The organism is Bradyrhizobium canariense (assembly GCF_900105125.1).
In the GTDB taxonomy this organism is placed as follows: Bacteria; Pseudomonadota; Alphaproteobacteria; order Rhizobiales; family Xanthobacteraceae; genus Bradyrhizobium; species Bradyrhizobium canariense_A.
This window is the reverse complement of the sequence record NZ_LT629750.1, coordinates 1,013,387-1,070,527: the sequence shown is the minus strand read 5'-3', so window position 1 is coordinate 1,070,527 and position 57,141 is coordinate 1,013,387. Positions and strand designations below refer to the sequence as shown.

The 57,141-nt window shown below is 60.5% G+C and carries 55 protein-coding genes and 2 tRNA genes (2 of these 57 only partly in view); 12 read left to right on the top strand and 45 right to left on the bottom strand.

Features of this window, described 5'->3' with window-relative positions; genetic code table 11:
* A protein-coding gene (locus tag BLV09_RS05335; protein ID WP_146686548.1) for a lipoprotein-releasing ABC transporter permease subunit crosses the window boundary here: on the bottom strand, positions 1–1,017 show its 5' portion. Its footprint begins 264 nt before the window's first position; the window shows 1,017 of its 1,281 coding nt (coding positions 1–1,017); the start codon lies at positions 1,015–1,017; the stop codon falls past the left edge of the window.
* A gap of 888 nt (positions 1,018–1,905) precedes the next feature.
* Between BLV09_RS05335 and BLV09_RS05325 the strand changes: the two genes are divergently transcribed.
* Complete coding sequence (locus BLV09_RS05325) at positions 1,906–2,184, top strand: hypothetical protein (RefSeq protein ID WP_174556527.1); 279 nt, start codon at positions 1,906–1,908, stop codon at positions 2,182–2,184.
* A 29-nt stretch (positions 2,185–2,213) separates the two neighbouring features.
* On the opposite strand, the gene BLV09_RS05320 is transcribed toward BLV09_RS05325, so the two are convergent.
* From BLV09_RS05320 to BLV09_RS05290, 7 genes are all read right to left on the bottom strand, one after another.
* Positions 2,214–2,417, bottom strand: coding sequence for a hypothetical protein (locus tag BLV09_RS05320; RefSeq protein WP_100382083.1), 204 nt, complete (start codon positions 2,415–2,417; stop codon positions 2,214–2,216).
* A 163-nt stretch (positions 2,418–2,580) separates the two neighbouring features.
* Positions 2,581–3,900, bottom strand: coding sequence for a proline--tRNA ligase (proS, locus tag BLV09_RS05315; RefSeq protein ID WP_146686547.1), 1,320 nt, complete (start codon positions 3,898–3,900; stop codon positions 2,581–2,583).
* Positions 3,901–4,094: 194 nt separating this feature from the next.
* The gene (locus BLV09_RS05310; protein ID WP_146686546.1) at positions 4,095–5,669 is read right to left on the bottom strand and encodes a copper resistance CopC/CopD family protein; all 1,575 of its coding nucleotides are present in this window, start codon (positions 5,667–5,669) and stop codon (positions 4,095–4,097) included.
* A gap of 14 nt (positions 5,670–5,683) precedes the next feature.
* Positions 5,684–6,214 (bottom strand): YcnI family copper-binding membrane protein, encoded by a 531-nt coding sequence (locus BLV09_RS05305; RefSeq protein ID WP_146690994.1) that lies wholly within the window; start codon positions 6,212–6,214, stop codon positions 5,684–5,686.
* An 8-nt stretch (positions 6,215–6,222) separates the two neighbouring features.
* The gene (locus BLV09_RS05300; protein ID WP_146686545.1) at positions 6,223–6,747 is read right to left on the bottom strand and encodes a copper chaperone PCu(A)C; all 525 of its coding nucleotides are present in this window, start codon (positions 6,745–6,747) and stop codon (positions 6,223–6,225) included.
* 28 nt (positions 6,748–6,775) lie between these two features.
* A complete protein-coding gene (locus tag BLV09_RS05295; RefSeq protein WP_146686544.1) occupies positions 6,776–9,259 on the bottom strand; it encodes a TonB-dependent receptor in 2,484 nt (827 codons plus the stop codon).
* A 93-nt stretch (positions 9,260–9,352) separates the two neighbouring features.
* Positions 9,353–9,730, bottom strand: coding sequence for a DUF2946 family protein (locus BLV09_RS05290; protein ID WP_146686543.1), 378 nt, complete (start codon positions 9,728–9,730; stop codon positions 9,353–9,355).
* 188 nt (positions 9,731–9,918) lie between these two features.
* On the opposite strand from BLV09_RS05290, the gene BLV09_RS05285 reads away from it, so the two are divergent.
* From BLV09_RS05285 to BLV09_RS05265, 5 genes are all read left to right on the top strand, one after another.
* Positions 9,919–10,308, top strand: coding sequence for a COG4315 family predicted lipoprotein (locus BLV09_RS05285; RefSeq protein ID WP_100382089.1), 390 nt, complete (start codon positions 9,919–9,921; stop codon positions 10,306–10,308).
* 461 nt (positions 10,309–10,769) lie between these two features.
* Complete coding sequence (locus BLV09_RS05280; RefSeq protein WP_146686542.1) at positions 10,770–11,168, top strand: globin; 399 nt, start codon at positions 10,770–10,772, stop codon at positions 11,166–11,168.
* A 156-nt stretch (positions 11,169–11,324) separates the two neighbouring features.
* Positions 11,325–12,347, top strand: coding sequence for a sugar ABC transporter substrate-binding protein (locus BLV09_RS05275; protein ID WP_146686541.1), 1,023 nt, complete (start codon positions 11,325–11,327; stop codon positions 12,345–12,347).
* 6 nt (positions 12,348–12,353) lie between these two features.
* On the top strand, positions 12,354–13,856 hold the full coding sequence (locus tag BLV09_RS05270) for a sugar ABC transporter ATP-binding protein (RefSeq protein WP_100382092.1): 1,503 nt from the start codon (positions 12,354–12,356) through the stop codon (positions 13,854–13,856).
* Between the two features lie 25 nt (positions 13,857–13,881).
* Complete coding sequence (locus BLV09_RS05265; RefSeq protein ID WP_433994382.1) at positions 13,882–14,922, top strand: ABC transporter permease; 1,041 nt, start codon at positions 13,882–13,884, stop codon at positions 14,920–14,922.
* Between the two features lie 39 nt (positions 14,923–14,961).
* Here the strand turns inward: BLV09_RS05265 and mtnK are convergent, their stop codons facing one another.
* The 23 genes from mtnK to BLV09_RS05150 all read right to left on the bottom strand — a co-directional run bounded on the left by mtnK (position 14,962) and on the right by BLV09_RS05150 (position 36,952).
* Positions 14,962–16,272: an S-methyl-5-thioribose kinase gene (gene mtnK, locus BLV09_RS05260; protein WP_146686540.1), complete on the bottom strand. Its 1,311-nt coding sequence runs from the start codon at positions 16,270–16,272 to the stop codon at positions 14,962–14,964.
* Positions 16,273–16,307: 35 nt separating this feature from the next.
* The gene (locus tag BLV09_RS05255; protein ID WP_146686539.1) at positions 16,308–16,655 is read right to left on the bottom strand and encodes a hypothetical protein; all 348 of its coding nucleotides are present in this window, start codon (positions 16,653–16,655) and stop codon (positions 16,308–16,310) included.
* Between the two features lie 127 nt (positions 16,656–16,782).
* Positions 16,783–17,058, bottom strand: coding sequence for a DUF1467 family protein (locus BLV09_RS05250; RefSeq protein ID WP_146686538.1), 276 nt, complete (start codon positions 17,056–17,058; stop codon positions 16,783–16,785).
* 4 nt (positions 17,059–17,062) lie between these two features.
* The gene (mce, locus tag BLV09_RS05245; protein WP_146686537.1) at positions 17,063–17,467 is read right to left on the bottom strand and encodes a methylmalonyl-CoA epimerase; all 405 of its coding nucleotides are present in this window, start codon (positions 17,465–17,467) and stop codon (positions 17,063–17,065) included.
* 37 nt (positions 17,468–17,504) lie between these two features.
* A complete protein-coding gene (locus tag BLV09_RS05240; protein ID WP_100382098.1) occupies positions 17,505–19,175 on the bottom strand; it encodes a ribonuclease J in 1,671 nt (556 codons plus the stop codon).
* A complete protein-coding gene (locus BLV09_RS05235; protein ID WP_146686536.1) occupies positions 19,175–19,987 on the bottom strand; it encodes a biotin--[acetyl-CoA-carboxylase] ligase in 813 nt (270 codons plus the stop codon). The genes BLV09_RS05240 and BLV09_RS05235 overlap by 1 nt, the downstream gene beginning before the upstream one ends.
* Before the next feature lie 101 nt (positions 19,988–20,088).
* Positions 20,089–21,525, bottom strand: a complete 1,437-nt coding sequence (gene nuoN, locus BLV09_RS05230; protein WP_100382100.1) for an NADH-quinone oxidoreductase subunit NuoN — start codon at positions 21,523–21,525, stop codon at positions 20,089–20,091.
* A gap of 121 nt (positions 21,526–21,646) precedes the next feature.
* The gene (locus BLV09_RS05225; RefSeq protein ID WP_100382101.1) at positions 21,647–23,155 is read right to left on the bottom strand and encodes an NADH-quinone oxidoreductase subunit M; all 1,509 of its coding nucleotides are present in this window, start codon (positions 23,153–23,155) and stop codon (positions 21,647–21,649) included.
* Complete coding sequence (gene nuoL / locus BLV09_RS05220) at positions 23,155–25,254, bottom strand: NADH-quinone oxidoreductase subunit L (RefSeq protein WP_146686535.1); 2,100 nt, start codon at positions 25,252–25,254, stop codon at positions 23,155–23,157. The genes BLV09_RS05225 and nuoL overlap by 1 nt, the downstream gene beginning before the upstream one ends.
* A 7-nt stretch (positions 25,255–25,261) precedes the next feature.
* Entirely contained in the window at positions 25,262–25,570 is a 309-nt protein-coding gene (gene nuoK / locus BLV09_RS05215; protein ID WP_100382103.1) for an NADH-quinone oxidoreductase subunit NuoK, read from the bottom strand.
* The gene (locus tag BLV09_RS05210; RefSeq protein WP_100382104.1) at positions 25,567–26,205 is read right to left on the bottom strand and encodes an NADH-quinone oxidoreductase subunit J; all 639 of its coding nucleotides are present in this window, start codon (positions 26,203–26,205) and stop codon (positions 25,567–25,569) included. The genes nuoK and BLV09_RS05210 overlap by 4 nt, the downstream gene beginning before the upstream one ends.
* Positions 26,206–26,342: 137 nt before the next feature.
* The gene (gene nuoI / locus BLV09_RS05205) at positions 26,343–26,837 is read right to left on the bottom strand and encodes an NADH-quinone oxidoreductase subunit NuoI (RefSeq protein WP_100382105.1); all 495 of its coding nucleotides are present in this window, start codon (positions 26,835–26,837) and stop codon (positions 26,343–26,345) included.
* A 7-nt stretch (positions 26,838–26,844) separates the two neighbouring features.
* The gene (gene nuoH, locus BLV09_RS05200; protein ID WP_100382106.1) at positions 26,845–27,900 is read right to left on the bottom strand and encodes an NADH-quinone oxidoreductase subunit NuoH; all 1,056 of its coding nucleotides are present in this window, start codon (positions 27,898–27,900) and stop codon (positions 26,845–26,847) included.
* A gap of 10 nt (positions 27,901–27,910) precedes the next feature.
* Positions 27,911–29,986: an NADH-quinone oxidoreductase subunit NuoG gene (gene nuoG, locus BLV09_RS05195; RefSeq protein WP_146686534.1), complete on the bottom strand. Its 2,076-nt coding sequence runs from the start codon at positions 29,984–29,986 to the stop codon at positions 27,911–27,913.
* 7 nt (positions 29,987–29,993) lie between these two features.
* Positions 29,994–30,485, bottom strand: coding sequence for a hypothetical protein (locus tag BLV09_RS05190; RefSeq protein WP_146686533.1), 492 nt, complete (start codon positions 30,483–30,485; stop codon positions 29,994–29,996).
* A gap of 5 nt (positions 30,486–30,490) precedes the next feature.
* Positions 30,491–31,816: an NADH-quinone oxidoreductase subunit NuoF gene (gene nuoF, locus BLV09_RS05185; protein ID WP_100382109.1), complete on the bottom strand. Its 1,326-nt coding sequence runs from the start codon at positions 31,814–31,816 to the stop codon at positions 30,491–30,493.
* Between the two features lie 46 nt (positions 31,817–31,862).
* On the bottom strand, positions 31,863–32,474 hold the full coding sequence (gene nuoE / locus BLV09_RS05180; RefSeq protein ID WP_146686532.1) for an NADH-quinone oxidoreductase subunit NuoE: 612 nt from the start codon (positions 32,472–32,474) through the stop codon (positions 31,863–31,865).
* 13 nt (positions 32,475–32,487) lie between these two features.
* Positions 32,488–33,450: an FkbM family methyltransferase gene (locus tag BLV09_RS05175; RefSeq protein ID WP_167558628.1), complete on the bottom strand. Its 963-nt coding sequence runs from the start codon at positions 33,448–33,450 to the stop codon at positions 32,488–32,490.
* Positions 33,450–34,640: an NADH-quinone oxidoreductase subunit D gene (locus BLV09_RS05170; RefSeq protein WP_100382112.1), complete on the bottom strand. Its 1,191-nt coding sequence runs from the start codon at positions 34,638–34,640 to the stop codon at positions 33,450–33,452. The genes BLV09_RS05175 and BLV09_RS05170 overlap by 1 nt, the downstream gene beginning before the upstream one ends.
* A gap of 2 nt (positions 34,641–34,642) precedes the next feature.
* The gene (locus BLV09_RS05165; RefSeq protein WP_146686531.1) at positions 34,643–35,257 is read right to left on the bottom strand and encodes an NADH-quinone oxidoreductase subunit C; all 615 of its coding nucleotides are present in this window, start codon (positions 35,255–35,257) and stop codon (positions 34,643–34,645) included.
* A 12-nt stretch (positions 35,258–35,269) separates the two neighbouring features.
* The gene (locus BLV09_RS05160; protein ID WP_146686530.1) at positions 35,270–35,860 is read right to left on the bottom strand and encodes a NuoB/complex I 20 kDa subunit family protein; all 591 of its coding nucleotides are present in this window, start codon (positions 35,858–35,860) and stop codon (positions 35,270–35,272) included.
* On the bottom strand, positions 35,851–36,216 hold the full coding sequence (locus BLV09_RS05155) for an NADH-quinone oxidoreductase subunit A (RefSeq protein WP_100382115.1): 366 nt from the start codon (positions 36,214–36,216) through the stop codon (positions 35,851–35,853). The genes BLV09_RS05160 and BLV09_RS05155 overlap by 10 nt, the downstream gene beginning before the upstream one ends.
* Positions 36,217–36,436: 220 nt before the next feature.
* Positions 36,437–36,952 carry a MarR family winged helix-turn-helix transcriptional regulator gene (locus BLV09_RS05150; protein WP_146690992.1) on the bottom strand — a complete coding sequence of 172 codons (516 nt, stop codon included), beginning with the start codon at positions 36,950–36,952 and terminating at the stop codon, positions 36,437–36,439.
* A gap of 130 nt (positions 36,953–37,082) precedes the next feature.
* On the opposite strand from BLV09_RS05150, the gene BLV09_RS05145 reads away from it, so the two are divergent.
* Both BLV09_RS05145 and BLV09_RS05140 read left to right on the top strand, forming a co-directional pair.
* Positions 37,083–38,273, top strand: a complete 1,191-nt coding sequence (locus BLV09_RS05145; protein ID WP_146686529.1) for an aromatic ring-hydroxylating dioxygenase subunit alpha — start codon at positions 37,083–37,085, stop codon at positions 38,271–38,273.
* Between the two features lie 48 nt (positions 38,274–38,321).
* Complete coding sequence (locus tag BLV09_RS05140; RefSeq protein WP_146686528.1) at positions 38,322–39,614, top strand: spinster family MFS transporter; 1,293 nt, start codon at positions 38,322–38,324, stop codon at positions 39,612–39,614.
* Positions 39,615–39,617: 3 nt separating this feature from the next.
* On the opposite strand, the gene BLV09_RS05135 is transcribed toward BLV09_RS05140, so the two are convergent.
* Positions 39,618–40,631 carry a TRAP transporter substrate-binding protein gene (locus tag BLV09_RS05135; protein WP_167558627.1) on the bottom strand — a complete coding sequence of 338 codons (1,014 nt, stop codon included), beginning with the start codon at positions 40,629–40,631 and terminating at the stop codon, positions 39,618–39,620.
* Positions 40,632–40,873: 242 nt separating this feature from the next.
* Here BLV09_RS05135 and BLV09_RS05130 point away from each other — a divergent pair, with 242 nt between their 5' ends.
* The gene (locus BLV09_RS05130) at positions 40,874–41,068 is read left to right on the top strand and encodes a hypothetical protein (protein WP_100382118.1); all 195 of its coding nucleotides are present in this window, start codon (positions 40,874–40,876) and stop codon (positions 41,066–41,068) included.
* A 389-nt stretch (positions 41,069–41,457) separates the two neighbouring features.
* Here BLV09_RS05130 and BLV09_RS05125 read toward each other — a convergent pair whose 3' ends face one another.
* On the bottom strand, positions 41,458–42,234 hold the full coding sequence (locus BLV09_RS05125) for a TylF/MycF/NovP-related O-methyltransferase (RefSeq protein ID WP_146686527.1): 777 nt from the start codon (positions 42,232–42,234) through the stop codon (positions 41,458–41,460).
* 365 nt (positions 42,235–42,599) lie between these two features.
* Here BLV09_RS05125 and BLV09_RS05120 point away from each other — a divergent pair, with 365 nt between their 5' ends.
* Positions 42,600–44,036, top strand: a complete 1,437-nt coding sequence (locus tag BLV09_RS05120; protein ID WP_146686526.1) for an acyltransferase family protein — start codon at positions 42,600–42,602, stop codon at positions 44,034–44,036.
* Positions 44,037–44,392: 356 nt separating this feature from the next.
* Here the strand turns inward: BLV09_RS05120 and BLV09_RS05115 are convergent.
* Positions 44,393–44,469 (bottom strand) — tRNA-Asp (locus tag BLV09_RS05115).
* 213 nt (positions 44,470–44,682) lie between these two features.
* On the opposite strand from BLV09_RS05115, the gene BLV09_RS05110 reads away from it, so the two are divergent.
* Together BLV09_RS05110 and pepT are read left to right on the top strand one after the other, a co-directional pair.
* Entirely contained in the window at positions 44,683–44,982 is a 300-nt protein-coding gene (locus BLV09_RS05110) for an HU family DNA-binding protein (RefSeq protein WP_100382122.1), read from the top strand.
* A gap of 234 nt (positions 44,983–45,216) precedes the next feature.
* A complete protein-coding gene (pepT, locus tag BLV09_RS05105; protein ID WP_146686525.1) occupies positions 45,217–46,473 on the top strand; it encodes a peptidase T in 1,257 nt (418 codons plus the stop codon).
* A 43-nt stretch (positions 46,474–46,516) separates the two neighbouring features.
* Here pepT and BLV09_RS05100 read toward each other — a convergent pair whose 3' ends face one another.
* From BLV09_RS05100 to BLV09_RS05050, 11 genes are all read right to left on the bottom strand, one after another.
* A complete protein-coding gene (locus BLV09_RS05100) occupies positions 46,517–46,699 on the bottom strand; it encodes a hypothetical protein (protein WP_146686524.1) in 183 nt (60 codons plus the stop codon).
* 584 nt (positions 46,700–47,283) lie between these two features.
* Positions 47,284–48,144 (bottom strand): class I SAM-dependent methyltransferase, encoded by an 861-nt coding sequence (locus BLV09_RS05095; protein WP_146686523.1) that lies wholly within the window; start codon positions 48,142–48,144, stop codon positions 47,284–47,286.
* Between the two features lie 49 nt (positions 48,145–48,193).
* Positions 48,194–48,415: a hypothetical protein gene (locus BLV09_RS05090; RefSeq protein WP_146686522.1), complete on the bottom strand. Its 222-nt coding sequence runs from the start codon at positions 48,413–48,415 to the stop codon at positions 48,194–48,196.
* A gap of 28 nt (positions 48,416–48,443) precedes the next feature.
* Positions 48,444–48,710: a hypothetical protein gene (locus BLV09_RS05085; RefSeq protein WP_244548971.1), complete on the bottom strand. Its 267-nt coding sequence runs from the start codon at positions 48,708–48,710 to the stop codon at positions 48,444–48,446.
* A gap of 132 nt (positions 48,711–48,842) precedes the next feature.
* Positions 48,843–48,919: transfer RNA gene (locus tag BLV09_RS05080), tRNA-Val, on the bottom strand.
* Between the two features lie 51 nt (positions 48,920–48,970).
* On the bottom strand, positions 48,971–49,372 hold the full coding sequence (locus BLV09_RS05075; RefSeq protein ID WP_146686521.1) for a GFA family protein: 402 nt from the start codon (positions 49,370–49,372) through the stop codon (positions 48,971–48,973).
* Positions 49,373–49,438: 66 nt separating this feature from the next.
* On the bottom strand, positions 49,439–51,865 hold the full coding sequence (gene lon / locus BLV09_RS05070; protein WP_100382126.1) for an endopeptidase La: 2,427 nt from the start codon (positions 51,863–51,865) through the stop codon (positions 49,439–49,441).
* 304 nt (positions 51,866–52,169) lie between these two features.
* Complete coding sequence (clpX, locus tag BLV09_RS05065) at positions 52,170–53,444, bottom strand: ATP-dependent Clp protease ATP-binding subunit ClpX (RefSeq protein ID WP_044542438.1); 1,275 nt, start codon at positions 53,442–53,444, stop codon at positions 52,170–52,172.
* A 427-nt stretch (positions 53,445–53,871) separates the two neighbouring features.
* A complete protein-coding gene (locus BLV09_RS05060; RefSeq protein ID WP_146686520.1) occupies positions 53,872–54,507 on the bottom strand; it encodes an ATP-dependent Clp protease proteolytic subunit in 636 nt (211 codons plus the stop codon).
* A gap of 256 nt (positions 54,508–54,763) precedes the next feature.
* Positions 54,764–56,122, bottom strand: a complete 1,359-nt coding sequence (tig, locus tag BLV09_RS05055; protein WP_146686519.1) for a trigger factor — start codon at positions 56,120–56,122, stop codon at positions 54,764–54,766.
* A 490-nt stretch (positions 56,123–56,612) separates the two neighbouring features.
* Positions 56,613–57,141 carry the final stretch of a M81 family metallopeptidase gene (locus BLV09_RS05050; RefSeq protein ID WP_146686518.1) on the bottom strand. The gene runs 986 nt beyond the window's last position, so 529 of the gene's 1,515 nt are visible here — the last part of the coding sequence; its start codon lies beyond the right edge, outside the window — the gene reads right to left on this strand; it ends in the stop codon at positions 56,613–56,615.

Sequence of the window (57,141 nt, the reverse complement as noted above, 5' to 3'; positions counted from 1 at the left end):
GCCGATCGAGGCACCGGTGATCAGGAACACCCGCATGATCGATCCCTGCGAGGCGCCCATGGTGCGCAGGATCGCGATATCGCTGCCCTTATCCTTCACCAGCATGATCAGGCCTGAGACGATATTGAGCGCCGCGACGAGAACGATCATCGTGAGGATCAGAAACATCACGTTGCGCTCGACCTGGAGCGCATTGAAGAAGGTCGCGTTGCGTTGCCGCCAGTCCACCAGGAATATCGGCCGTCCCGCCGCCTCGGTGACGGATTTTCGAAAAGCGGCGATCTTGTCGGGGTTGTTGGTGAACACCTCGATCGCGGTCACGTCATTGTTGCGATTGAAATAGGCCTGCGCCTCGCTCAGCGGCATGAACACGAAGCTTGAATCATATTCCGACATGCCGATCTCGAACACCGCTGATATCTTGTACGGCTTGATCCGCGGTGTCGTGCCCATCGCAGTCACAGCACCTTTCGGCGAGACCAGCGTGATGCTGTCTCCGGCGTGCAGCGACAGCTGGTCGGCAAGCCTGCGGCCGATCGCGACGCCCTGCCCGTCGTCGAATCCTTCCAGCGTGCCTTGCTTGATGTTCTTGGCGATTGAGGTCAGATTATTGAGATCGTCGGCACGGATGCCGCGAATGAAGACGCCGGCCGCATTGAACGGCGATGATCCCAGTCCCTGACCATCCACGACGGGTGCGGCGAGACGTATGCCCGGAACCTGGCTGATGCGATCGGCGACGTCCTTCCAGTCGGTCAGCGGCGATTCCAGCGGCTGCACCAGAAGATGTCCGTTGAGCCCGAGGATCTTGTCCAGCAGCTCCTTGCGGAAGCCGTTCATGACCGCCATCACGATAATCAACGTGGCGACGCCGAGCATGATGCCCAAAAAGGAAAAGCCGGCGATGACCGAGATGAAGCCTTCCTTGCGGCGCGCGCGCAAATAGCGTCCCGACAGCAGCCATTCGAATGGCGCGAAAGGTGGTGTCCGTACTGGCTCGCTCATGGCTTCATCCATAGCTCGATTTTCATACGATTTAGGCTTTACGAGTGTCTTCAATCGTTTCCCACTGGAATCTTTAGGTTTCCCAAAGGGCTTCCCAACTCGTTTTCAGGGGGAAAACAGAAAAAGGCGGCGAAAATCGAGCCGCCGCCTTTCTATCCGATTCGGTTAGACCAAAGAGCTATTTCACCCGCCGGAGCTTCCGTCGGAGCCTTCTGGGGCGCCTTCTTCACCGGCGGTACGCAACGACCTTCTTGATCGCGATTTGTCCGCATGCCGGGCTTGATCGTTCGCGATCCGTCGGACTTCTCGCAGCTTCGTGAACTTGACGCTTCGCGCACCCGGCAGGAGCGCGCAAGCTGTGCGATCGGAGCGCTACACGCTTTAATACTTTATGGCGCGGCCCAGCTCGCGGCCTGAGTCGTTTCCGGCGCATCTTTCAGACAGTGCCGAGCAGCCTGGATTTCAGCGTCGGTGGCCCCATGGCTGCGAGCCCATGCCTCGGCGGCCGGAGCCGAGTATTTGGCGACGTAGAACCGAACCAGGGTGCAGGAAGCACGATGCAGGAGACCCGACTGCCCACGCGCCTGGGCCTGCGGAGCCAGCCCCAAGCACATCGCAACGACGCATACACCGCGTGACCACATCATCCCGCCCCCGACTCCAACAACACCCGGCTATTCGATTAGGTTGTATCGACTGGCACGTGTCAATCGAACTTCACCTCTATCCGCCATTCTTTCCGATAGATGATGCGATCGCGCCCGTCGCGGGCGGCCCGAAAGTAACCTTGACCGGTAGGGTTAAATTCGAAAGCGCTTTGCCACCGCGCATGATCGGCGTCATCTGTTCCAGCGTGGAACTTATTTTGGTGCGGCGTCATTTTTAAAAAGTGATTTCCCGATGGATTATCACGAGTTCACAAATCACAGCCTGACGATGATGTATTTCGGTGCTCGCGGGGCACTGGCTGCTGATGACGAACTGAACAGGTTAGGCGAACAAGCCCGGTTTCGCGTGCGCGAAACGCCGAGCTGGAAAAGGCATGTCGCCGATCTGGAAGTCGAGATGTTCAGGCGTGGAATGATCTTTGAAGTGATCGAATGGACAGAGGATGATCACGGGGCTTCGGAAGCAATCCCGCCGCCTGATGTCACGGCCGCAGCCCCAGGAAGCCCGTAGCGGCGTCTACCGATATTACTTTGCCTTTGTTATTTCGCCTTGCCGAGCTTCTTGCCGAAAAAGCCTATTGCAACGATCGATCCGATAAGTACGGCGGCGATCACCGCCACGCCGCGAATTTGCGAGCGTGAAAAGCCGAGATCATCACGGGCAATATAGTCGAGCAGGATCGCCACGTAGGCAGCGACGCAGACCGCGCTCGATATCGTGAAGAAGCTTATCCTCTTGTCCATCGTCCGCTCCGCTCTACGACGTCGCCGTCAACGATAACCCGAAGTCGCGGATTGCGGATGTGAATGGGTTCACACATGGCTGCCGCTCCGAGAGCGACAGCGTCGAAACCGGGGCGCACATTGTGGCCGTCATGATAGATCTTCGCTCGCCAACGACAGAGTATCAGGAGGCGAGCCGCGCCAGCACGTCCGCAGGGCTCAGATTCTCCCGCGACCCGTCGCTGCGCCGCTTGAGCTCGACCTTGCCTTCGGCGAGACCTTTCGGGCCGACCAGAATCTGCCAGGGAATGCCGATCAGATCGGCAGCGGCGAATTTGGCGCCGGCGCGCTGGTCGGTGTCGTCGTACAGGACGTCGACACCCCTGTCCGACAACTCGCGATAAAGCTTTTCACAGGCCGCATCGGTGTCTTCCGCGCCCTGCTTGAGATTCAGGATCGCCACCCTGAACGGCGCGACCGCTTCCGGCCATTTGATGCCGGCATCGTCATGGCAGGCCTCGATGATGGCGCCGACAAGGCGCGACACGCCGACGCCGTAGGAGCCGCCATGGATCGGGACGTCGACACCGTCGGGGCCCGCGACCATGGCTTTCATCGCGTCGGAATATTTGGTGCCGAAGTAGAAGATCTGGCCGACCTCGATGCCTCGGGTCTGCACCTTCTTCTCAGCCGGCACTTCGCGGTCGAAACGATCCGCGTCATGGACGTCTTCGGTCGCGGCATAGACCGAGGTCCACTGCTTGATAATCGGGGTGAGATCGCCGTCGTAATCGACGTCCTCGCCGGGCACCGGCAGGTTGAGCACATCACTGTCACAGTAGACCGCGGACTCGCCGGTCTCCGCGAGCACGATGAATTCATGGCTGAGATCGCCGCCGATCGGGCCGGTTTCCGCACGCATCGGGATCGCCTTCAATCCCATCCTCGCAAAGGTACGCAAGTACGCCACGAACATCCGGTTGTAGGATCGCCGCGCCGCTGCCTCGTCGATATCGAACGAATAGGCATCCTTCATCAGGAATTCGCGTCCGCGCATCACGCCGAAACGCGGGCGCTGCTCGTCGCGGAATTTCCACTGGATGTGATAGAGATTGAGCGGCAGGCTTTTGTAGGACTTCACATAAGCGCGGAAAATCTCGGTGATCATTTCCTCGTTGGTCGGCCCGTACAGCAATTCGCGCTTGTGGCGGTCGGCGATGCGCAGCATTTCCGGACCGTACGCATCGTAGCGGCCGCTTTCGCGCCAGAGATCGGCCAATTGCAGCGTCGGCATCAACAGTTCCAGCGCACCGGCGCGGTCCTGTTCCTCACGCACGATCTGCTCGATCTTCTTCAGGACCCGAAAGCCCAGCGGCAGCCAGGCATAGATGCCCGCCGCCTCCTGCCGCATCATGCCCGCGCGCAGCATCAAGCGATGCGACACGATCTCGGCCTCCTTCGGATTCTCTTTAAGGATAGGCAGAAAAAACCGCGACAGTCGCATGGGTACACTCAAGGAATCGGGGAAACGGGAGAGGCCAGCAGTGAAACCGGATCGGTTGGGAAAACACAAGGGCGGCCGTGGCAAAAGCCGCTGGCGCAGCGGATTTCCGGCCCCGTGCCAGTCACCTTGACGGTGAGATTAAGGCACGAGCGCGTCGCAAACCGGCTGTCGGAATAAAGCCTTAGGAGGTTTTTCTAACGTCGGGGCACATCGAGTTCATCTTCCAGCGCAACCTTCTTGAAGTCCGTGACCAGAGCCTCGATCCGCATGTGCCAACGGCCGGGATAAGGGAGCGGCACATCGCGAACATGCCAGTAGCCATCATCTCCCAGCGTCGCCGGACGCTCGAAAGGCTCGATGCCGCGCTCGGGAAGGCTGAGGATGAGCGTGGCTTCCTTGGCGGGAAGCGGGCTCGCGTCGCCCTGCATCAGTTGCAGCACGAAGCTATCGGTGCCGACCTTGCCTGGTGAGACCAGAACCTGAAACATGGCATCCTCGGTATGGATATGGATCGCGAGCGGAGCCTCAAGGGCCGCAGCCAGCGCACGCGGAGGTGGCGTGAAGCGCCAGCCCGCGACAGCTGCGAGAATTGCTGCCGCGACGAGGTATTCGAGCAGGATCGATCGAACCAGCGGTTGCGTCGCTGATGGAGCCGCGGCGAGCGCCGGCGTCAGACGAAAACGGTTGAGGGCCGCCAGCCCCAACAGCACGATGACGAGCGATAGCTTGATCGACAGGAGCAGCCCGTATGGGGTCTCGATCAGGGCGCGGAAACTCTCGAGCTGAATGATCGCGAGCGTAAGTCCGGTCAGCACCAGTACGCCCACCACCGGCACGGCGGCGCGCGAGAACCGGTTCAAGATGGGCAGCACGACCTGCTTCGGCCGTGCTGTCATCGCCACCAGCGGCGCGAAGGCCCCCACCCAGAACGCGACGCCGACGCCGTGCAGAAACACGGTCGGCCGGGTCAGCCATTGCGGCGGCGCGGTCGCGGCGTGTCCGCTCGCTGCCAGCGAAATACCGACGCCGGCCATCGCAAGCATCGCGAGCGTGCGGGCCATGCCCGCCGACCTCATTCGCAAGGCAATCAGGGCTGCACCCATCGCCACGACGGCCACCGCGAGCGACGGCGCCAAACTGGTGGCGAGCGCGGCCTGCCACGGGGCCAACGTCAAGGCGTCGCCAAGCCTGAGATTCAGCGCGTCGAGGCCCTGCAGCCCCAGCGATGCCACCGCGCTGACAAGACCGATTGCGAGGGCAACGACGATGATGGTCGAGGCGGCACGCGCCCGGCCAATCCAACGGACAAAAAACACCCCGCCGACACCCGCGAACAGCCCGAGATAGACGCCGATCCGTGCCAGCCAGATCAAGCCTGCGACCAGGCTGGAGCCAGTCGGCGCAGCCTGTGCTCCCGTGACCTCGCCGATCGAAAAGACCAGCGATCCGCCGACGGGATGCCCGTCTTGCGAGATCACGCGATAGCTGACGACCTCAGTCCCCCGCGGCAAATTCTCGGGCAGCGTAATGAAGATGGATTCGTCGACCGCCCTCACCGTCACGTCGTCGCGCGTTTTACCAGAGGCATCGATCAGGCTGATCACGGCGGGTGCCACGCTCTCGTTGAAGCGTAATTGCACCACCTTCGGCGCCACCGCCACAACGCTGCCGTCACTAGGTTCCGCCGAGACCAGCGAGGCGTGCGCGAATGCGCCGGTCGCAAAGCAGAGAACCCACAGCAGCGTGGCGAGACCGGCGATCAGGCGCATCGTCGAGCCCAACCTCAAGGTTTTGCGAGCAGTTTCACGCCCGGTGCCGGCCATTTGCTGTCATGGGCGTGGGCGGGATCAGCCGGAATATCGATCCAGCGGCTGGTTCCCTGCTCGCATTCCTGCACCGTCGGGAAATACAGCATGGTGTCTGGCTTCAGGGCGCCGGTCAGGAAAGTGCTGAGGACGAATTCATCGTAGAAATCGTCCGGCAGCTTGCCGCCGCTCCACACCACCTCCGTGACGCCCTCCGTCAGTTTGGCGCCGTGAAAGTCGTATTCGGCGGCATATTTGCCCTTCACCGCCTCGACGTTCCAGCCGGGCTTCGGCATCGGCTTCACGTCGATCACCCCTTCGGGGATCTGCACGCGGATCTTGGTCGTGGCCGAACCGGAACAGCCGTGCGGCACGACGAATACCGCCTTGTAGGATGAGCCGATGGTCGCCTGGCGATTTTCCAGCGTGATATGGGCGGTTGCCGATGACGCCGTGAGCGTTACGACCGCGACGGCGCCGAGAAAACGTAAATGGTTGGTGTTCGACATCATCGGCCTCACATCTTCATCCCGGGTGACATCTTCTTCATATCCATGCCGCCGCCCGACGCACCGCCGGGTCCTTGCGCGCCGATGCCCTGGACATCGAGCGAGACTTTTACATCACCCGCTTTTTCGAACTTGAGCGTGACCGGCAGCTTGTCGCCCTGCTTGAGCGGGGCCTTGAGATCGAACAGCATCAAATGATTGCCGCCCGGCGCCAGCTTCACGGTCTTGCCGGGATCGATGGTCAGGCCCTTGTCGAGCGGACGCATCGTCATCACGCCATTGTTCGTGGCCATTTCATGGACCTCGACCTTGCCCGCAATGTCAGCCGAAACGCCGACGAGACGATCCGGCGTCGAGCCCTTGTTCTCGATGGTCAGATAGCCGCTGCCGATTTTTGCGCCGTTCGGTGTAGCGCGGCTCCAGGCCTGGGTGATCACGAGATCGCCGGCCTTGACCTCTTCGGCGCGCGCGGGCGCGGTCAGCAAAGTCGCGAGCAAGAAGGTGGAGGCGAGCATTCGTACGATGGAAGTCATGGGATGTCCTTTTTGTTATCGGTCAGGTCTAGAAGGTATATTTTCCCGCGAGCACGTAAGTCCTGCCGGGGAACGGATGGAACAAGAAGTACTGCTCGTTGAAGACGTTATCGATGCCGAAATCGAACGCGAAATTCTGCGTCGCGTTGTAATGTATCTTCATGTCGGCAACGACGTAGTTGTCGAAGGCGCCGTAGACATGCGAGATGATGTCGGTGTTATCGAGCGTCGAGTATTGCTTGCCGCTGTAGCGAGCGGCAACCGTGAACGCCCATTTTTCGTTTGGCCGGTAGGTCACGCCGGCTCGCGCGCGCCAGTCCGGGACATAGGGAACCCGCTTGCCGACGACGGTGTCCGGTAAACCCGTTAAGGGATTGGTCCCGGCCCAGGTGGGATCTGACAGGATGCGTGAATCAACATACGTCATGCTGCCGAACAATTGCAGACCGCTGATCACCACATTGTCCTTTTCCGCCGATAGTTCAACACCCTGCATCCGGATCGCGGCTACGTTGCCGACCGTCGTCGTCGGTACTTGAGCGCCCGTGGTCGGGTTTGTGGCAAGATTGGTTTGAGAAATGATTGCGTTGTTGGTTCTCTCTTCAAAGAGGGTCAGGCGGACGCGGCCGTCGTTCCAGTGACGCTCGATGTTAAGCTCGCCGTTGAGATCTTGCTCTGGTGTGAGATTGGGATTGGCGAAGGTCGCTAGCCCACCTACCGATATGCTCTGGTAAAGCTCCGCGACCGTGGGATACCGGTAGGCCTCTCCGAAGTTGGCCGTGATATTCCAATCTTTGTTAGGGTCGTAGGACAGTGACGCTTTTGGCGAGAAGTTGGTCGACTGCAGGTTCGGCTGACTGATCGAGGCGGTGGAGGTAATGGCGCCCGCGGCACTCGTCGTCGTATTCAGGTTGTACCCATTTATTGCTTCCCAGGATTCAAGCCGCCCGCCCAGCGTTAGCTTCAGATTAGGCACGATCTTCCAGGCGTCCTGGACCCATACAGCCTTCGTCCACGTCTCACCCTCGCCATCGGAATACAGCTGGCCAGTGCCCGTTGACGAGGTCGCGTTCCAGACCGACGACGCGTACACGGGGTTTTCAAGTTCATACCGATCGACGTGAGTTCCGAAGCTGATTTCTTGCGGACCGTCATAGCCGTATGGCCGCCAGATGCCCTTGGCATCGGCGTTCTGCCAGTTAGTCCCATCCATCCGCGTGATTTTACCATTCAACGAATAGCCCGTTCCCGTCGCGGCGACGGTGAAAGGATTGAGCTGTGTGTCCTGCAGATAGTTGTAGGAGGATGCAGAAACATCGAAGTCAAAAACGCCCTTGGTGTCGCTCCTGATCGCCACCGCGTTGCTGAGATGGGTTTCGTCCCAGATGTACTTGTTGCTGGCGAAGCCGGTAATCCCAGCGAAGGTCGGTGCACCGGTTGCTGTCGAAGTCAGGTAGGTCTGCGGATTGGAGGTCTGGTTATTGTTCCAGATTCCAAGCGAATAGGTCATTTGCACCAACGGTGTAATATCATAGGCCAGTCGCAGATTCGCGTTTGTCTGCAACGAGTGCGCCAGAGCACCTGTTCCAACAACGTCGGCGGGAAGGCCCTGTTTGTTCAATGCCGGGAAAGCCCCGGTCGTGCCAGCCGGGATCGTTGCATTGGTCGTGTACGTCAGTGGCTGTTGATACGAGTCCTGGTAATTGACGCTGAGCAACCATGACAGATTGCCGACACGATTACCCGCGGCGGCGCTGGTCAGACTGCTCGCATATGTGTCCTTGGTGCCATACTGATTCCACGGCATCACCGACACCGTTTCCTTTGCCGTGGCAAAGGCATGGTCCGGCATTTTTGAGGTGATCAGCAGCACCCCGCCGATCGAATTGCCCGGATAGGCGGCGGCAAACGGCCCATCGAGGAAGTCGATCCGACCAATGCCTTCTGTCGGAATCAAATTCCAGTGTGGCGAGCCGTTCGTATTGTTGTTGTTGATGAGCGCTGAAATTAGCAGGTTGTCATAGTAGATCAGGGTCCGCGCGCTCGAATTGAGTCCCCAGGTCCTTGTCGCCAGCACTGCTTGATTGTCACCATCGTTTCGTTTGCGCACGAACAAGCCAGGGAAGTATTTGACGGCATCTTCCGGGTCCTTGAGATTGATCGTCTCGTCAATCTGCTTGGCCGTGATGCTGTAGGACTCCTGCGGAAGCTGAAATCTCTGTTTGATCGGGGGTGTCGCCAGCGACGCAGTGACGCCGCTGCCATCGCCCTGCGGGGCTGGCGGGTTGGTCGCCACGGTCGCCACGGGCTTGCGACGCCGCACCGCCGCAGCGCTGCTGCGCTGGGCCGGCTTTTTCGCGGAACGAATGGCTTGCCGCTGGCTCGGCGCTTCGACGGTTACGGGTGGCAGCGTCTGATCTGCCGTCTGAGCTTTTGTCATCGAAGGAATTGCGGAGAGCGCGCTGCAAAGCACAAACGTGCTTGCGCCACTCAAGGCACGGTAACGAAACATCTGGTAATCCTGACGCTGGCATTATCGCCAGCTTGTTGAACTGCACCAATCGGCGCGGCAGCGGCCGCACCAACCGTTCGGGTGTTCGCTGGGTCAGGAAAACGACGGTGGGGCGCGGGCCTGGGAATTGGAACCGACGCGAATGGTCGGCATCCTCTCCGCGGCTTCCAGCCAGGAAACGCGTTGGTATTCGCGTTGCAGGCTTACAAAAATAAGCGGGGGCGGATTGACGGCAACCGCGCCGCCATGGCCGGCAGCGCAAAAGGCACAGCAATCTCCGTGCTCATGCTGCGTCTTGGCAGGGGCGGTCTGAGTGTCCGCAGAGGCAGACATGTCAGAACAGATCGTCGACATATAGAGGGGGTCATTGGCGGCGAAAGCGAACGCGCGAAATGCCGCGATTGGTGCAAATAACTGCACCAGAACCGCCAACAAAACGATTGGAATAAGTATCTCCAGCCGCCGACGCATGATCTTCCCCAGAGCGCTTTCGCTGTCCTATCACCCGCATCAACCCTTGTCGAGATTACCTGCGGCGTAGCGTCGATAGGTGCATTTGTCAGGAATCTTACTGCCGGCTGAGCCTCACGGAATAAGTCTGTGTTGTCGGAGTTCTTGTTGCTGATACGTCTACCGAACAACGAGGAAGGGATACTGTCATGACGTCAAGAACGTTCGCCGCGCTCGCCGCGACAGTCTTTGTTTGTACCAGCTCGCTGGCATTTGCGCAGATGACCCCGGCCAAAATCGCAGACACGCCTAAAGGCAAAGCGTTGGTGGATAGCAAGGGTATGACCCTCTACACCTTCGACAAGGATGCCAGTGGAAAGTCGATGTGCAATGGCCCGTGCGCGGATAACTGGCCGCCTTTGATGGCCGGTGCCGACGCCAAGGCGATGGGCGACTGGACTGTTGTCACGCGTGACGACGGCAAGATGATGTGGGCCTATAAAGGCAAGCCGCTCTACGCTTGGAAAAAGGACAGCGCCCCCGGCGACACGACCGGCGACGGTTTTAACAATGGCGTGTGGCATATCGCCAAACCCTGACCCGCCAAGCAGGTGCGGGATTGCCTTACTCACACCTGTCGAGATCGCGCACAGGCCCCGACAAGCATTGCATGGACCCAACTTCCTGCCTTCCCGTACCCCTACCCTTTTACCCGAAAAGACGATCGTTACGGTAAACACAACCCGAAGTGGCCAAATACCAATCATTTCGCAATTTGCTCGAATTTTGAACAATCGTTGCTGAAATTGATGACAAGGCAAAAAAGATGGTCTACCAATACGGGCTCAGGCTAGCCGCAAGGTTGAAGTCTGGTGGTCCAAGTCTCGGGAGGAGCCCTGACGCGCACAAGCAGCGTCGCCCCGCCAATCAAGATCAAATCTAATTTTCGGGGAAATAGGGTCGACACAATTTTTAGAGCAGGGCCCGCGCCCTGCTCTTTTTTTCGAGATGTTTTCAAAGATTCTCGCAAAAAATCGCGCAAAGATTTTCGCGTCTCGACATGACCAATCCGATTCAGCGCAGCTTCGAACTTGCCGCCGAACGGTGCGAGAATCTGACCCCGCGGGTCTACCGCCGGCTGTTTCGCGAACACCCCGAAGCCGAAGCGATCTTCCGGAGCGAGGGCAGCGATCTCGTCAAAGGTTCAATGCTCGCGCTGACCATCGACGCCATCCTCGATTTTGCCGGCGAGCGCAGCGGCAACTTCCGCCTGATCGAATGCGAGGTATCGTCGCATGACGCCTACGGCACGCCACGCGAACTGTTCGTCGCGTCCTTTGGCGTGATCGCGAACGCCCTGCGCGGGGTGCTTGGAGCCGACTGGTCGGCCGAGATCGAGAACGCCTGGCAGGAACTGCTGCAAAAGATCGAAGGTATCGTCGCTGCAAGCGAAGCCTGAACAGGATCGTTTTGCGTTGCGGTGAAGGATCGATACCAAATCCTCTATCCCAAGATGCAGCAGGTGGCGCGAGCGTCCCGATTGTGAGACACTTCCTTCTTCCGCGGCGCGTGCAATGACGCCGTCGGTGAAAACATTAAAACATGGGAGCGAGCGATGTCCGGGACTGACAAATCCTCAACGACAAGGCGCGATCTTCTTCAGGCCGTGGCGACCGCAGGCGCGGCAACCGCCTTGATTGGCGGCTTGGGCGTGAGCCCCGCGTTAGCAGCGGAAATGGGACGTTCAGAGAAACCGCTGAAGGCGGCGTTTTCCAACGCGGGCCTGCAGGCTACCTGGTGTGCCCAAGGCAAGCAGGCAGCCGAATGGTGGGGCAAGTTGTTCAACGTCGAGGTCACCTGGTTCGACGGCCGGCTCGATGCCGTCAAACAGCGTGCCGCGATCGACAACATGGCCTCGCAGAAATGGGACTTCGTCGCCATCCAGGCGTTCGGCATCGGCACGCTGACCCAGCCGGTGCAGAAGATGATCGATGCCGGCACCCCCGTCATCGACATGGATACGTTGATCGCGCCGCTTGACCAGATCAACGTTCACTCGTTTCTCGCGCCCGACAATGAGTTCATGGGCGCCTCGGTCACGCAGGCGCTCGTCAATGCCATCGGCGGCAAGGGCAAGGTCATCATGACGCAAGGCGCGCTCGGCCACACCGGTGCGCAAGGTCGCGCCAAGGGCTTCAACACGGTCGTCAAGCAGTTCCCGAACATCGAGGTACTCGATACCCAGCCGGCGGATTGGGACGTGTCGAAGACGGCACGGCTATGGGAGACCTATCTCACCAAATACCCGCAGATCGACGCGGCCTTCTTCCATAATGACGACATGGCGCTCGCCGCCTACAACATCATGAAGGCGCATAATCGCACCAACATCCTGATCGGCGGGGTCGACGCCATGCCGCCGGCGATCCAGGCGGTGAGCGAAGGCCGCATGTTCGCGACCGTGCGCAATCCTTCGTGCCGCATCCATGGCGGCGCCATCGTCGCCGGCGTCGCCGCCGTGACCGCGGGTGAAAAGAGCGGACAGGGCATCCCGAAAAGCGTCGTGACGGACGGTCCGGTCGTGACCAAGGCCAACGCGCCAGGCATGCAGTGGATGGAGGATCACTTCCTGATCTGAGCTGTTATGCCGCAAGGCCGCTCACCCATCCTCGAACTGGAGCAAATCACGAAGGCCTTCGGCGGCGTCGAGGCGCTCCGGGGGGTCGACTTCGCGCTCTCGGCCGGCGAGATCCATGGTCTTGTCGGCGAGAACGGGGCCGGCAAGAGCACGCTGATGAAGATCATCGCCGGCGTGCATGCGGAATTCTCTGGCCGTTTCATGCTGGATGGCCGGGAGACCCGCTTTCGATCGGTGCGTGACGCGCGTGCGGCGGGCATCGCCATGGTGCATCAGGAGCTCAGCGTGGCGCCCGATCTGTCGGTGGCTGAGAACGTGTTTCTTGGCGCGCAGCCGACCAATCGCCTGGGTCTCGTGCAATGGCGGCGCATGGCGCGCGAAGCCGGCGAGCAACTCGCCAAATTCGGCATCGACGTGGATCCGCTTGCGCGGCTCGGCGACCTGCCGATTGGCCTGCAACAATTGATCGAGATTGTCCGCGTCCTGTTCTCCGGGGCGCGCATCATCATCCTCGACGAGCCGACCTCGGCTCTCTCGCCGCCGGAGGTGGAGCGCCTGTTTTCGACCTTGCGACGGCTGCGGGACGAGGGCACCGGCATTGTCTTCATCTCCCATTTCATCGAGGATATCCTGCGCGTCTCGGACACGGTGACGGTGTTCCGTAACGGAAGGAAGGTCGCCGAGGCGGCGGCCACTGCGACCAGCAAGGCCAGCCTGATCGAAGCGATGATCGGCAAGGGTGGCGAGGCGCTGGAAGAGACCTATTCAGACGATATCACGCTGCCGCCGCCGGGCGATCGTCCGGCGGTCTTGAAGGCCGACAAGCTCTCGCTCGCCCGCAGCCTGCAGGACATTTCGTTCGAGGCGCGTGCCGGTGAAGTACTCGGCATCTATGGTTTCATGGGATGCGGGCAGCTCGAACTGGCGCGGATACTGTTCGGCAAGATCAAACCCGACGGCGGCGCGCTGCTGGTGGACGGCAACCAGAAGGCCTTCCACAGCACGGCTGCGGCCCGGCGGGCCGGTATCGCCTTTGTTCCCGAAAGCCGCCGCGCCATGCTGTTCCACCAGGAGCCGGTCTACAAAAACATCTCGATCAGTATCCTTGACCGCATTTCCGCCCTCTGGCTCAAGCCGTCGCGGGAGCGGTCGATCGCTACGCGGCAGGTCGAACAATTGCAGATCAGGCCGCCGGTCGTCGGTCTCGATCTCGGCATGCTGTCCGGCGGCAATCAACAGAAAGTGGCGCTTGCGAAATGGCTGACCTATCCGCCGCGTCTCCTGGTGCTGTGCGAACCGACGCGCGGCATGGATGTCGGCGCCAAGAACGACGTCATCCACATCATCCGCGACCTCCGCGCCAAGGGGCTGGCCATCATCGTGCTGTCGACCGAACCGGAGACGGTGCTGTCGCTGGCCGATCGCATCCTGGTGCTGAAACGTGGCGCGGTGGTGCGTGAATTCGCGGGCGAAGTGGTCAGCAAGGACCGCCTGCTGGAAGCGGCCTAGACTATTTGTTTTGACGTGGAGACGCATGATGGTGACCAGCGAAGGCACGGCAGTCCCGGCGGCGGACCGCAAGCGCCCGCGCGGCCTCGGCGTGTTCCTGCGCTCCCAGATGCGCAATATCGCGCCGTTCCTGACGCTGATCTGCCTGAGCGGCTTCTTCGCCGCCGCGAGCCCTTCTTTTGCGACGCTCGACAATGTCGGCAACATTCTGACCCAGGTTTCGGTCACGGGCATCATCGCCGTCGGCCTCACCTTCGTGATCCTCTGCGCCGAGATCGATTTGTCGATCGCGAGCATCGCCAACGTCACCGGCATAGCGGTCGCCTATTTCACCCAGCAGGAAGCCTACGTGAACATCGCCAACATCCCGATGGCCGGGTGGGCCGCGATCCTGCTGGCGCTGACGCTCTGCGCGCTGCTCGGTCTCGTCAATGCGCTCGGACTGACCATCATCGGCATTCCGTCCTTCATCATGACGCTCGCGATGATGCAGATCGCAGCCGGCATATCGGCGCTGCTGGTGCGCGGGCAGATCGCCTACAAGGTGCCGGACGTCGTGACAACGCTCGGATCGTCGTCGATCGGCGGCGTGCCCTGGATCGTGATCGTTGCTGCGCTGATGCTGCTCGCCGGCCATCTTGTGCTGACCTATACCCGCTTCGGCCGCTACGTTTACATGGTCGGCGGCAACCGCGAGGCAGCAGAATATTCCGGGCTCAACGTCAATCTGATCCTCGGCAGCGTCATGGTCATCTCAGCGGTCTGCTCGGGCATCGGCGGCATGCTGGGTGTCGCTCATTTCGGCAGCGCCCAGCAGAACGAATTCGACACCTATCTGCTCGACTCGATCGCTGCCGTGGTGGTCGGTGGCACCAGCCTTTTCGGCGGGCGTGGCGGCATCGGCAATACCATTGTCGGCCTGTTCGTACTCGGCGTCCTCAACAATGGGCTTGATCACGTCAACATCGATAGCTTCCTGAAGATATTGATCCGCGGCCTCATCCTGCTGGCGGCGCTGGTCATCAACGTCTATGCGCAGAGGTTTCGGGCCAGGACAGTCGAATGAGGCTACGGTTGAATCAGCCCCTCGAATAGTTGCGTCCCCTCACCTGTCGAGGTCCGGTTGCCAATCGCGCACCTCGCGCGCCGCCTTCGTCACCGCGCCGATCGTGCGAAAGGACGGCGCGTCTACCATCATCGCACGCGCGAGACGCAAGCTTCGTGCCTCGCAGATTGCCCGAAGCCGCGGATCTTCGATCCACTCGAAATCAATATTGTGCGCCAGGCCAAGGATGCGGCGGATGATCTTCGCGGCCGAAAATCCCACCATATCCTGGAACAATCTGTCCATGTAGGCCCGTCGTTCGGCCTCCAGCCGCGCCGCGCCGGCCTCGCCGGAGAACAGCGTTGCAGCATACGCATCACCATTGGCCTCGTCACGCCAAAGCCCAACGAATTTTCGGGAAAACTCCGCCCACACGTTTTCGATCGTTTCCAGCACCCATGCCTCGAACGAGCGCCGTTCGCCCGGTGCGCGCTCGTGGCCGGCCGAAGCCAGATAGCTCATGATGAGATTGCCGATGACCGCGCCGAGATCAAATCCCATCGGGCCGTAGAACGCAAACTCAGGATCGATCACTCGCGTCTCGTTTTCCGTCACCATGATCGATCCGGTGTGGAGATCACCGTGAACAAGCGCTTCAGGAGAAGCCAAGAACTTGAGCTTGAGACGGGAGACCGCGACATGCAGGTCGAGATCTTCGCGGAAGTGGGCTGCGGTCGCATCGAGCCAGGGCGAAGTCCAGCGGTTCTGCTCGGCCTGGAAATAAGGGTCCGTGAAGATCAGATCCTCGGTGATCTTGCACAGCGCGTGGTTTCCTGAAAATGCCGCGATGCCTTCCTTCTTCTGCGCGGCCGGAACTGCCAGGTCGGAACTGAGGAACAGCGTGCGCGCCAGAAAGGTCGTCATGTGATCGACGAAGTGCGGATAACAGGTCCCGGAGACAAGCCCCTTGCGCATGATAATGTGGGGTTCAAGCAGCTCCATGGCGATCAGGGCGAGAGCTTCATTGTGGTGAAGCACGGCCGGTACCAGACCGGGCGCCAAACGGGCCTGATGCACAAGCGCCAGATGCTCGTAGTGCGAGCGCGACAACGGTAGCGGCCAGCTCTCGCCGACCAGACGCACATAGGGAAGCGCCTGCTTGACGGCAATTCCGCCTTTCGTTCCTCTTACGATGAACACGAGGTTGAGGTTGCCGTCACCGACCTCGCTGATCGACCAACCTCCGGGCGATCCACCCAGGAGGGCGGCGACCTCAGGGAGTTCTGCAAGGTAGTCTCGCAGGTCTGTGTCGCGGAGAATTCGGTATTCGTCCTGTCCGAGGGCGCCCAATGGTCGCTGCTGTGAATTCATTCGCTGCGTCCGGTGCTTTAGCGGGACTTGCGATCTCACTCCCGCTCGAGGAAATTCGAGCCGATATCGGCCTTCTTCTTGATCGGATCGTAGTCGCAATAGACGCCATCGGCGACCAGCGTATAGCTCGCAATCACCGTGTACTTGTCGAGCTTGACCGAATTCAATCCGATGACGGAGGTGTTCTTGCCGGTATTCCATTTGAACGGCGTCGAACTCTCTGCCTTTTCACAGGCCGCGACCGCTTCCGCGAAGACGTGGCCTTCGACGAAGGTTTTCACGGTGCGGAGCTCCGTCGCTATTTTCCATTCCACGTAAAACGCCGCGCCGAGGCCTGCGACAATCACGACCAGCAGTCCGACAATGGTTCTTTGAAAAGTCATTTCGCTTCCCCCGGGCGCAAAAGAATTGCGGTAATTATAGTGTTTTCGAGCAAAGTGGGTACCGGTTCGCGTAAAGAAAACGCGTCAAAATAAAGGATAGAGCCTCGGTTCAATCCGAACCGAAGCTCTAGAACGGCATCCCCATCAGTCGCGAAAGCCGGTCGACGTTCAAATACCCTGCATCATAAGCAAGCCACGCGGCGGCGAAAAACACCGCCGAGATTATCGTGGTCCAGATCAGCTTGCGGCCCATCAGCGTCGCAACGGGCGCGCCGGGATCGGTGCCGGGGGCGCCCTCGCCATCCTCATGCTGGCTGCGCACGCCGAACGGCAATGTCAGAAACAGCACGATCCACCATACGACGAAGTAGATCGCGAATGCGGTCGAGATTGTATAGACCATGGGCTCAGGCCTGTTCGATTTCGACGAGTGCGCCGGAAAAATCTTTCGGGTGCAGAAACAGCACCGGCTTGCCGTGAGCGCCGATCCTGGGCACGCCGTCGCCGAGCACCCGCGCGCCCTCCTTGATTAGCCTATCGCGCGCCGCGATGATATCGGGCACATCATAGCAGATGTGGTGGATGCCACCGTCGGGATTGCGTTCGAGGAATTTGGCGATCGGCGAGGATTCGCCGAGCGGCTGGATGAATTCGATCTTGGTATTGGGCAGCGTCACAAACACAGTAATGACCCCGTGCTCCGGCAGCGGCACCGCCTCGGAAATATCGGCGCCGAACGTCGCGCCGTAGATCCTGGCGGCTTTCTCGGCGTCCTTGACCGCGATCGCTACATGATTGAGCCGGCCCAGCATGACACTCCTCCACTTTATCGTTGGCGCGTGTTCTGCGTCACACCTTCAAAACATGAACGAGGCAGAGCGGCTTCTTGCCCCACTGCTCGTTCAACGTCGCGCGCACTGCGCGGCGCACCGACTCCGCCGTTGCGTCGGGATCGCGCCGGCGCGCTCGCGGCAGCCCTTCGACGGTCGACACCACCGCGTCGAAAACGATGTCGTCGAGCGGCTCGCCGGCCATATTCTTCTCGGGTATGCCGACGAGATCAACCTCTGGATCGTCGACGAGTTCGCCCTTTTCGGTCATGGCGATCGCCACGAAGACACAGCCGGCAAATCCCATCCGCCGCCGTTCGACCACCGCGCGCGACTTGGAATCCTCGAGGATCGAGCCGTCCTTGTAGAGCCGTCCCGATGGTAATTGATCGATGATGCCGGGCTCGCCCGGCCCCAGCTTGATCAGATCGCCGTTGCGGCAGATCAGGACCTTCGGCACGCCGGCCGCGCGCGCCAGGCGCGCATGTTCGGACAGATGCAGCGCCTCGCCATGAACCGGGATCAAGAGCTGGGGCCGGACCCATGAAATCATGTCACGCAACTCGTCGCGTCGCGGGTGACCCGAGACATGAACGAGATGGGTGCGGTCGGTGATGACCTCGATACCCTGACTGACCAGGCCGTTGATGATGCCGCCTACCGCCTTCTCATTGCCCGGGATGGTGCGCGAGGAGAAGATCACGCAATCGCCCTTGTTCAGCGTCACTTCCGGATGATCGTCATTGGCGATGCGCGCCAGCGCCGCGCGCGGTTCGCCCTGGCTTCCGGTGCAGAGCGCCAGCACCTTGTCCGGCGGAAAATGACCGTACAGATCCGCCCCGCGGAAATTCTGCACGCCGTCGAGATGACCGGTCTCGCGCGCCACCTGCACCACGCGCTCCATGGCTCGGCCGACCACCACCACCTCCCGGCCCGCAAGGCGCGCCGCGTCCGCAACTGCGCGCAGCCGCGCGACGTTGGAGGCAAACGTGGTCACGGCGACGCGGCCTTTCGCAGCCTTGACGAGTTCAGCGATGGTTTTGGCGACTTCGGCCTCCGACGGCGAGCGCCCTTCCCGCACGGCGTTGGTGGAGTCGCCGACCAGCGCCAGCACGCCGGCGTCGCCGAGCTCGCGCAATCGCCGTTCGTCGGTCGGCGGGCCGATGATCGGCGTCGGATCGATTTTCCAGTCGCCGGTGTGCAGCACGGTACCGGCTTCGGTGTGGATCGCCAGCGCATGGGACTCCGGAATCGAATGCGCAACCGGAATGAATTCGACATTGAACGGGCCAAGGTCGATGCGGCCGCCGGATGGCACCACAGTGACCGGAATCTTCGGCGGATTACGCTCGGCCGCGCATTTGGCCTCGAACAAAGCGGCACTGAACTTGGTTGCATAAATGGGGCATTGCAGCCTCGGCCACAGGTCGATGATGGCGCCAAAATGGTCTTCGTGGGCGTGCGTCAGCACCAGGCCGACCAGGTTCTTGCGTTGTTTCTCGAGGAAACTGATGTCGGGCATGATGAGATCGATGCCGGGCAGATGCTCCTCATCGCCAAACGACACCCCGAGATCGACCGCGAGCCACGAGCCCTGATGGCGATTGCCGAGGCCGTAAATCGACAGGTTCATGCCGATCTCGCCAACGCCACCAAGCGGCGCGAAGGTCAGCTCATCAGGCCGCGCCATCAAGTTGCTCCCACAGAGGCCGCTGAGCCGAAATAGACGTCACCGGCGGCGACTGGCACAAGCCTGCCGTCCGATGTCCTGACGATCATGCAGCCGCTCTCATCCAGCGTCTCAAATGTGCCCTCCAGCGGCGAACCGCCGGTCTGGATCGCGACCCTTTCGCCAAGCCCGGCCGCGCGCTGCAACCAGAGTTTTCGGATCGCATCAAAGCCGCGGCCATCGTCCCAGATGCCGCGAAACTCCACCCAGGCATCCGACAGCACGGCGAACAACTCCTCTGCGCCAATCTGGACGCCGAGTGCAGCCAGCGAAGTCGCGGGCGTTGGCGTACCCTCCGGCGCGGCAACGACGTTGGTGCCGATGCCCACCACCACTGCCAGTCTGTTGCCGGCCACCGCCTCGGCTTCCAGCAGGATGCCGGCAAGCTTCTGCTTTCCCGCAAGAACGTCATTGGGCCACTTCAACGAGAACTTCAGCTGGTCCGATCCGGCTGATCTCAATGAAGCCTCGACGCTGACCCGTTGCAACGCCGTCTCAAGTGCAAGCCCGGCGGCAAAGCCCAAGGTCGCGGCCACCGCGGGCGATACGTCGATCATTTCCAGGATGCTGCCGGCGAGATTACCGCGCGGCGCGATCCAGGAACGGTTGCGCCGGCCGCGGCCGGCCGTCTGCTCCGACGTCACGAACCACATCGGACCAAGCACGCCGTCGCGCGCAAGCGCCATGGCTTCCGCATTGGTCGAGCCGATCTGGTCGAAGGCGGCGAGCCGGTAACCCGCCGATGTAGCTCGCGGACCGAGCGAGAATGTCATCTCAAGGCGAATCCGGCTTTGCTAAAAGCCATTTGGGAGCCGATGTTTTTGTTTAGGCATGATCTTCTCCGAGAACCGGGACCCACTTTCGGGATCACGCCCTAAAAAAGCGATTTCGCTGCGACCGTCGCCGCGCTCACCAGCGGTCCGGGATAAACGAAGAAAAACAGATTGAAGAGGCCTGCGACCGCCAGCACCGTGCGCAATTCCACGCGGATCGGATCGAGCTTGGCAAGCGGCTCGTCGAAATACATCACCTTGACGATGCTGAGATAGTAAAATGCACCGACCACGCTGGTGAGGACGCCGATAACGGAGAGCGTGAACAGCCCCGCCTTGATCGCCGCGACGAACACATAGAACTTTCCGAAGAAGCCCGCCAGCGGCGGAACGCCCGCCAGCGAAAACAGCAGCATCGCAAACATGAAAGCGACGAGCGGATTGGTGCGCGACAACCCCGCAAAGTCGCTAATGTTTTCAACATGCTGGCCGTTTCGCTTCATGGTCAGGATCACCGCGAACGTGCCGAGTGTCATCGCCACATAGATCGCGATATAGACCAGCACGCCCTGCGCACCCTCGGCTGTTCCCGCCGCAAGGCCGACCAGCGCGAAACCCATATGACCGATCGACGAATAGGCCATCAGCCGCTTGATGTTCTTTTGTCCAATGGCCGCGAACGATCCCAGCGCCATCGAGGCGATCGAGACGAACACCACGATCTGCTGCCATTGCGGGACGATGCCGGGAAATGCCGTGAGCGTCACGCGGGTGAACACCGCAAGCGCGGCAACCTTCGGCGCGGACGCAAAGAAGGCCGTTACCGGCGTCGGCGCGCCCTCATAGACGTCGGGCGTCCACATGTGGAACGGCACCGCCGACACCTTGAAGCAAAGTCCCGCGAGCAGGAACACCAGGCCGAACACGATGCCGATGCTGCCGGTCTTTGTGACCGCCGCGATACCGGCGAAGCTAACCGTACCGGTGAAGCCGTAAATCAGCGAGGCGCCGTACAGCAGCATGCCCGACGACAGCGCACCGAGCACGAAATACTTCAGGCCGGCTTCGGTCGATTTGGCATTGTCGCGGTTACTCGCCGCGACCACGTAAAGCGCAAGGCTCATCAACTCGAGCCCGAGATAGAGCATGATCAAATCGCCGGCCGAGATCAGCACCATCATGCCAAGCGTCGAGAGCAGCACGAGAATGGAATATTCGAAGATGCGCCGCGACGGATCGGCGAGAAATTCCAACGACAGGAGCAGCGTTGCTGCCGAACCTATCAGCGCCAGGATTTTCAGGAAGCGGGCAAAGCTGTCGACAATGAAGCTGCCGCCGAAGGTGGTGAGCTTTCCGGCCGGCAGCGCCAACTCCAGCACGCCGGTGGCAACCAGGAGGCAAATCGCAAGGCCGGTGATCAGGCTTGTCGCCTGCTGGCCCCGATAGGCCCCGATCATCAGCAGTGCCATGGCGCCGGCGGCGAGCACCAGCTCCGGCAATACCGGCAGCAACTGATAACCTGCACTCTCAAAGCCCATGGCGTTATCCCGATCTTGAGCCCCGGTTCTGATCCAAATCAGCCCCGAGGCTCTCTCCTCTTAGTTTGACGCGTTTTCTTCACGCGAACCGGCTTCCAGTTCGCTCGAAAACGCTTTGAACTCACTGCAGCAGCGCGGCGGCCTGCGTCGTCAGCGCGTGGCTGTAATTGGTAACGAGTTGCTGCACGGACGCCGCCGACATGTCGAGCACCGGCTTCGGATAAACGCCGAATAGGATGGTGAGCGCCACCAGCGGCATCAGCGTCAGGCATTCACGGAACGTGAGGTCCTTGATGGTGGCCAGCGACGGCTTCACCAGCGCGCCGAACACCACCTTGCGATAAAGCCACAGCGCGTAGGCCGCCGACAGGATCACGCCCGTGGTGGCGAAGAATGCCGTCGGCAGCGACACCTTGAAGGTGCCGAGCAGCGTCATGAATTCACCGACGAAGCCTGACGTGCCGGGCAAGCCGACATTGGCCATTGTGAACACCATGAACACCAGCGCATAGAGCGGCATGCGATTGACCAATCCGCCATAGGCGGCGATTTCGCGGGTATGCATGCGGTCGTAGACGATGCCGACACAGAGGAACAGCGCGCCCGACACGATGCCATGCGAGATCATCTGGAACACGCCGCCGGCGACACCCTGCATGGTGCCTGCAAAAATACCCATCGTGACGAAGCCCATATGGGCGACCGACGAATACGCGATCAGCTTCTTCATATCCTCCTGCATCAGCGCCACCAGCGAGGTGTAGATGATGGCGATGGTCGAGAGCGAGAAGATCAGCGGCGCAAAGTAATGCGAGGCCAGCGGGAACATCGGCAGCGAGAACCGCAGGAAACCGTAGCCACCCATTTTCAGCAGGATCGCAGCAAGGATCACCGAGCCCGCGGTCGGCGCCTCGACATGCGCGTCCGGCAGCCAGGTATGAACCGGCCACATCGGCATCTTCACCGCGAAGGAAGCAAAGAACGCGAGCCACGCCCAGGTCTGCAAGCTCCGCGGCACGGCGGTGTGCATCAGCGCCGGAATGTCCGTGGTGCCGGCGTTCCAGTACAGCGCCATGATCGCCAGCAGCATCAAGACCGAGCCAAGAAACGTGTAGAGGAAGAACTTGAAGCTGGCATAGACCCGGCGCGGTCCGCCCCACACCCCAATGATCAGGAACATCGGGATCAGGCCGCCTTCGAAGAACAAATAGAACAGCACAAGGTCGAGCGCGGAGAAGGTGCCGACCATCAGCGTTTCCAGGATCAGAAACGCCATCATGTATTCGCGCACCCGCATCGTCACCGATTTCCAGCTCGCAACGATGCAGAACGGCATCAAGGCAGTGGTCAGGATCAAGAACGGCAACGAAATTCCATCGACGCCCATGTGATAGGTGATGGCGTTGGCGAGCCATGGCGCCTTTTCGACGAACTGGAAGTCCGCTTGCGCCGGGTCGAAACGCATCACCAGAATGAGCGACACGGCGAAGGTCACGATCGTCGACCATAACGCGATCCAGCGCGCGTTTCGGGCTGCGGCCTCGTCGTTGCCGCGCGCCAGCACGTAAATCAGGAGCGCGCCGACCGTGGGCAGGAAGGTGACGACGGAGAGAATGGGCCAGGTAGTCATCACTGGCCTCCCACGCCGAACATGAACCAGGTGATCAAGCCGGCGACGCCGATCAGCATCGCGAAGGCGTAGTGATAGAGATAGCCGGTCTGCAGCTTCACGACGTTGCGGGTAACGTCAAGCACCCACGCCGAGACCCCATCGGGACCGAAACCGTCGATGATATAGCCGTCGCCGAACTTCCACAGGAAGCGTCCAATCCGTTTCGCCGGGCGGACGAAGATCAGATCGTACAGTTCGTCGAAATACCATTTGTTGAGCAGGAACTGGTAGAGCATCGGTTGTTGGCTCGCGAGCTCCTCCGGCAAATAAGGCCGGCGGATATAGAAGAGGTAGGCGACCGCCAGACCCAGCACCATCATGATAAAGGGCATGAATCCGAGCAGACGCGGCATATGCTCCATGTCCTCGAAGATCTGCGGGTTCATCTTGAGCGAATCCCGGAAGAACTCCTCGGCGCCATGGCCGACGAACAATTCCTTGAACGGGAAACCCGCCAGGATCGAACCGGCTGCCAGAACGCCGATCGGGATCAACATCCAGATCGGGCTTTCATGCGCCGCCTCGTAATGCTCCCGATCGTGCGGCTCTCCGAAGAAGGTCTTGAAGATCAAACGCCAGGAGTAGAACGAGGTGAGACCCGCGGCCCCGACGGTCAACAGATACGCGTAGGTCGAGAATGGATTATGCGACGCATAGGCAGATTCGATGATCGCGTCCTTGGAGAAGTAGCCTGCAAACAGCGGGAAACCCGTCAGCGCCAGCGTGCCGATGCACATCACCGTAAATGTGTAGGGAATCTTGCGCCAGAGGCCGCCCATCTTGCGGATGTCCTGCTCGTGATGCATCGCATAGATCACCGAGCCGGAGCCCAGGAACAGCAGCGCCTTGAAGAAGGCGTGCGTGAACAGATGGAACATGCCGACGGAATAAGCCCCCGCGCCCATCGCCACGAACATGTAGCCGAGCTGCGAACAGGTCGAATAGGCCACGATGCGCTTGATGTCGTTTTGCACGAGGCCGATGGTCGCCGCGAAGAAAGCGGTGGTCGCGCCGAAGAACATCACCACGGCCTGCGCATTCGGCGACAGCTCAAACAACGGCGACAGCCGCGCCACCATGAACACACCGGCCGTGACCATGGTCGCGGCGTGGATCAACGCCGAGACCGGCGTCGGGCCTTCCATGGCGTCCGGCAACCAGGTGTGCAGCAGGAACTGGGCCGATTTGCCCATCGCACCCATGAACAAGAGCACGCAGGTCAGCGTCAGCGCATCGGCATGCCAGCCGAAGAAATCGATGGTCTTGCCGGTCAACCCCGGTGCGCCCGCAAAGATGGTTTCGAAGTCGGTCGAGCCAATCAGCGCAAAGATCGCGAAAATGCCGAGCGCAAAACCGAAGTCGCCAACGCGGTTGACCACGAAGGCCTTGATCGCCGCCGCGTTCGCCGACGGCTTCTGGTACCAGAAGCCGATCAGGAGATAGCTCGCGAGACCGACGCCTTCCCAGCCGAAGAACAGCTGCACCAGATTGTCCGATGTCACCAGCATCAGCATCGCGAAGGTGAACAGCGAAAGATAGCCGAAGAACCGCGGCCGGTTCGGATCCTCGTCCATGTAGCCGATCGAATAGAGGTGGACGAGCGACGACACGGTGGTCACCACCACCAGCATCACCGCCGTCAGCGTATCGACCCGCAGCGACCATGCGACCTGAAGGTCGCCCGAGTTGATCCACTGGAACAGCGCGATCCGCACGTCGTGATGCATGAATCCGACGTCGAAAAAGGTGATCCAGGACAGTACGGCTGAAACGATCAACAAGCCCGTCGTGATTAGCTCCGCCGCGCGCGATCCCTGGGCCGGCGGCTCGACGGCATGATGGTCGTCGTGGCCGTGATCATCATGCGCGTCGGGTTCATGGGTCGTGGCATGGATAACGCCTGCATCCTCATTGACCGGCACCGCGCCGTGCGCGTGCCCGTCGTCGTGATGCTCGACCACGTCGCCGCTCGGATTGCGCGCATGCGCACCGAAGATCGCGATCAGCCCCGCTAGCACAGCGCCGATCAGCGGCAGAAAGACGATTGCCTGAACCATGATCGGGTTAGCCCTTCATCAGATTGACGTCTTCAACCGCGATCGAACCGCGGTTGCGGTAGTACACCACCAGCACCGCGAGACCGATCGCAGCTTCGGCCGCGGCCACCGTCAGCACCAGCAGCGCGAACACCTGGCCGACGATATCGCCGATGAACGTCGAGAACGCCACCAGGTTGATATTGACCGCCAGCAGGATCAGCTCGATCGACATCAGGATGACGATGATGTTCTTGCGGTTGAGGAAAATGCCGAGAATTCCAAGCGTGAACAGGATGGCGCCGACGGCGAGGTAATGTCCAAGACCGACCGTCATTGCACCCACTCCGCCGCGTCCGTTTCCTGCAGGCCCTGCCCCGACGCGACCTTGCGGATGCTCATCGCGAGTTCCGGCGTCCGCGCGTTCTGCACATTGATATCCTGCCGCTTGACGCTGGCCTTGTGGCGCAGCGTCAGCACGATGGCGCCGATCATCGCAACCAGCAGCACCATGCCTGCGATCTGGAAATAGTGAATGTATTTGGTGTAGAGGACGAGCCCGAGCGCCTCGGTATTGCTGACATTGGCCGGGATCGCCGACGTGATGGATTTGGCGACACCGGGATTGATCACCCAGCCGCCTCCGACCAGCAGCAGTTCCGCCAGAAATATCCCGCCGATCACGAGCCCGATCGGCAAATATTCGCTGAAGCCTTCGCGCAGTTCGGTGAAATCGACGTCGAGCATCATGATCACGAACAGGAACAGCACGGCGACCGCGCCGACATAGACCACGACCAGGATCATCGCCAGGAATTCGGCGCCCATCAGCACGAACAGGCCGGAGGCGTTGACGAAAGCCAGGATCAGATACAGCACGGAATGCACGGGATTGCGCGACACAATCACCATCACGGCGGATGCAACGCAGATGCCGGCAAACAAATAGAAGAACAGCGCGGGAAGGATCATCGGTTATCCCCCGTCATGCCGGGGCGCGGACACAGTCCGCGAATCCGAAATCTGGAGGTCACAGTGCGAGATACCGGGTTCGCGCGTCGCGCGCCCCGGAATGACGTGGAGATGTGGCGTGCGATCATGCCCTCACCTCACCGGTACGGCGCGTCGAGTTCGATTGCTTTTGCAATCTCGCGCTCCCAGCGGTCGCCGTTGGCGAGCAGTTTCGCCTTGTCATAATAGAGTTCCTCGCGGGTCTCGGTCGCGAATTCGAAATTTGGTCCCTCGACGATGGCGTCGACCGGACAGGCTTCCTGGCACAGGCCGCAATAGATGCATTTCACCATGTCGATGTCGTAACGCACGGTACGGCGGGTGCCGTCATTGCGGCGCGGGCCGGCCTCGATGGTGATGGCCTGCGCCGGGCAGATCGCCTCGCACAGCTTGCAGGCGATGCAGCGCTCTTCGCCGTTCGGATAGCGGCGAAGCGCATGCTCGCCACGGAAGCGCGGCGAGATCGGCCCCTTCTCGAACGGGTAGTTCAGCGTCGGCTTGGGCTGGAAGAAATAGCGCATGGCGAGAAAGAACGCCGACACGAATTCAGACAGCAGCAGCGAGCGGGCTGTGGCGTTGATGTTGACACTCATAGCGACCTCATTTCGGCGCGATCCCCGCGAATTGCAGCACGCCGGCGACAATCACCACCATCGCCAGTGACAGCGGCAGGAACACCTTCCAGCCGAGCCGCATCAGTTGATCGTAGCGGTAGCGCGGCACGATCGCCTTCGCCATCGCAAACAGGAAAAACATGAAGAAAACCTTCAGCGCGAACCAGATCACCCCTGGCACCCAGGTGAACGGCGGCAGCGCGATCGGCGGCAGCCAGCCGCCCAGGAACAGGATCGTCGCCATCGCGCACATCGTGGTGACCGCGACATATTCGCCGAGCATGAACAACAGGTACGGCGTCGAGCCGTATTCGACCATGAAGCCCGCGACCAGTTCGGATTCGGCTTCGACCAGATCGAACGGCGGACGGTTGGTCTCCGCCAACGCCGAGACGTAGAAGATCACGAACATCGGAAACAGCGGCCACACGTACCAGTTCAGGAATGTCAGTTGCGGCAGGCCGATCAGGCCGCCGAAACCACGGGTGTTCTGCGCTTCGACCACGCTCGAGAGATTGAGCGATCCCGCGCACAAAAGCACCGTGATGATGACGAACCCGATCGAGACCTCGTAACTCACCATCTGCGCCGCCGCGCGAAGCGCGGCCAGGAACGGGTATTTCGAGTTCGACGACCACCCGGCCATGAGGATGCCGTAGATCGACAGCGAGGAGATCGCAAAGATGTAGAGCACGCCAACATTGATGTCGGAGATCACCCAACCGAGATTCATCGGGATCACGGCCCAGGCCGCCAGCGCCAGCACGCACGACACCAGCGGTGCCAGCAGGAATACGCCCTTGTTGGAGCCGGCGGGAATAGTCGGCTCCTTCAGCACGAATTTCAGCAGGTCGGCAAAGGATTGGAACAGACCGAATGGGCCGACCACGTTGGGGCCGCGCCGGATCTGCACCGCCGCCCAGATCTTGCGGTCGGCCAAGAGGATATAGGCGATCGCGATCAACAGCACGACGAGCAGCAACAGGCTCTCGGCGACCATGATGATCAGCGGCCACAACGTACTGGTCCAGAATTCAGCCATCAGGTCACGCTCACTCGGCTGCCGTCAGCATGTGTCCGGAAGCCAGGCGGGAGCACTCCGCCATGACCGCAGACGCGCGCGCGATCGGGTTGGTCAGGTAATAATCCTCGACAGAGGTCTTGAATGGCGCTTTTTCGACACTGCCACTCTTGCCAGCCAAGGTCTTCAGATCGGCCGCGTTGCCGGCTTCGATCTGGTCGACCCGCATCAGATGCGGCACCGCCTTGAAGATCGCCTGCCGCAACGCGCCAAGGGAATCGAAGGGCAGCTTCTTGCCGAGCGGGTCCGACAGCGCGCGGATGATCGCCCAGTCCTCGCGGGCGTCTCCCGGCGGAAACGATGCGCGATTGGCCATTTGCACCCGGCCTTCAGTATTGACGTAGAGCCCCTGCTTTTCGGTGTAAGCGGCCCCCGGCAGGATGACATCGGCGCGGTGGGCGCCACGGTCGCCATGGGTGCCGATGTAGACCACGAAGGTGCCATCCGGCACTTTGATTTCATCGGCGCCGAGCAGGAACAGGACGTCGAGCGTGCCGAACGTCGTCATCTGCGCCGCGCTCAAGGCCCCTGCTCCGGCCGCAAAGCCGATATCGAGCGCGCCAACGCGCGAAGCCGTGTCCTGCAGCACGCCGAAACCGTTCCAGCCGTCCTTGAGCGCGCCGAAACTGTTCGCGACTTTTGCGGCGAGCGCCAGCACCGCAGCGCCGTCATGCCGCGCGAACGCGCCAGTACCAACCAGCACGATCGGATTCTTGGCGCCCTTGAGCACATCGGCAAAGGAGTGCTTGCCGGCGGCCAGATCGCTCAGGGAATCCGTGCCAGCGCCGACATAATCATAGGGATAGGTAAGGTCGGTCTTGGCGCCGATCACGCCGATCTTGAGCTGACCGCTGCGCCAGCGCTTGCGGATGCGCGCGTTGAAAACGGCCGCCTCCTTGCGCGGGTTCGAGCCCACGATCAGAAGCGCATCGGCCTGATCAATGCCCGCAATGGTCGGGTTGAAAATATAGGAAGCGCGACCGGCCTTCGGATCGAAGGCCTCGCCGCCCTGCACGGCCAGATTGGCCGAGCCGAATTTCGCCAGCAATTCCTTCAGCGCGAACATCTCTTCGACCGCCGCAAGATCGCCCGCGATGGCGCCGATCCGCTTGCCGTCGATGCGGCCGACCTTCGCCGCGATCGCGCCGAACGCCTCGGACCATGACGCCGCACGGAGCTGGCCGTTCTCCCGGATATAGGGACGGTCGAGCCGCTGCGTCCGCAAGCCATCGACGATGTGGCGGGTCTTGTCGGAGATCCACTCCTCGTTCACCGCTTCGTTGACGCGCGGCAGGATCCGCATCACCTCGCGGCCGCGGGTGTCGACCCGGATCGCGGAGCCAACGCCGTCCATCACGTCGATCGACTGGGTCTTGCCCAGTTCCCACGGTCGCGCCGCGAACGCATATGGCTTCGACGTCAGCGCACCGACCGGGCAGATATCGACGAGATTGCCCTGCAATTCCGACGTCAGCGCGGTTTCCAGATAGGTGGTGATTTCCATATCCTCGCCGCGGCCGGTCGCGCCCATTTCCGGCGCGCCGCAGACTTCGGCGGAGAAGCGCACACAGCGCGTGCACTGGATGCAGCGGTTCATCGAGGTCTTGACCAGCGCGCCCAGATATTTGTCCTCTACCGCGCGCTTGTTCTCGGCAAAGCGGCTGGTGTCGACGCCGTAACCCATCGCCTGATCCTGCAGGTCGCACTCGCCGCCCTGGTCGCAGATCGGGCAATCCAGGGGATGGTTGATCAGCAGGAACTCCATCACGCCTTCGCGCGCCTTTTTCACCATCGGTGAGCGCGTCGAGATTTCCGGCGGCTCGCCCTTGGGACCGGGACGGCAATCACGAACACCCCAGGCGCAGCTTGCGACCGGCTTCGGGCCGCCCTTCACTTCGACCAGGCACATCCGGCAATTGCCGGCGATCGACAATCGCTCGTGGTAGCAAAAACGCGGAATTTCAGCGCCCGCGGCCTCGCACGCCTGCAGCAGCGTATATTCCGCGGGAACATCGATCTCTTTGCCATCGACGATGAGTTTGGTCATTGCTGTCTCAAGTCTTTCCCAGCTGGCAGTCAGGTGGTGTAACGCTGGCGGTCTTCATGGACGCCTTCACCCATTGCTGGGTGTCGGCGCTGTAGGTCGCGAGATAGGCCGGCTCGGCCGTATTCTTCTCACAGAGAAACGGCAGATGCGGCCTCAGATCGTAGTTGCAGGACGCCTGCCATTCGGGCCGGCCGGCAAAGGCGGCAATCGCTTCCTCGCAGGCATAAAGGAAATAGGAGACAAAGCTCTCATATTGAACCCTGTCGTCACGGCTGCCGATCTTGATCGCATCGTAATCCGGCGCCGAGAATTTCGGATTCTTGAACGCCAGATCGGTATAGCCAAGGAAGGCCTGCCGCGCACTCGCCGCGCGATTATTGGCGCGGATCTCGTTGATCTGAAACAGGATCGCCACAAAGCCGAGCAAGGCTACGGCCGCCTGCGCCATCTGCGCCAGCGTTCCGTATTTCTGCCACCAGAACATGCTCGCTTGCGACATCAAGATCACTCCGCCGCGATCATATGCGCGGGATCGAGAATGCCGGCATCGTCGATATCCGCCTTATGCGAATATTCGGCGATGCGTTCTTCGATCTCGTGACGGAAATGCGCGATCAGACCCTGGATCGGCCATGCCGCGGCGTCGCCCAGCGCGCAGATGGTGTGGCCCTCGATCTGCTTGGTAACCTCGAGCAGCATGTCGATCTCGCGCTTGTGCGCGCGGCCCTCGGCCATGCGCGTCAGCACCCGCCACATCCACCCGGTGCCCTCGCGGCACGGCGTGCATTGGCCGCAGCTCTCGTGCTTGTAGAAATAGGAAATGCGGGCGATGGCCCGGATCAGGTCGGTCGACTTGTCCATCACGATGACGGCGGCGGTGCCGAGACCGGAGCGCAGCTTGCCCAGACTATCGAAATCCATCGGCGTATCGATGATCTGCTCGGCCGGCACCATGCGCACCGACGAGCCGCCTGGGATCACCGCCTTGAGATTGTCCCAGCCGCCGCGGATGCCGCCGCAATGGCGCTCGATCAGCTCGCGGAACGGGATTCCCATCGCCTCTTCGACATTGCAGGGGCGCTCGACATGTCCGGAAATGCAGAACAGCTTGGTTCCGACATTGTTGGGCCGGCCGATGCCGGCAAACCACGACGCGCCGCGCCGCAGGATATCGGGCGCAACCGCGATCGACTCGACATTGTTGACGGTGGTCGGACAGCCATAGAGCCCGACATTGGCCGGAAATGGCGGCTTCAGCCGCGGCTGGCCCTTCTTGCCTTCGAGGCTTTCCAGCAGCGCCGTTTCCTCGCCGCAGATATAGGCGCCGGCGCCGTGGGCCACGTAGAGGTCGAACGGCCAGCCGTTGATATTGTCCTTGCCGATCAGCTTGGCCTCATAGGCCTGATCGACCGCGGCCTGCAGATGTTCACGCTCGCGGATAAATTCGCCGCGTACATAGATGTAGCAGGCGTGCGCGCCCATCGCGAAGCTGGCGATCAGGCACCCCTCGACCAGAAGATGCGGATCGTGCCGCATGATCTCGCGGTCCTTGCAGGTGCCGGGTTCGGACTCGTCGGCGTTGACCACAAGATAGCTCGGCCGGCCGTCAGTCGATTCCTTCGGCATGAACGACCATTTCAGCCCGGTCGGAAACCCGGCCCCGCCGCGGCCGCGCAGACCCGAGGCCTTCATCTCGTTGATGATCCAGTCGCGGCCCTTGTCGATGATCGCCTTGGTGCCATCCCAGGCGCCGCGGCGGCGCGCGCCTTCGAGACCCCAGTCCTGGAGGCCGTAGAGGTTCTTGAAAATGCGATCCTTGTCGTCGAGCATGACTGCAAACTTCCCGATCAGCGATTGGACTGCGCGTGAGCACGCATCATGTGGTTTCTTTCAGCGTGGTCGGCCCGGTGATGGGCGCCGAGAACTGGCGACCGTTCTGCGGCCCGGGCTTCGGAGGATTGCCGGAAGCAAAGCCATCGAGCACCTTGCCGAAGCTTTCCTTGGTCAGATCCTCGTAGGTATCCTTCCAGATCAGCACCATCGGCGCGTTCACGCAGGCGCCGAGACACTCGACTTCTTCCCAGCTGAAATTACCGTCCTTGGACAGATGGAAGGGATCGTGATGGATCCGGCTCTGGCACACCTCGATGAGATCGGCGGCGCCGCGTAACCGGCACGGCGTGGTGCCGCAAACCTGGACGTGGGCTTTCTTGCCGACCGGCTCCAGCTGGAACATGGTGTAGAAGGTCGCGACTTCCAGCACCCGGATATAGGGCATATCGAGCAAGTCCGCGACCGCGCGGATCGCCACTTCCGAGACCCATCCTTCATGCTGTTCCTGAACCCGCCACAGGATCGCGATAACCGCCGAGGCCTGACGACCTTCCGGGTATTTGGCGATCTGCGCTTTGGCCCAGGCGAGATTCTCGTCCGTGAACGTGAAACTCGCGGGCTGGACTTCCTTCGGTGCAAGGCGGCGGACGGACATTTCTCTCAGTCTCTCATTGCGTGCGGCGCGCGGCGTTGGCGTTCAGGGTATTGATCCTGTCCTGCCAAAACGCGCTTGCGGTGCCGAATACGTTATAACCGACGTGGGATGAAACCTTGATACGGTCGAGAATCGAAAGCTCGCTAACGGTCTCGAGGCGGTTGCTTCTGGGATCGTAGACGATCAACTTCAGCGGCGTCTGTTCGAGGATATAGCGCGACACCGTGTGACGAGGATCGTTGCCGTGTTCCTCGCACAATATCACGCTGTCGCCCCGCAAAAGACGCGCGCCGCCCTTGATCGCCTCGATTTCCACGCCTTCGACATCGAGCTTGATCAGGTATTTTCCGCCAAGCGAAATCTTGCCGTCGTCGAGCAGATTATCGAGCGTGATCACCGGTACTTCCTCGCCGCCGCCATTCGCGGCGCCGGCGATGCTGAACGCCTCGTGCTTGGTGCCGGACAGCCGCGCGGTACCGCGCACAGCCCCGATCGCGCACTTCATCAGCTCGAAACGATTGCCGTTGATCTCGGCGTTGTTCTTGAGCTTGGCAAAATTCTGCGATGACGGCTCGATCGCGATCGCCTTGTGCGAGCCAAACGGCGCGCTGGAAACCAGAACCGACCAATAGCCGTAATTGGCGCCGCAATCGAGCAGCGTGTAATCGACGTTCACGGCGTCCCGAAACAGCAGCTCCAGTTCGTCCTCATAATGGTACGAACGATTGAGCAGCTTGCTCCAGTAACCGTCGCCGTAGGGAAATTCGAATGTCGCGTCGGAATTGAGCTTGATCGCGATGTTGCGCTCCGGCAGCGCCTTGCGCAGCAGATTGGCGCAGCTGTTGTAGCCGCGATGCGAAAAATGCGACGATATTTTCGAACCGGTCGTCAGCGCCAGTGCAGCCGTCCGCTCCCACAGGTTGGCTCCTTCGAGCGCCCCCGAAGTGCGATCAAACTGGATTGGCGCTTGCGCCATCACCGGTCGACCTCTCCGAACACAATGTCGAGCGAGCCCAGGATGGCCGAAACGTCCGCCAGCAAATGGCCCCTGCAGATGAAATCCATCGCCTGCAGATGCGCAAAGCCCGGCGCGCGGATCTTGCATTTATAGGGCTTGTTGCTGCCGTCGGAGACCAGATAGACGCCGAACTCGCCCTTCGGCGCCTCGACCGCGACGTAAACCTCGCCGGCCGGCACATGGAAGCCTTCGGTATAGAGCTTGAAGTGATGGATCAGCGCTTCCATCGAGCGCTTCATCTCGCCGCGGCGCGGCGGGAAGATCTTGTGGTCCTCGATGGCGACCGGTCCCTGCCCGTCCGGCGCGCGCAGCTTTGCAATGCACTGCCTCATGATGCGCACGGACTGGCGCATTTCTTCCATACGGATGCAGTAACGGTCGTAACAATCGCCGTTCTTGCCGATCGGAATATCGAAATCCATTTCGGCGTAGCATTCGTAAGGTTGCGCCTTGCGCAAGTCCCAGGCGGCGCCCGAGCCGCGCACCATCACGCCGGAGAAACCCCATTCCCACGCCTGCTTCAGCGTCACCACGCCGATGTCGACGTTGCGCTGCTTGAAGATGCGGTTGCCGGTCAAGAGCCGCTCGAGATCGGCCACCACGCCAAGGAACGGCTCGCACCAGGCGTCAATATCGTCGATCAATTTCGGCGGCAGATCCTGGTGCACGCCGCCGATCCGGAAGAACGCCGCGTGCATGCGCGAGCCGGAGGCGCGTTCGTAAAACACCATCAGCTTTTCGCGCTCTTCAAAGCCCCACAGCGGCGGGGTCAGCGCACCAACGTCCATCGCCTGCGTCGTGACGTTGAGAAGATGCGACAGGATGCGGCCGATCTCGCAATACAGCACGCGGATCAACTGGCCGCGGCGCGGCACCGCAATGCCGAGCAGCTTTTCCGCCGCGAGGCAAAACGCGTGCTCCTGATTCATCGGCGCGACGTAATCGAGGCGGTCGAAATACGGGATCGCCTGCAGATAGGTCTTGTGCTCGATCAGTTTCTCGGTGCCACGATGCAGCAAGCCGATATGCGGATCGACCCGCGCAACCACTTCGCCGTCGAGTTCCAGCACCAGGCGCAGCACGCCGTGCGCCGCCGGATGCTGCGGCCCGAAATTGATGGTGAAATTGCGGAGGTTCTGTTCGTTCATGGTCAGACTTTCGGCCCCGCCTTCTCATCCCCCGGCAGAACGGGATAATCCGCGCCCTCCCACGGCGAGAGGAAATCGAATTTGCGGAATTCCTGATTGAGCCGGACGGGTTCATACACCACCCGCTTCTCCTGGTCGTCGTAACGCACCTCGACAAAGCCGGTGAGCGGGAAATCCTTGCGCAGCGGATGTCCATCGAAGCCGTAATCGGTCAACAGCCGCCGCATATCCGGATGACCGGTGAAGATCACGCCATAGAGGTCGTAGGTTTCGCGCTCGAACCAGTCGGATCCGGGAAACACGTCGATGATCGAGGGGACCTGCGTGGTTTCGCTGGCCTCGGCACGAAGCCGGATTCGCGCGTTCAGCGTCGGCGACAGCAAATGGTAGACCACGTCAAACCGCTTCTCGCGACCGGGATAATCCACCGCGGTCACATCGGTCAGGTTGACGAAGCGGCAACCGGGATCGTCGCGCAGGAAGCGCACGACATCGACGATCTTTTCGGTCTGAACGGTTACCGTAAGCTGGTTGAATACGACCGAATGACCGCTCGCGGCGCCGGCAAGCGCGCTAACAATCGTCTGCCCCAGAGCGTCGAGCCTGCCGTCGTCCATTACTTAAAACCTTTAGCGTTCGATGGTCCCGGTGCGCCGGATCTTCTTCTGCAGCAGCAGAACGCCGTAGAGCAGCGCCTCTGCGGTCGGCGGGCAGCCCGGCACGTAGATATCGATCGGCACGATGCGATCGCAGCCGCGTACGACCGAGTACGAATAATGATAGTAGCCGCCGCCATTGGCGCACGACCCCATCGAGATGACGTAACGCGGCTCCGGCATCTGGTCGTAGACCTTGCGCAGCGCCGGCGCCATCTTGTTGGTCAGCGTGCCCGCCACGATCATCACGTCGGACTGCCGCGGCGAGGCGCGCGGCGCAAAGCCGAATCGCTCGACGTCATAGCGCGGCATCGACACCTGCATCATCTCGACGGCGCAGCACGCGAGACCAAACGTCATCCACATCAGCGATCCCGTGCGCGCCCAGGTGATCAGGTCGTCGGCTGCGGCAACGAAGAAGCCCTTGTCGGAGAGTTCGTGATTGACCTCGAGGAAATAAGGATCGTTGGCGCCGACCGGTTTGCCGGTCGAGGGATCGAGAATGCCGGTCGCGGCCTGCGCGACCGCGGGTCTTGACGTGGTGGCAGCGGGGCTCAATCCCATTCGAGCGCGCCTTTCTTCCATTCATAGGCAAAGCCGACGGTGAGGACAGCCAGGAAAACGATCATCGACCAGAAGCCGGTCGCGCCCAGCTTTCCGAAAGCCACCGCCCACGGGAACAGGAATGCCACTTCGAGGTCGAAAATGATGAAAAGGATCGCAACCAGATAGAAGCGGACATCGAACTTCATGCGGGCGTCGTCAAAAGCGTTGAATCCGCATTCATAGGCGGAAAGCTTTTCCGGATCGGGCTGCTGAAAGGCAAGCAGGAACGGAGCAATCAGCAAGACTAGACCGATCAGGCCTGCGACCCCGATAAAGACCACAAGTGGAAGATAATTCTGCAGGATGCCGGTCATCGGCGGTGCCTTCTCCTGCGGTTTTCTGACGGTCCGCAGATTCGTTGATTGGAATTATTCTGAGGCTTAGCGCAGCGCACCAATGGGCGCAAGACAAGCTATTTTGACGGCGCCCAACGGTCCCGGACCAAACGGGAAAACTCCGAAAGCGGTGCCGGCCCGCTATCCGCACCCCCGGGTACGCGCGCGTGCGGCGGCTGTTTCAGCGAAGCGGGTTGGCTCAGCTCAGGTCTTTTTCGGCAGCCAGCATTTGAGCAGCGATCGCGGTCAGGCGTTCGATATGCCCCAGCAATATCACCAAATCTTCTTGGCCGAGTTGTTCCAGCAAGCGCTGATTGCGTTCCAGCGCGCCTGCCACAATCGCGTCATGAGCGACCAGCCCGGTTCGGGTCAGGCTGACCAGAACTTCACGGTTATCCCGCGGGTTGACCGCCCTCGAGACCAGCTTGCGTGAAACCAATTCGGCCAGCGCACGGCTGATCTGCCCTTTGTCCATGCCGACCGCCTCGGCCAGCCTGACCACACTCATCGGCGGGCGGCGTCCCAGCGAGGCGACCAGCCCGAATTCCACCGAAGAGAGCCCGGCCAACCGCTTGTAACGCAGAATGGCTCCCCGCTTCAGGAGATTGGCAAGCACCATCAGCCGCGACGACATCATGGCCGTGATCGGCGCGAGTTCACTGTCTGCGCCGGGCTCCCCGGCAGGCAAGCGCGGCTTTTTCAATCTCTCATTCATCGCCAACCTCTGCCAACAAAGCCTGGCCGTGCCAAGGTTTTGGAGATCGTTGACATTGTCATCTATCTAAAGTTCACTTGCCAGCGATATCAATGACCGCGGCAGCAAGCCGTGGCGGGAGGAATCGGCTGTGAACACCACCCAGCGGGATCGCGATCTCGGCACCGCCTATGCCATGAAACCATCCACCAGCCGGACCGAGCTCACGTCTGTCGGCCGCGGCACCCCGATGGGGGAACTGCTGCGGCGCTATTGGCATCCAATCGGCCTTGCGACCGACGCTACCGATATTCCCCGAAAGGTCCGCGCACTTGGCGAAGACCTCATCCTGTTCCGTGACAGGCATGGCCGGGCAGGCCTGCTCCATGCGCGCTGCTGCCATCGCGGCACCACGCTCTATTATGGCAAGGTCGAGGAGGATGGCATCCGTTGCTGCTATCACGGCTGGAAATTCGACACCGAGGGCCATTGCCTGGAACAGCCCTGCGAACCCGAAGGAGGGCTGTTCAAGGACAAGGTTCGCCAGCCCTGGTACCCGGTCCGGGAACGCTACGGCTTGATCTTCGCCTATATGGGACCATCCGAGAAAAAGCCGGTGCTGCCGCGCTATGAAGCCCTGGAAAAAATGGACGAGGGCGAATTTGTCGAGGCCGATGACAGTTCGATCGGCGGTGGCGGCCCGGCCGTCATTCCATGCAACTGGTTGCAGCACTTCGAGAACGTGGTCGACCCCTACCACGTGCCGGTCCTGCACGGATCGTTCAGCGGCCCCCAGTTCACTAACATGATGGCCTCGATGCCGGAGGTGGAGTTCGAGATGTCGCCGCGCGGCATCACCGTACGCTCGATCCGTAAGCAGGATGACGGCAAGGTGTTCTATCGGGTGACCGAAGCCGCGCTGCCTACCCTGCGCGTGGTGCCCAATCCGCGGGTCGCGCAATTCGCTCGCGTCGAATCGATCGGCTGGACCTTGCCGATCGACGACACCTCGTTCCGAATTTACGTCGCTGGTCGCGTCAAGAAATCCGGCGACATCGGCCGGATGCGTTCGAAATTCAACGGCAAGTTCTGGTGGGACATGACCGAGCAGGAGCACCAGCAATTCCCCGGGGACTATGAAGCGCAGGTCGGCCAAGGGCGGTTGACGCTGCATTCCGAGGAGCATTTCGGCCAGAGCGACCGCGGCATCCTGATGATCCGGCGGATGCTGAGCGACCAGCTCGACGCCATGGCCGCGGGGAACGATCCCATCGGCGTCTTGTTCGACCAGAACGCCCCGCCGGTCGAATTCGAGGCGGGGAATTACATTCGCGAGGCGTAAGGGACGAACGCGTCCCGAACGACAAAAAAGAGAATTCAGGGGGAAGCCATGGTCGATGTCGCACCGCCAGCGACCGAACAAACGCACGCCGTCTCTGTGCCATCCACGCGCCGTTACTACGTGCTCGGGTTGCTCACCGTCATCTACGCCCTCAATTTTCTCGATCGCACGATTTTCAATGTGCTGATCGAGCCGATCAAAAAAGAATTCACGCTGAGCGACACCACCATGGGCCTGCTCGCGGGCTTTGGCTTCGTGCTGTTCTATTCGCTGCTCGGCATTCCCATCGCCCGCATGGCCGACCGGCTCAACCGGCGCAACATCGTCGCACTTGCCTTTGCGTTCTGGAGTGCCATGACATTCCTGTGCGGCATGGCGTCAAGCGTGACAACGCTGGCGTTGGCGCGGATCGGGGTCGGCATCGGCGAATCCGCCGGCACGCCGGCGTCGCAATCGCTGGTCGCCGATCTCTATGACAAGAACGAACGTCCGCGAGCGCTCGGCATCTACGCTATTGGAACCTATCTTGGCGTGTTCCTCGGCTATTTCCTCGGTGGCTACGTCAACCAGCACTATGGCTGGCGAACGGCGTTCTTCTCCGCCGGCCTGCCCGGCATGGCCCTCGCCGCGGTGTTGTGGCTGACGGTTTCCGAACCCAGGCGCGGCACGAGGGCCGAAACGTTCGCACCAGAGCCGATCGGGCCAACGCTCGGCTTTCTGGCCTCGCAGCAAAGCTTCGTCATCGTGCTGATCGGTTTTTGCCTCACGACCTACACCAATTACGCCACCGCAGCCTGGATCCCCCCATTCCTCGCCCGCGTGCATCACTTGAGCAGCGCGGAGATCGGAACCTATGCCGGCACCTTCAAGGGCCTGTTCGGAATGGCAGGCACGCTGGTCGGCGGCCTGGTGGTCGCTCAAATCAGCCGCCGCGACGACCGCTGGAAGCTATGGGCGCCGGCGATCATGTCCGGTCTGGCGGGCCCGGTGTTCGCGGTGTGCATGCTGACATCCGATTTCAAGACCATGGTCGCCGCGCTGGCGGCGACCTCGTTTCTGGTCGGCTTTCATCTCGGGCCGATCTTCGCCATTGCGCAGACCGTCGCGCGCCCGAGCATGCGCGCGCTCGCCTCTGCGATCATCCTGTTGACCGCGACCTGCTTCGGCCAGGGCATCGGCCCGCTCGCGGTCGGCATGATCAACGATGCGCTGAAGAATAGTTACGGCGCCGACGCCGTGCGCTATTCGCTGCTGTCAGCCGCAGTCACCACCACGCTCGGCGCGTTGCTGTTCGTATGGGCGGCGTGCTTCATTCGCGAAGATATCAAGCGAGCGACGTAAACCTCACGTCAGCGGACCGGTGTAGCGCTCCAGTTGCGCCCAGGCTTCGCTGCCGTAGGTCTTCTGCCACTGCCCATAGAAGCCCGCTTTCACCAGCGCCGCCCTGAACTGGACCGGATCGGGCTTGTTGAACGTCATGCCCTTGGCCGTGAGCTCAACCTGTAACGAGCGGTCCAGCTCCAGCAGATCAGCGCGCTCCTTGACAGCGGCGGCATCGAAACTGCTGTTGACGATTTCGAGCAACTCGGGCGGCAGATTGGAAAGCGCGCGGCGGTTGGCGATGATCCAGTATCCGCTCCAGCAGTGGTTCGACAGCGCGCAATATTTCTGCACCTCGTACAATTTTCCTGTCGAAACCTGTGCGAGTGGATTTTCCTGACCTTCGACGATGTGGGTCTGCAAGGCCGAATACAGCTCGCTGTAGCTGATGCTCGACGGCAGCGCGCCGAGCCCGGAGAACAGCGACGTCAGCAGCGCCGTGACGGGCACGCGGATCTTGAACCCCTTGAGGTCTTCCACGCTGTTCAATTGGCGGCTCGACGACGACGTGATCTGGCGGAAGCCGTTGTCCCAGACTTTCTTCATCGGCACGATGCCGGTCTTGCCGATGGCATCGCGGACAAAATCGCCGAGCCCGCCATCCATCGCGGTCCAGACCTTGTCGTAAGAAGGAAACGCGAATCCGATGCTCGGCAGGCCCGACAGCGGCACCAGCGTCGAGAGCGTCAGGCTGGGCGCCGCCAGCAAATCGATACCGCCGACGCGAAGCTGCGACAGCATTTCGGGGTCGCCGCCCAACTGGCTGTTCGGGAAAACCGTAACGTTCAGCCGGCCGCCCGACTGCGATCCGATCGTACGCGCCGCTTCGATCAGGCGAACCGTCAGGGGATGGGCGTCCGGTGTATTGACGCCAAGCTTGAATTCGAATTCGGCAGCGGCGCTTGCTGGCTTGCCAAGCATGCCGGTTGCCCAGGCGGTCGATGCCGCGCCGAGCAAACCCCTGCGGGTTATTTTCATTATTGTTTCTCTCCCAAGCGCGTTATCGCGCCTGGTTCGCAATTACCGCCGAACCACCCTTTTCGGCAAGGCGGCTGACGGCGGAGGCGTCTGCGCTGAACGGGTAACAGCCCTGCCCGGCTCCCAGGGCCCTCTTGAGAATTGCAACGAAACCATTTTGGGGAGCCGGCGAAACCACGCTGAAACAAAGCGGGCGTAAGTCTCGACCATAAAATTGGCGCCTCAGACGCCAGGAGGCTCAGATGAACCACTCAATTCACTCAGCGGACCGGGCGACGCATCTCAAGATCGTGGTGGTGGCGCTTGTGGCCGGTATCGCCGTGGCGGGGTTTAGCATCTTCGCCCGAACCGGTTCCGACTACACCCAGACCGCGCATGTCGTTAAGGCCGGAAAGCCGGTAGCCGTAACCAACTCGGACGCGATGATGGTCCGGTAGCCCGGATCGAGTATCCGGATCAAAATCTGGATCAAGCTGCAAAAACGGCCGCCCTCGGGCGGCCTTTTGCTTCCAGCGCCCGTCCGTTCGTTGCGGCCTTGCAACCATCGGCACCAAGCCTTTCTCGCAACTAAAGTCCCTGGTATCCGACAGTGCGCCTCATGAGGCAGACCGAAACCCGAGACTACGCGAGCGTGCTCGATCGGGTGCGGAGCGAACTCCTGACACTGATTTCCGCCCGATGGCCTTCCAGCACCTCGGCCTCGTTCCCGGCGAGCAATGGCGACGCGGCAAATCGCGCGCCTGCAGCGTCCCAGGTTTGAATCAGGCTACGCGTACATGATGGACAACAACGCCAAGGCGTAGCTAACAGTGGCCAGAATATTAGCTCACTTCTTGCGAAAGAAGCCATGCGTGAAAGCCCCGGAATACAAGTAGCATATTTGCTCTGGCTTCTCCGCCAGAAACTCGTCGCAAGCCTCTTTCACCCCAGGCAAATGATTCCACCCATTCGGGTTTATGGATGTATCACAGTAGTCATCAATGAGACAGATCGCACCAGGCGTCAGCCGAGGATAAACATATTCGAGGCTTACCATAATTGACTCATAGAGATCGCCATCCAGATGCGCGAAACACACCTTTTCCGGCAATCCCTCTGAAAGGGTTTGGTCGAACCATCCCTTATGTATGGTGGGCAACTCAAGACCATGAATACGGAAGTTATTGCGAAGAACGTCCTCCGACGTCGCCAGGTCGCCCTTTCTATAAGATTCCCCATCCTCGGTCCTGGTCGCAGGAAGCCCCTCAAAACTGTCGTATACGTGCAACTTTTTCTCGGAATTAAAACTGCGAATGATTTTCGCAATAAGAACGGCAGATTGACCTTCGTTGCATCCGACTTCCACCAGGTCTCCATCGATGTCGTAGGCTATCGTTTGAGAGACCAGATGATACATGTTCATTCGCTGCTCTACATTCGTGGAAACTCCAGAACGTGTGGACGCGAACGAGAGACCGCTAAGATGATGAATTAGTTCGTCGACAAAATGCGCGGTATTGGCTCTGAAGCCAAAGGGCTTTGCAACGAGATTCAAAGCCCGATCCAGGTGCGAGGACCGGCGTATCTGCCAATCGAAATCTTTCGTGATAAAAAAATTGTCCACTGATGATGCTCCACGAATACAAAATGCATATGCCGCGCGGCACGCCGGAGTATCGCCGTTAGCTATTCGCAGCTTATAGCTCGGCAGCATCCTCGGTCAATTCATGCCTCTGCCGGGAATTTCCACAACTTAAATTGCCAGCCTCACGTTAGATCGGCGCGCCGGCTCACATCGCGCGCCTCGGACGGGCCGCGCTGGAACTAAGATCGCGCGCTGAACGCCGATCATGCCAGAAAGCCTCAATGCGTCATCTGCGCACACGATCAGCTAATCGCACCTTACAAATGACTACACCCGGACGAGATCGATAAGCGGCCGGCGAGCTAAGAAAACGACGCTCTCTCCAGCGTCGGCATAGTGCTTGGATGCCGCGGCTTGAATCCTGCTCAGCAACGCATGTCGGCCGGACTTTGCCGAGTCACACCGGTCGTCGCTTCAGGTCTTGGCGCGCCATATGCATGAGGCAGGAAGCGGGACCGCAAAGTGCCTCTGACAACATTGCGTCTTTTCGCAAAACTATCGGGGGGGTGGTAGTGCGAATTCGCACAAAACATGCTTCGTGTTCACAAAATAGGCAATCGAAAGCCATCGGAGCAGGACGGTATTCTGCACTGGACGGTGCGCGTGGCGTTGCTGCGTTAACAGTCTTACTTTTGCATTCTGCGGCCCGATTACAGGCGTCGGATGGTTCATGGGCTGAAATATTGCTCAAAGCCGTTTTTACCCTCGGACACGCAAGCGTAATTTTCTTTTTTGTTCTTAGCGGCTTCGTGCTGTCGATCCGGTTTTTCGGCAGAGCGCGCGTACCTTATGGGTGGTTTCAACTTGGCCGCTTTGTGCGGCTGTACCCCTGCTTCCTGGTTGCGATCATCGTGGCTGCTGCTGTGATGTTGTGCACGAAGGACTTTCCCGGCCGGGAAGACGCCAGAGCTTTTTCCGTGGTCTGGCTTAGTCCGCTCACCCTGTCGAGCTTTGTGCGTCAACTGCTGTTGTTGGGGGTGACGCCCGCGGACATCGACCTTGATGGTCCGGTCTGGAGTTTGGTTTACGAGCTGCGCGCGGGATTCTTCATTCCGTTGCTTTGCTGGGGGCTCACGCGCTACCCGATCCGCTATTCAGTCGCTGCGCTTGTGGGTCTGATTGCCGCGTCCTCGGTCGGGCTGGCGTGGCGCGGCGTGCCCAATCCGCCATTTACCGGGCTCACGGTGATCGGCTCCGTGCTGGCGACGCTACATTATTTGTGCGTTTTCTATATCGGCTGCCTCCTGTCGTGCCTCTATCATAAGCAGGTGGACACGCCGTCGCGTTGGCTTGGGCTACTGACCGCGCCGCATATCATGGCCATAGGAGCGTTGGCGCTTCTGGCAGCTGGCACTGCGCTGCACAGCGACATCACCTTGGGCCTGTTCGCGGGTTGCGTCATTTTGACCATCTTACGGTCCGACGTGGCGCACCGGATACTAACGCTGCCTCCGGTCGCACATTTGGGGCGCATATCTTACTCACTGTACCTCATTCACTTTCCGTTGGTCCTTGGCATTCTCCGGGTGACCGGGGGGCAGATTTCCGATGGTTATTTTTTCCTCTTGTCGGTGCTGATTTCTGGCGGGGCGGCAACCGCCGTTTATTGGCTTTTCGAGATCCCTTCCATACGCTGGTCACATGCGGTCAGCCGCGGTTCGTCCGCGGCGGGCATGCGAGAACATTCGAAGCAGATATCCTCGCCGACACGCCATTCTTTGGAAGCCGTGGGCGCAGACCCGTCAGCTCTGACGGTTCTGCCACGGCAAAGGCGCCCGTAAACCGCCGGGGCCATACACCAAGAACTCTCTGGGCATTGATTTTGGTAAGCTTCGAATACCGGTGTTCGGTCTCGATGAGACCCCCCGCTTGCCAACATGCGTCGATCCGGAGCGGTAGAGGATCACGCGAACAAGATGGCCAACAGCATCGCCGTCAACAAGCGACTTCGAAAACCTACAATCCAGTGAACGTCGCCAGCGCGCGCCGGTTCGACGAAGCCAAGGCGATCGGCGCCAGGAAACTAGAACAAAAACCGGACGAAAGTCAGGGAGCCGGCGGAGCCGGCCTTGCTGACACTTTTTGAGGAATTCTGAAAATCAGGCGAGCTGTAAATATCTGCTTTTACTAGATATTTTGGCGCGAGAGACGGGGCTCGAACCCGCGACCTCCGGCGTGACAGGCCGGCGCTCTAACCAACTGAGCTACTCCCGCGTGATTGCGACACCCGCGAGTGCAGGGACTTAAAGGGGCCGCCAATCCAAGTCAAGGACGTTGCGAATCCCCTTGCGGCACGGGCTTTTTTGCCATGCCGATGCAAATAATGGCCTATTTATCGGCAAAACAGCGTAGGCACCTGGTCTTCGAATCATTTAAGGCCTGATACGCCTTAGTTTCCTGAGCCATCAACAACGAGGAGGGCCAAATATGGCGAAGAAAGCAGCGACCCCGGCTACGATCACGCTGAAGCATCTGGCGGCCGCCCTGTCGGAAGAACATGAATTGTCGAAGAAGGGCGCTGAAGCCATTCTGAACGATCTGGTCAGCCGAATTACCAAGCACCTGAAAAAGGGCGAGCGTATCCGCATCGTCGGCCTCGGCATCCTGCAGGTGCGCAAGCGCGCCGCCCGCATGGGCCGTAACCCCGCCACGGGCGAGGCAATCCATATCAAGGCCAGCAAGAAGGTCGCTTTCCGCGCGGCCAAGGAACTCAAGGAAGCCGTTTAGATCACGATCCGATTGGAATGGGCTCATGATCTCATCACTTTGTTTGAGCATGATCTCCGGGCAAACGCTTCGCGTTTGTCCCGAGGGAAAACCGGTTCCCACTTTTCCGGATCATGCTCGAGGGGCGTTTTCCAATCCTTTTAGCGCCATTCCGGCACGGCATACGCGGCCCCGGAGTGGCGCTTTTTTGTTATACTGTCCCGCAGTCCTGTTTCCGTTCTTGCCGCGGTTTCGATAGTGCCCTCACCTCTCAACTTCACGCATACCGTTACCGAGCGCTTCCTGCGCTATGTGGTCATCGATACCCAGTCTGACGCGGCGTCCGCGACCTGTCCCTCCACCGAAAAGCAAAAAGACCTGGGGACCCTGCTCGCGAGCGAGTTGCAGGCGATGGGAATTCGCGACGCCCATCTCGACGCGTATGGCTATGTCTACGCGACGATCCCGGCGAACACGGACAAAAAAGTTCCCGTTATCTGTTTCTGCTCGCACATGGACACTTCGCCCGATTGCTCGGGCAAGGATGTCAAACCGCAGATCATCAGGAATTATCGCGGCGGCGATATCGTCCTGCCGGGCGACCGTTCGCAGATCATCCGCGCCGCGGAGCATCCGGCGCTCGCCGATCAGATCGGCAATGACATCGTCACCACGGATGGCACCACGCTGTTGGGGGCGGACAACAAGGCCGGCGTGGCCGAAATCATGGATGCCGCGCATTTCCTGATTAATAATCCGCAGATCAAACACGGCACCATCAAGATCCTGTTTACGCCGGATGAGGAGATCGGCCGCGGAGTCGACAAGGCCGATCTGAAAAAGCTGGGCGCCGACTTTGCCTACACCATGGACGGCGAAACCGCGGGAAATATCGAGGACGAGACGTTTTCGGCCGACGGCGCAACCGTCACCATCGAGGGCGTCAGCACCCATCCCGGTTACGCCAAGGGCAAGATGGAGCACGCGATCAAGATCGCGGCCGCTATCGTCGACCGCCTGCCAAAGGACACCTGTTCGCCCGAAACCACCGAGGGCAAGCAAGGCTTTCTGCATCCAATCGCAATCTCGGGCGCGCTGGAAAAAGCCACGCTAAGTTTCATCGTGCGCGATTTCACCGACGAAGGCTTGAAGGAAAAAGAAGTCTTGCTGGAAGACATCATCAAAGAGGTGATGAAGGACTTTCCGCGATCGACCTACCGGCTGGAAATCAGGCAGCAGTACCGCAACATGAAGCAGGTGATCGACGCTCACCCCGCGATCATGGAAAATGCGATAGAAGCCATCCGCCGCGCCGGCCTCAAACCAGTGAAGACCTCGATCCGCGGCGGGACCGACGGCTCGCGGCTGTCATTCATGGGATTGCCCTGCCCCAACATCTTTGCTGGTGAACACGCTTTCCATTCCCGCCTGGAATGGGTGAGCGTGCAGGACATGGAAAAAGCCGTGCAGACCATCGTCCATCTTGTGATGATTTGGGAAGAGCGAGCTTGAGATCGCGCGTGACCTCGGTGTTTTCCAGCGTCCGAATATTTCTCTAACTAAAAATCCAGACGACCAATTGCCACAACAGCCAGCCAATGAAGTAGAGCCATCCTGCCATCGCGACCAGGACGACGATAAAATAAAAAATAAATGGTGTGGCGTCCTTTAGCTTCGACAATATCGAGCGGAGCGTTGATCCAGACGGACCATTATTCTTTTGTTCTGACGCGGTCATCTCACGAACTCGATGTGTACGCCACGCCTGGTATTGTAAGTGCAAGAACCACTATTCTCTCATTAAATCGAAGCAACGACCGCCCGACTTGCGCCTCGATCAGGGTTACCCAACGCGGAGGCGCTCAACGCGTTTACCATCGGTTTTTCCTGGTCTGTCGGCGTTGATACGATATCCGCGACCGCACCGCGTAACCAACACTGAACCCGGCCGCAAAAATTCCCGCGATAAAGGCAGCAACGAACATTCGGCGCTCACGATCTAACGATCTGAAGAAGCAACGCGGTCAAACAGAACATCATTTTCTGATGGCCTCGCCGCACTGGATCCGGATTAAAAATATCCGAAGCTGACGCTAGCCGTTTTGCGTGACGGGACAATGCGATTTAGTTCTTAACCTAACTGGTGAACCTTAATGGCCGTTGCAGCGAGCATTTGGACGGCGGCAGCTCGCTGTTTTCAAAAGCATGAAATAAGTCGCTCTGGATCGTAATCGGGACCATGTCACCTAACTGCAATCACATTCCCATGCGCGAAAACGTCGCAGTCGACGGTTCCCGAACAAGCATTGATCAGACCGATTGCTAGGAAGCCGACGCCGTTACGATCCAGATCGCCGCGGGCAGCGGCACCGAATTTCCCTTTACGAAAGGAATCAGCGCTTCGCGGATTGAGTTCCTGGAAGCCTCGCACAAAGCCGCTGGTTGCCCCTCCAGCGCACGGCTTGCGGGACCGATTTCGAGCGCGGATTCGACCGCAGCATCAAGGCCTCGCCCGATGGCAACATCGAGAGCCAAATCACATGGTTCCATCGCTATCCCCGCAAAGCCTGCCTCGCCCAGGATACGGTGAACGCGCTGTTCGGAAGCAAATGAGAACGGGCCAGGGTCTTCCGGCCCGAGCTGCGGCAACTTCGGGACGTGCTTATAGACCGCCTGAAGCGGCACCATCAGCCACGGGTTCTCGCGCGGCTCGCGCCAGCAAGCGAATGTCAGCCGCCCCGATGGCCGCAATGCCTGGCGCATATTGGCGAAGGAAACCGCAGGCTCGGCAAAAAACATCACGCCGAACCGCGAGACCAGAAGGTCAGAGCTTGCGGGCTCGAACGGGTATATCGTGGCATCGGCAAGCGCGAAATCGACGGGAGTATCTGCCGGCGTAACCTGGCGCGCCCGGGCCAGCATCGGCGCCGAGACGTCGACGCCAAGCACATGACCTGTAGGACCGACCTTTTGCGCCAGCGCGATTGCGATGGCGCCGCAGCCGCAACCAACGTCAACAATCCGTTCGCCCGCCTTGACCTTGGCGCGGCCGATCAGGATGTCAGCGACCGGCGCAAGCATGATGTCCTGCATGTGCTGGCGATCGGTCCAGCGCTGGCCACCAGCTCCGTTCCAGTACGCGATCTGGTCGGCATTTTGATCGTGGCCCGTCGGTGCTTCCATGTGCGCAATCCCACTTCAGCGTCTAAAAATCTCGAGGAGATGTTCGGCGTTATCTCAATCTGTCGGCCGGCTTTGCTTTGCCAAAGATAACCCCGCAGATCAGCCCGATCATCGCGCCGAGCGGACCACAGACGAACGCGGCCGTCATGCTGGCTTCGACACTACCGTCGAAGTGATTGCCGGAAAACAATCCGATGGCCCGATAACCCGCGAATGCAAACAGCGGATAGCCGGCGAGTAATCCAAGCAGCGCGGCCAGTAGACGGCGCATGCGGTGCTCCATACCGGCTTAAGCCGCGCTATTTCGTGTCTTTGTCGGCGCCGCCATCCATGTTGCCGCCATTCGCCACGCATTTGCTAAAATAGCTTCTTTGATCTTGCGCCGTGCCTTTCGCGCTGCCGGCCGCGGGATTGCCCGGCTCGCGTGGAGGAAACGCCTTCGCGACGAGCAGATCGCACTTCTTGGCTACTTCCACCGTGACAGCCGATGCGCCGGTGGACACCAACGACGACGCGACAGATAAAAACGCACAGGTCACTATTGCGGGTTTCGACGTGACGAACATGGCCGGACCTCCTGGATGTTGTCGCCCCTAACAATCTTCAGCGTCTTCGCGCGCTTCCAGTGTGCGGCCATCAGCAATGATAGCGGTGCCTGTAGCTGTTGCCGGTCCGTCGCGTGACACGGCTGCAGATACTGGTAGGCGGCGAGAGATTCGAACTCCCGACCCTCTCGGTGTAAACGAGATGCTCTAACCAGCTGAGCTAGCCGCCCTCACCCGCTATTTAGCCTTTGGGTGCCCGTTGGTGCAAGGTCGGATACCGTCTACTCGGTCGGCTGACCGGGCAATCCCTGGAGATGGTTGATCCACGGCGCCGCCGAACGACACCAGATTTGCCGTGCGGGCTTGAGCCGGTCGCGCTGGTGGATGCTGCCCCAGCGAATCCCCCAATCGTCCGGCCCACCCTCGCCGCTGGTAAACAGCGGGGAGCCGCATTCCCCACAGAAGTGCTGAAAACGCGTACGGCCGTTATCGCCGGTCTTGGCGTAGACCTTGGGCGCCCTTCCCGTCATCCGGATTTGCTCGCTCGAGCAGATCACCGTCACCCTGTAAGGCGAACCGGTGAGCGTCTGGCAATCCGTGCAATGACATATCAAAACCCGTTCCGGGTCGATGTCCGCCTGATAGGTCACCAGGCCGCAATGGCATTGCCCGTCGATATTCATGGCGGTTCAACTCCAAAAAGAAACGGCGCCCGAAGGCGCCGTTGTTTTATCATTTTCTCGTTTGACTTAGTGCGCCGTCAGGCCGCCCGCCGCCTCGTCGCCGGCTTCCGGCTTGACCGGCACCTTGGTGTCTTCTTCCCAGACGATCGGCACCGGTGGCCGCACCAGGGCCTTGGAGACTACGTCGTCCAGACGGGCTACCGGAATGATCTCCATCCCGCCCTTGATCGCATCGGAAATCTCCGTGAGATCCTTGGCGTTATCCTCCGGGATCAGCACCATCTTGATGCCGCCGCGCGCCGCGGCCAACAGCTTCTCCTTCAAGCCGCCGATCGGCAACACCCGCCCGCGTAGCGTGATCTCGCCGGTCATGGCGACATCGTGCCGGACCGGAATGCCGGTCATGACCGAGATGATCGCGGTTGCCATCGCGACACCCGCCGACGGTCCGTCCTTCGGGGTTGCCCCCTCCGGCACGTGGACGTGGATGTCCCGCCTGTCGAACAGCGGCGGCTCGATGCCATAGATGATCGCTCGCGAGCGGACATAGGATGCTGCCGCCGAGATCGACTCCTTCATGACGTCGCGCAGGTTGCCCGTGACCGTCATCTTGCCCTTGCCGGGCATCATGACGCCTTCGATGGTGAGCAACTCACCGCCGACATCGGTCCATGCGAGGCCGGTGACAATGCCGACCTGATCGTCGCTCTCGATCTCGCCGTAGCGATATTTCGGCACGCCGAGAAATTCCTCGAGGGACTTCTCGGTGACCTTCACCGACTTCTTCTTGGAGATCATCAGCTCCTTCACCGCCTTGCGGGCGAGTGTCGAAAGCTCACGCTCCAGGTTACGCACGCCCGCTTCGCGGGTGTAGCGGCGGATCATCAGCAACAACGCATCGTCGTCGATCGACCACTCCTTGGAATCCAGGCCGTGCTTGGAGATCGCGTTCGGGATCAGATGCTTGCGCGCGATCTCGACTTTCTCGTTCTCGGTGTAGCCGGCGATCCGGATGATCTCCATGCGGTCCATCAGCGGTCCGGGAATATTCAGCGTATTCGCGGTCGTAATGAACATCACGTTGGAGAGGTCGTAGTCGACCTCGAGATAATGGTCGTTGAAGGTCGAGTTCTGCTCGGGATCGAGGACCTCAAGCAGCGCCGATGACGGGTCGCCACGGAAATCGGCGCCCATCTTGTCGATCTCGTCCAGCAGGAACAGCGGATTCGAGGTCTTCGCCTTCCGCATCGACTGGATGATCTTGCCGGGCATCGAGCCGATATAGGTGCGGCGGTGACCGCGGATCTCGGCTTCATCGCGCACGCCGCCGAGCGACACGCGAACGAATTCGCGTCCCGTCGCCTTCGCGATCGACTTGCCGAGCGAGGTCTTGCCGACGCCGGGAGGCCCGACCAGGCACAGGATCGGTCCGGTCAGCTTGTTGGCGCGCGACTGCACTGCCAGATACTCGACGATGCGGTCCTTGACCTTCTCCAGCCCGTAATGATCGTCGTCGAGCGTGGCTTGAGCCGCCTCAAGGTCCTTCTTGACCTTGGACTTCTTGTTCCACGGGATCGACAGCAGCCAGTCGAGATAGTTGCGCACGACCGTTGCTTCCGCGGACATCGGCGACATCTGGCGCAGCTTCTTCAGCTCGTGCTGCGCTTTCTCTCGCGCTTCCTTGGAGAGCTTGGTCTTGGCGATCTTCTCTTCGAGATCGGCGAGTTCATCCCGGCCCTCGTCATCGCCGAGTTCCTTCTGGATCGCCTTCATCTGCTCGTTGAGGTAATACTCGCGCTGGGTCTTCTCCATCTGGCGCTTGACGCGCGAGCGGATGCGCTTCTCGACCTGCAGCACCGAGATTTCGCTCTCCATCAGCCCCAGCACCTTCTCCAGGCGCGCGGTAACGGACAGCGTCTCCAGGATGGCCTGGCGATCGGCGATCTTGACAGCCAGATGCGACGCGACCTGATCGCTGAGCTTGGCGAAATCGGTAATCGCCTGCACCACGCCGACGACTTCGGCCGAGATCTTCTTGTTGAGCTTCACATAGCTCTCGAAATCGGACACGACCGAGCGCGCCAGGGCTTCGGCTTCAACGGAAGCGGCGTCGGTGTCGGCGAGCGCAACAGCGGTCGCTTCATAATAGTCGGCTCGGTCGGAATATTTCTCCACACGGGCACGCTCCAGCCCCTCCACCAGCACCTTGACGGTGCCGTCGGGCAATTTGAGCAGCTGCAGCACGCTGGCAAGCGTGCCGGTCTCGTAGATCGAATCCGGAGTTGGATCATCATCCGACGCGTTCTTCTGCGTCGCCAGCATGATCAGAGCGTCATTCTTCATGACCTCTTCGAGGGCGCGGATCGATTTCTCGCGGCCGACGAACAAGGGCACGATGATGTTCGGAAAAACCACGATGTCGCGCAGCGGCAACACCGGATAAGATCGGCTTTCGCCGTGAACGATAGATGGCCGGGGTTTAGGGGTCGTCATGGCCTATTCCTTTTGTTGTGCCCCCTTGCACGCCGTCCGCCATTTTGCGCAACCGCCACAAGGTGCCGGGATGGGGATCGTTTGGCTCCCTCGGAGCCTGCTTCCCCGGATCGTTGAACGACGAATCTCAAGCATGATTATCGTCGCCGATAGCATTAGGTGGCTATCGACCATAGGGGTGTCAAGTGTCGGAAATGCCCGCCAAATGGGGACTAAACGCGAGGTAGCACCTGCGCGAAAGCGGCCGCGGAAGTAAGTCCCGCGGCCGTCTATTGAATTCGCAAACCGAGCGCCGCAGACCCGATCAGGCGCTGGCGCTGCTTTCCACAGCGCGGTCGGAACGATCGGCGTAAATGTACAGCGGGCGAGCCGTTCCCTCGACCACCTCGCGCGAAATGACCACCTCTTCGACGCCTTCCAGGCCCGGAAGATCGAACATGGTTTCGAGCAGGATGCTCTCCAGAATCGAACGCAGGCCCCGCGCGCCGGTCTTGCGCTCGATCGCCCTGCGGGCAACCGCGCCAAGCGCCTCGTCGGCGAATGTCAGCTCGATGTTCTCCATCTCGAACAGCCGCTGATACTGCTTTACCAGCGCGTTCTTCGGATCGGTCAGGATCTTCTTCAGCGAAGCTTCGTCGAGATCCTCCAGCGTGGCGACCACCGGCAAGCGGCCGACGAACTCCGGAATCAGGCCATACTTCAACAGATCCTCGGGCTCGACGTGGCGGAAGATTTCGCCGGTGCGGCGATCTTCCGGTGCCAGCACCTGGGCGGCAAAGCCGATCGAGGTCGAACGGCCCCGCGCCGAGATGATCTTCTCAAGCCCCGAGAACGCGCCACCGCAGATGAAGAGGATATTGGTGGTATCCACCTGCAGGAATTCCTGCTGCGGATGCTTACGGCCGCCCTGCGGAGGAACCGAGGCAACGGTGCCTTCCATGATTTTCAGAAGCGCCTGCTGCACGCCCTCGCCCGACACGTCACGGGTGATCGACGGGTTGTCGGACTTGCGGCTGATCTTGTCGATTTCGTCGATATAGACGATGCCGCGCTGCGCGCGCTCGACATTATAGTCGGCCGACTGCAACAGCTTCAGGATGATGTTCTCGACGTCCTCGCCGACATAGCCGGCTTCGGTCAGCGTCGTCGCATCCGCCATCGTGAACGGCACGTCGAGAATCCGCGCCAGCGTCTGCGCCAGCAACGTCTTGCCCGAACCGGTCGGACCGATCAGCAGGATGTTCGACTTCGCAAGCTCAACGTCGTTGTGCTTGGTCTGATGATTGAGGCGCTTGTAGTGATTGTGGACGGCGACCGAGAGTACCTTCTTGGCATGGCTCTGGCCGATGACATAGTCGTCGAGGACCTTGCAGATTTCCTTCGGGGTCGGGATGCCATCACGCGACTTCACCAACGAGGATTTGTTTTCCTCGCGGATGATATCCATGCAGAGCTCAACGCACTCGTCGCAGATGAACACGGTAGGACCCGCGATCAGCTTGCGCACTTCGTGCTGGCTCTTGCCACAGAACGAGCAATATAGCGTGTTCTTGGAGTCGCTCGTGCCGACCTTACTCATTCTTATCTCCGTCCGCCGTTCGATCCCGTTCGCTCAACTGTCCTATTCCGGCACCCGCCGGTACAGGACTCTAGATAGAGCAAAATCCGTACCAAAAAAGACCCTGCGCTCCCAATGCTAGGAATCGCAGCCTGCTCGAATCCCCCACGGCCATAACCCGACCGGCCTAGCCAACCATGCTGACATCCGACTATCAAGAATTCCCTAATCGGCCGCGCATCGAATACCCGTGACAATACCGTGATTTGCAGCGGCTGCGCGAGCGTCAGATACGGAAATCAGCCAAGCGTTGCGCGATTACCACGCCGCCAGACCAGCACGAAACCGGAACTTTGCGCCCCTGGGCGGGCGCCAAAGTACCGTCGCCGGCCGCATTTGCCGGCGGCGGCACCGTCCATTGCCACCAACGAGATGCCTGCCCGGGGTGTTAAGAGGTGGCTTTCGGCGCCGGCTCTTCCGCGCGCTTGTCGATCACCTTGTCGACGATCCCGAAGTCGCGGGCCATCTCGGCGGTGAGGAACTTATCGCGTTCCAGCGCATCCTCGATCGCCTTGTAGGTCTGGCCGGTGTGCTTCACGTAGATCTCGTTGAGCCGCTTCTTCAGGTTCAGGATCTCCTGCGCATGCAGCATGATGTCGGTGGCCTGGCCCTGAAAACCGCCGGAGGGCTGATGCACCATGATCCGCGCGTTCGGCAACGAGAACCGCATATCCTTCTCACCCGCGGCCAGCAGCAAGGACCCCATCGATGCCGCCTGACCGGTGCACAGCGTCGATACCGGCGGACGGATAAACTGCATCGTGTCGTAGATCGCAAGCCCCGAGGTCACCACTCCGCCAGGTGAGTTGATGTACATCGAGATTTCCTTCTTCGGATTCTCGGCTTCAAGAAACAGCAATTGCGCGACGACCAGCGTCGACATGCCGTCCTCGACCGGTCCGGTCAGGAAGATGATGCGCTCTTTCAAGAGACGCGAAAAAATGTCGTAGGCGCGCTCGCCGCGGTTGGTCTGCTCGACCACCATCGGCACGAGGTTCATGTAGGTTTCCACCGGATCGCGCATTAATCACCCAAAAGTTGGCGGCAGCGGACATCCATCGGCAATTAGGAACTCGCTGGAATTGCCGGGCGTGGACGAACGCCCCGTGATGCAGGACTTAAAAGATAGGCTCACAGATATGGACCAATTCCCCGGCCACAAGACCGGGCAACGGCAAGGGAAGCGAGACGAGTTCAAGCTGATTCGTGCCAAGCCGCCTAGCGACGGACAGCGCCGCCGGGCCGCTTTCACGGTTCATCATTAATGCCGAATGGCGCGATTACGCGGCACTCTTCTCATCGTCGTCCTTGAACAATTCTTCGCGCGTGACCTTCTTTTCGGTCACGTTGGCCAGTTCGAGGATGAAGTCGACGACCTTATCCTCATAGATCGGCGCACGAAGCTGGGCCAGCGCATTGGCATTGCTGCGATAGTAGTCCCAGACCTCTTTCTCGCGTCCCGGCATCGAGCGCGCGCGCTCGATCACCGCGCGGCTCACCTCGTCGTCGGTAACCGTGATCTTGTTCTTTTCGCCGATCTCGGACAGCACGAGGCCGAGCCGCACCCGGCGATCGGCGATCTTGCGATACTCTTCCTCGGCGGCCTGTTCCGTGGTGTCCTCGTCGGCAAAGCTCTTGCCGCCGGATTCCATCTCGGCCTTGATCGAATTCCACATCAGCCTGAATTCCTCGTCGACCAGCGACGGCGGCGCCTCGAAGCGATGGGCCTCGTCGAGACGGTCCAGCAGCATGCGCTTGACCCGCTGGCGGGTGGCGCCGGCGAATTCTGCCGTCAGCCGCTCGCGCGCGGCCTCCTTCAGCTTGTCGAGCGACTCCAGGCCAAGCGTCTTGGCGAACTCGTCATCGATCTTGGTCTCCTGCGGCGCTTCGATCGCGGTTGCCGTCGTCTCAAACTCGGCCGCCTGACCGGCCAGCTTCTCGCTCGCGTAGTTCTTGGGGAAAGAGACCTTCAGCGTACGGGTCTCGCCGGCCGCGACGCCGATCAACTGCTCCTCGAAGCCGGGAATGAACTGCCCGGCGCCGATCACGACCGGAATGCCCTCGCCGGTGCCACCGTCGAACGGCGTGCCGTCGATGGTGCCCTTGAAGCTGATGGTGACCCGGTCGCCGGTCTCGGCCTTCGCGCCCTCACCCTTGGCGGCATAGCTGCGATTCTGATCGGCGATGCGCTTGATCGCTTCATCGACGTCGGCGTCGGTCACGTCCACGACCGGCTTCTCGACGGTGAAGCTCTTGAAATCCGCAAGCTGGATCGCAGGCACCACCTCGATCGAAACCGTGTAGGTCAGATCGGACTTTCCGTTGAGGATATCGTCGACGGCTTTTTCTTCCGTCGGCATCGTGACCTTGGGCTCGCTTGCGAGGCGGAAGCCGCGCTCGGTGAAGATCTGCGAGTTGGTGTCGCGGATCGTCTGCTCGACGGTCTCCGCCATCACCGAACGGCCGTACACCTTCTTGAGGTGGCTGACCGGCACCTTGCCCGGACGAAAGCCGTTGATACGGACCTTGTCCTTGAGGTCCACCAGACGAGCATCCGCCTTGGCATCGAGATCGGATGCGGGAACGCTGATCTGGAATTCGTGCTTCAATCCCTCAGCCAGGGTTTCTGTGACCTGCATGGTGTCAATCTTCTTCCGCTTGGTCCGGCCCAACGGCCAGGACAGTGTCAATCTGGTTGGCGCCGCGACCTTGCAGCCTGCGCCGGTGGTTCGGCTAACCCGTCCCCGAGGAGGACAAGGCTCTCCATGTTCGTCATGCAAACGCTGAAAGCGCTCAGTGCGGGCGGGGGCGCCGACAACCGCTCACCACATCGTTGAAATCACTCAGCTTTTTCGGCGTCGATGGCGCCCGTGTATCCCAGTTAGTATCTCAGTCTGTATCCCGGAATTCCGGTCGGCCGGGCGCGCCGAGTTTGTGACGCTAATCGCATGATCCCGGCATCGATTCAAGCCGACTTATATTGCGGAAAGCCCACAAGCGGCACGTATCTCGTCCCGCCCCGAGTGGGTTCCCCGCTTCAGGCAGTCACTAATCTGATCCAGACGCCTGCGGCTTTGCCGTTCAACGAGATCTCTTCTGTCATTTCCGCGCTGCCGGACGGCGCGGAATTCAGCCCGTTGTGGCCGAACCCCCACGCGATCTCGGACCAAGCGGACCAAGCCGAACGCCGGCACGCAAACGCTGATAAGGATATTGTGTGGGATCGACGATATGTCCTCCCGGCGCGAGCACCACCAGGACCTCTTCGGATATCGGTTCGAAGTCCGCCCGGAAATGAACCGCGCTCTTGAGCGCCAGGATTTTTTGCTCCGTAGGTTCGACGCCCACATGCCTGAATAACCCGGGATCGTACGCCTGCATGCGCTTGCTGCTGACGACGACGCTCACGCCGCCGATTGTCAGGAGCGCCATCTTTCCTAGCTCCATCTTGCGGCCCCGAATTGTCGAGCCGGTGGAAACAATCTGGCCATTGCCAAGCTGAGTGACAGAAAACTCGCCCTCATACGGCTTCACACCAGCCGGTCCATATTTTCCCCCCAGAGCGATATTGATTTTGTTTCCTTCGCCGGCACGATGAGCCGCTTCCGCAGCTTCAGGATCGCATAAAATTCCGACAACCGCCTCCGTAGCGCCCTGT

Coding starts and splice junctions, on each gene's coding strand:
- nuoL (WP_146686535.1), bottom strand. CDS start 25,254: ATGGTTCAGGCAATCGTCTTTCTGCCGCTGATCGGCGCTGTGCTAGCG.
- clpX (WP_044542438.1), bottom strand. CDS start 53,444: ATGAGTAAGGTCGGCACGAGCGACTCCAAGAACACGCTATATTGCTCG.
- BLV09_RS05160 (WP_146686530.1), bottom strand. CDS start 35,860: ATGGGATTGAGCCCCGCTGCCACCACGTCAAGACCCGCGGTCGCGCAG.
- BLV09_RS05250 (WP_146686538.1), bottom strand. CDS start 17,058: ATGGTCTATACAATCTCGACCGCATTCGCGATCTACTTCGTCGTATGG.
- BLV09_RS05190 (WP_146686533.1), bottom strand. CDS start 30,485: ATGTCGCAAGCGAGCATGTTCTGGTGGCAGAAATACGGAACGCTGGCG.
- BLV09_RS05210 (WP_100382104.1), bottom strand. CDS start 26,205: ATGATCCTTCCCGCGCTGTTCTTCTATTTGTTTGCCGGCATCTGCGTT.
- BLV09_RS05100 (WP_146686524.1), bottom strand. CDS start 46,699: ATGACCGCGTCAGAACAAAAGAATAATGGTCCGTCTGGATCAACGCTC.
- BLV09_RS05170 (WP_100382112.1), bottom strand. CDS start 34,640: ATGAACGAACAGAACCTCCGCAATTTCACCATCAATTTCGGGCCGCAG.
- BLV09_RS05140 (WP_146686528.1), top strand. CDS start 38,322: ATGGTCGATGTCGCACCGCCAGCGACCGAACAAACGCACGCCGTCTCT.
- BLV09_RS05265 (WP_433994382.1), top strand. CDS start 13,882: ATGATGGTGACCAGCGAAGGCACGGCAGTCCCGGCGGCGGACCGCAAG.
- BLV09_RS05305 (WP_146690994.1), bottom strand. CDS start 6,214: ATGTCGAACACCAACCATTTACGTTTTCTCGGCGCCGTCGCGGTCGTA.
- tig (WP_146686519.1), bottom strand. CDS start 56,122: ATGCAGGTCACAGAAACCCTGGCTGAGGGATTGAAGCACGAATTCCAG.
- nuoG (WP_146686534.1), bottom strand. CDS start 29,986: ATGACCAAACTCATCGTCGATGGCAAAGAGATCGATGTTCCCGCGGAA.
- BLV09_RS05285 (WP_100382089.1), top strand. CDS start 9,919: ATGACGTCAAGAACGTTCGCCGCGCTCGCCGCGACAGTCTTTGTTTGT.
- BLV09_RS05085 (WP_244548971.1), bottom strand. CDS start 48,710: ATGTTCGTCACGTCGAAACCCGCAATAGTGACCTGTGCGTTTTTATCT.
- nuoN (WP_100382100.1), bottom strand. CDS start 21,525: ATGGGCTTTGAGAGTGCAGGTTATCAGTTGCTGCCGGTATTGCCGGAG.
- BLV09_RS05090 (WP_146686522.1), bottom strand. CDS start 48,415: ATGCGCCGTCTACTGGCCGCGCTGCTTGGATTACTCGCCGGCTATCCG.
- BLV09_RS05155 (WP_100382115.1), bottom strand. CDS start 36,216: ATGACCGGCATCCTGCAGAATTATCTTCCACTTGTGGTCTTTATCGGG.
- mce (WP_146686537.1), bottom strand. CDS start 17,467: ATGCTGGGCCGGCTCAATCATGTAGCGATCGCGGTCAAGGACGCCGAG.
- nuoH (WP_100382106.1), bottom strand. CDS start 27,900: ATGGCTGAATTCTGGACCAGTACGTTGTGGCCGCTGATCATCATGGTC.
- nuoF (WP_100382109.1), bottom strand. CDS start 31,816: ATGCTCGACGACAAGGATCGCATTTTCAAGAACCTCTACGGCCTCCAG.
- BLV09_RS05150 (WP_146690992.1), bottom strand. CDS start 36,952: ATGAATGAGAGATTGAAAAAGCCGCGCTTGCCTGCCGGGGAGCCCGGC.
- BLV09_RS05175 (WP_167558628.1), bottom strand. CDS start 33,450: ATGGCGCAAGCGCCAATCCAGTTTGATCGCACTTCGGGGGCGCTCGAA.
- nuoI (WP_100382105.1), bottom strand. CDS start 26,837: ATGAGTGTCAACATCAACGCCACAGCCCGCTCGCTGCTGCTGTCTGAA.
- mtnK (WP_146686540.1), bottom strand. CDS start 16,272: ATGAATTCACAGCAGCGACCATTGGGCGCCCTCGGACAGGACGAATAC.
- BLV09_RS05295 (WP_146686544.1), bottom strand. CDS start 9,259: ATGTTTCGTTACCGTGCCTTGAGTGGCGCAAGCACGTTTGTGCTTTGC.
- BLV09_RS05280 (WP_146686542.1), top strand. CDS start 10,770: ATGACCAATCCGATTCAGCGCAGCTTCGAACTTGCCGCCGAACGGTGC.
- BLV09_RS05320 (WP_100382083.1), bottom strand. CDS start 2,417: ATGGACAAGAGGATAAGCTTCTTCACGATATCGAGCGCGGTCTGCGTC.
- BLV09_RS05270 (WP_100382092.1), top strand. CDS start 12,354: ATGCCGCAAGGCCGCTCACCCATCCTCGAACTGGAGCAAATCACGAAG.
- BLV09_RS05135 (WP_167558627.1), bottom strand. CDS start 40,631: ATGAAAATAACCCGCAGGGGTTTGCTCGGCGCGGCATCGACCGCCTGG.
- BLV09_RS05235 (WP_146686536.1), bottom strand. CDS start 19,987: ATGACATTCTCGCTCGGTCCGCGAGCTACATCGGCGGGTTACCGGCTC.
- BLV09_RS05095 (WP_146686523.1), bottom strand. CDS start 48,144: ATGGAAGCACCGACGGGCCACGATCAAAATGCCGACCAGATCGCGTAC.
- BLV09_RS05290 (WP_146686543.1), bottom strand. CDS start 9,730: ATGCGTCGGCGGCTGGAGATACTTATTCCAATCGTTTTGTTGGCGGTT.
- BLV09_RS05120 (WP_146686526.1), top strand. CDS start 42,600: ATGCCGCGGCTTGAATCCTGCTCAGCAACGCATGTCGGCCGGACTTTG.
- BLV09_RS05165 (WP_146686531.1), bottom strand. CDS start 35,257: ATGGACGACGGCAGGCTCGACGCTCTGGGGCAGACGATTGTTAGCGCG.
- BLV09_RS05275 (WP_146686541.1), top strand. CDS start 11,325: ATGTCCGGGACTGACAAATCCTCAACGACAAGGCGCGATCTTCTTCAG.
- BLV09_RS05240 (WP_100382098.1), bottom strand. CDS start 19,175: ATGGCGCGGCCTGATGAGCTGACCTTCGCGCCGCTTGGTGGCGTTGGC.
- BLV09_RS05300 (WP_146686545.1), bottom strand. CDS start 6,747: ATGACTTCCATCGTACGAATGCTCGCCTCCACCTTCTTGCTCGCGACT.
- BLV09_RS05075 (WP_146686521.1), bottom strand. CDS start 49,372: ATGAATATCGACGGGCAATGCCATTGCGGCCTGGTGACCTATCAGGCG.
- lon (WP_100382126.1), bottom strand. CDS start 51,865: ATGACGACCCCTAAACCCCGGCCATCTATCGTTCACGGCGAAAGCCGA.
- BLV09_RS05110 (WP_100382122.1), top strand. CDS start 44,683: ATGGCGAAGAAAGCAGCGACCCCGGCTACGATCACGCTGAAGCATCTG.
- BLV09_RS05225 (WP_100382101.1), bottom strand. CDS start 23,155: ATGACTACCTGGCCCATTCTCTCCGTCGTCACCTTCCTGCCCACGGTC.
- nuoK (WP_100382103.1), bottom strand. CDS start 25,570: ATGACGGTCGGTCTTGGACATTACCTCGCCGTCGGCGCCATCCTGTTC.
- BLV09_RS05130 (WP_100382118.1), top strand. CDS start 40,874: ATGAACCACTCAATTCACTCAGCGGACCGGGCGACGCATCTCAAGATC.
- BLV09_RS05060 (WP_146686520.1), bottom strand. CDS start 54,507: ATGCGCGATCCGGTGGAAACCTACATGAACCTCGTGCCGATGGTGGTC.
- BLV09_RS05255 (WP_146686539.1), bottom strand. CDS start 16,655: ATGACTTTTCAAAGAACCATTGTCGGACTGCTGGTCGTGATTGTCGCA.
- proS (WP_146686547.1), bottom strand. CDS start 3,900: ATGCGACTGTCGCGGTTTTTTCTGCCTATCCTTAAAGAGAATCCGAAG.
- nuoE (WP_146686532.1), bottom strand. CDS start 32,474: ATGTCCGTCCGCCGCCTTGCACCGAAGGAAGTCCAGCCCGCGAGTTTC.
- BLV09_RS05310 (WP_146686546.1), bottom strand. CDS start 5,669: ATGCGCCTGATCGCCGGTCTCGCCACGCTGCTGTGGGTTCTCTGCTTT.
- BLV09_RS05325 (WP_174556527.1), top strand. CDS start 1,906: ATGGATTATCACGAGTTCACAAATCACAGCCTGACGATGATGTATTTC.